The following is a 56,139-nucleotide window of genomic DNA, read 5'->3' on the forward strand; positions in this document are numbered from 1 at the left end:
ATCAACCAAGGCGCCGTTGACGCTCGCGCCCGGCACGATGTCCGAGCCCGACGCGCTCGCACTGCTGGCCGATGCCGGCGTGCCCGTGGTCGCGCACCGCGTGGTGCGCAGCGCCGACGAAGCCGCGGCCGCCGCCGAGGCGCTCGGCGAGGCGGTGGTGGTGAAGATCGTCAGTGCCGACATCCCGCACAAGTCGGACGTCGGCGGCGTGGCGCTTGGCCTGCGCGGCGCGGCGCAGGCGCGCGCGGCCTTCGAGCGCACGCGCGACCACGCACGCACGGCGCGGCCCGAGGCGCGGCTCGACGGCGCGCTGGTGGCGCGCATGCTGACGGGCGGCGTCGAGTGCATCGCGGGCGTGCACCGCGACCCGGTGTTCGGGCCGGTGCTGATGTTCGGCCTGGGCGGCATCCACGTCGAGACGCTGCGCGACGTGTCGCTGCGCGCACTGCCGATCACACGCGACGACGCGCTGGCCATGGTGCGCGAGCTGCGCGCCTTCGCGATCCTGAACGGCGCGCGCGGCCGGCCGCCGGTCGACCTCGATTCGATCGCCGACGCGCTGTGTGCGCTGGCCGACTTCGCGCAGCGCGCGGGCGACTCGCTCGACAGCGCCGAGATCAACCCGCTGATCGCGCGCCCGCGGGCCGAGGGCGGCTGCGTGGCGGTCGACGCGCTGGTCGTCGGCCGCGCGCCCTGAAGCACAACAACCACCGGAGACATCGCATGACGACATCGAAGAACGGACTCGGGCGCGCACTCGGCGCGGGCGCGGCACTGGCGCTCGCGGCCGGCGCGGCGGCGGCAGCCACGGAGGCGCCCTTCCCCTCCAAGCCCGTGCGCATCATCGTGCAGTACCAGGCGGGCGGCTCGACCGACATCCTCGCGCGGCTCGTGGCCGAAGGGCTGTCGAAGCGGCTGGGCCAGCCGGTGGTGGTCGAGAACCGCAGCGGTGCGGGCGGGATCATCGGCACCGACTACGTCGCCAAGAGCCCACCCGACGGCCACACGCTGCTGCTCACGGTGCCGGGCCCCGTCACGGCGAACCTGGTGCTCTACAGCAAGCTGCCCTACGACCCGCGCACCGACCTGCGCATGGTGTCGGACATCGCCACCACGCGCACCGTGCTGGCGGTGCACCCGTCGGTGCCGGCCACCGACTTCAAGAGCCTGATCGCCGCCGCCAAGGCCGCGCCCGGCAAGTACTCGATGGGCTCGTGGGGCCCGGGCACGCAGCCGCACCAGGTGCAGGTCTACATGGACAAGGCCTACGGCCTGCAGACGATGCACGTGCCCTACAAGGGCGAGAGCCCGATGGCGATCGACCTGATCGGCGGCGTGATCCAGATGACCGTGGGCTCGGTCACCACGCTGCAGCCGTACATCAAGGCCGGCAAGCTGCGCCCGCTGGCCGTGGCCGGCCCCCGGCGCGCCCGCGCGCTGCCCGACGTGCCGACCTTCGCCGAGCAGGGCTACGCCGACGAGGTCTACGCCATGACCGGCCCGACCTCGCTGATGGCGCCCGCGAAGACGCCCGACGCCATCGTCGAGCGCCTGGGCCGCGAGGTCAGCGCGGTGGTGCGCCAGCCCGAGGTGAGCCGGCGCATCGAGGAGCTCGGCGCCGAGCCCGTGGGCAACCTGCCGCCCGAGGCCGCCGCGGCCTACAAGGCCTTCCTGCCCGTGACGCTGAAGCTCACGCAGGCCACGGGCGTGAAGCTCGACTGAACCGCCTTCCCTTCTCCCTTTTTTCGAACCCCGAGGTCTTTCCCATGAACGCTCCCGCTCCCGTGCCCGACATCGCCGCCGCCCGCAAGGCGCTCGCCCGCTCCATCGGCCTGGCCGCCTTCGTCTACGGCTATCCGCTCACCGAGACCTACCGCACCTGCGCCATGCAGACCGCGCCGCGCGCCGAACGCCGCAGCGGCGCCTCGGCCGGCTCCGACGTGCGCGCGCCGCTGAACACGCTGCACCACGCGCCGCGCCCGTCCACCCACGAAGACCGCGACGTGGTCACGCCCGCCAACGACCTGCTCTACACCATGGCCTGGCTGCACTTGGCGCACGGGCCGATGCTGCTCACGGTGCCCGCGTCGGCGCGGCATCCGGGGCGCTACTTCGTGCTGCCGCTGTACGACGCCTACACCGAGAACTTCGAGAACCTGGGCCCGCGCAACTGCAACCCCGAGGGCGAGACCGTGGTGCTCGTGGGCCCCGGCGGCACGGTGCCGGAATCGCTCGCCGGCCACCGCGTGGTGCGCTGCCCGACCGATCTGGTCTGGCTCATCGGCCGCATCCTGGTGGGCGACGAAAGCGACTGGCCGGCGGCGCGCGCGCTGCAGTCGGAGATCCAGCTGACACCCGCGCCCGGCACCGTGCTGCAGGGCCGTCCGGCCGCCATCGAACAGTGGGCCGGCCCGCACGAAGACGCCATGGCCGCCGCCTTCGAGCACGGCGAGCCGGCCGCAGACGTGGCGCCGCGCTTCTTCACCAACGTGTGCCATGCGCTGGCCGAAGCGCCGGGCCGCGTGGAAGACCGCGGCCTCGTCGCTTGGTTCGGCCAGGGCGGGCTGCTGGCCAACGCCGCGTTCTCGTGGGACGCACTCGAAGCACCGCTGCGCGAAGGCCTCATCGAAGGCTTCGCCGAGGGCGTGCAGCTGGTCGGCGCCGTGGGCCGCAACCGCAGGCCCAAGCCCTGGTCGATGACGCCGGCCACCGGCCGCTACGGCAACGAGTTCCTCGGCCGCGCGCGCACCGCCTACCTGGGCCTGGGCGCGCTGGCCACCAGCGAGGCGGTGTACGCCGCCGCGCACCACGACGCCACCCAGGAGCCGCTGGACGGCCAGCGCCGCTACACGATGCGCTTCGAGGCCGGCGACCTGCCGCCCGCGGACGCCTTCTGGTCGGTCACGCTGTACGACAGCGACCGCTTTCTCTACCCCAACGACATCCGCCGCCACGCCATCGGCGACCGCACGCCCGGGCTGAAGCGCAACGCCGACGGCAGCCTCGAACTGGTGGTGGGCCACGCGCGCCCCGCCGACGCCGCCAACTGGCTGCCCGCGCCGGCCGGGCGCTTCTACCTGATCCTGCGCATGTACTACCCGCGCGAGGGCGTGCAAAGCTGGCGCATCCCGGCCCTGCAGGCACAACAGGGCTGAGCACGATGCAGCCGCACACCGACCCCCTTCACGCCCTGGCCGAAGAGGCCGTGGTCTACGCCTACCCGCTGTACGAGATGTGCCGCATGCGCGCGGCCACCTCGCCGCAGCGCACCGACGCCGCCGGCGAGGCGCCCAAGCCGCTGCGCTGGTGCAACGTGTTCACGCACGCGCGCCAGCTGCTGGGCGCGGGCAAGAGCCGCGTCGTCACGCCGAACAACGACACGCTCTACACCAATGCCTGGCTCGACCTGGGCGAGGGCCCGCTCGTGATCGACGTGCCCGACACGGCCGGGCGCTACTACGTGCTGGGCCTGCTCGACTTCTTCACCAACCCCTTCGCGCACCTGGGCCAGCGCCTCACGGGCACGGCGGCGCGCGCCTTCGTGGTCACGCCGCCGGGATGGCGCGGCACGCTGCCCGCGGCCTTCGACGCGCCGGGCGCGCGCATCGAGGCGCCCACGCGCTGGCTGTGGATCATCGGACGCCTGCTGGTCGACGGCCCGCAGGACGTGCCCGCCGTCAACGCGCTGCAGGACGGCTTTCTCGTGCGCACGCTGGCCGACTGGGAAGCCGGCCGCCGCTCGGCGCCGCGCGCCTTCGACCCGGCCTGCGATCCGAAGGCACCGCTCACCGCCGCGCACTTCGCCGCGCAGGTGAACGCGGCGCTGCGCGACAACGCACCGCCGGCTGACGATGCCGCGCAGCTCGCGCGCTATGCGGCGCTCGGGATCGGGCCTGGCGCAGGCGCGCTCGACGACGGCCAGCGCGCCGCGCTGCAGGCCGCGCTCGACACCGTGCTGCCGCGGCTGCGCGAGGCGCAGTCGGGCCGCACCACGGCCTCGGGCTGGGTGCAGATGCCGCTCGTGGAAGGCTCCTTCGGCGACGACCACCTGGCGCGCGCGCTGATCGCGCTCAAGTACATCGGCATGCTCGAAAGCCGCGAGGCCACCTACCCGATGGCCTGGCACGACGCCGCCGGCGAGGCCCTCACCGGCCAGCGCCGCTACACGCTGCGCTTCGCGCCCGACGCACTGCCGCCGGTCGACGCCTTCTGGTCGCTCACGATGTACGACACGCGCGACTACATGCTGGTCGACAACCCGATCGACCGCTACGCCGTCGGCGACCGCACGCCGGGACTGCGGCGCGACGCGGACGGCGGGCTCACGCTGCACATCCAGCACGCACGCCCCGAAGGCGAGGCCGCATTCGCCAACTGGCTGCCGGCGCCCGAAGGCAGCTTCTACCTGTGCCTGCGCGCCTACGTGCCGCGCGCCGAACTGCTCGACGGCCGCTACCAGCTGCCGCCCCTCACTGTCACCAAGGATTCCGCATGAGCGCCACCGCTGAAAAACCAAAAGCCACAGAAGAAGAAAAACCCTTCCTCATCGTCGGCACCGGCACCGAGACCGTCGCGCCGGGCCTGCACATCCTGCGCGGGCAGGGCCAATCGTTCGTGGCCGAAACCAACGTGGGCCTGGTCGTGATCGACGCCGGCCCGGGCGGCTCGGTGACGCAAGGCATGATCGACGCGCTGCGCCAGCTCAGCGACGCGCCGGTGCATGCGCTGTGCTTCAGCCACGGCCACATTGGCTACAACGCCGGCGTGCCGATGTGGCTGGCCCATGCCGCCGCGCGCGGCGATGCGCCACCGCGCATCATTGCGCACCGCAACGTGCCGCGCCGCCTGGCGCGCTACCGCGAGACACTGGCCCTGCAGCACCGCATGGCCGAGATCCAGTTCAACCGCCCCGCCGGCTTCTTCGACCACCGGCTGGTGACGCACCCGCCCACCGAGACCTTCGACGACGTGCTGCAGATCGGCAGCGGCGAGCGCCGCATCGAGCTGCGCTGGGCGCCCTCGGAAACCGACGACGCGATCGCGCTGTGGAGCCCGGCGCAACGCGTGCTGTACGGCGGCGCGGCGCTGATCGACTCCATTCCCAACATCGGCACGCCCTTTCGCACGATGCGCGACACGGTGCGCTGGGCCGACACGCTGGAGGCGCTGGCGGCGTTGAAGCCGCGCAAGGCGGTGCGCGAATTCGGCGCCACGCTCGAGGGCGAAGACCAGGTGCAGCACGTGCTCGTGCACACGGCCCGCGCGCTGCGCTGGGTGCGCGCCGAGGTGGTGCGGCTCATGAACGAGGGCCTCAACGAGCGCGACATCCTGGCGCGCATCCGCTTTCCCGACGAGCTGTTCGCGGTCGAGTGGATGAAGCCCACCTACGGCGACCCGGGCTACATCGTGCGCGACATCTACCGCTCGGAGAACGGCTGGTGGGACCGCAACCCGACCTCGCTGCACCCGGCCGCACCCGAGGCCATCGGCCGCGCGGTGGCCGACGCCATCACCGACAAGCGCGGCGTGATCGACCAGGCACGTGCGCTGGCGGCAAACAAGCAGTGGCAGCTCGCGCTGCACGTGATCGACCTGCTGGCCACCGCCGAGGGCGAGGCCAGCGAGATCGCCGAGGCGCGCTCGCTCAAGGCCGAATGGCTGCGCGAGCGGGCACGCGAAGTGCCCAGTTACGTCTCGCGCAACCTGTATCGCGTGGGCGCGGACATGATCGAACAAGGCACGCAGGCGCGCTTCGGCATCCGCTGAAGCCTTTCCATCGGAGACACGGACCATGACAACGACAACACCATTCCGCTTCGGCCTGCGCATGCTCGCCGCCTGTTCCCTGGCCGCACTGGCAACGGCCAGCCACGCACAACAGGCCGACAGCTACCCCGACAAGCCCGTGACGCTGGTGGTGCCCACCGCGGCGGCCGGCGGCACCGACACCATCGCGCGGCTGATCGGCGACGGCCTCGGCAAGATCCTGAAGCAGCCCTTCGTGGTCGACAACCGCCCGGGCGCCAACGGCATCCTCGGCAGCGAGGTGGTGGCGCGTTCCACGCCCGACGGCTACCGGCTGCTGTTCACCTACGCCGCGACGATGGTGGTGAACCCCAGCCTCTACAAGAAGCTGCCCTACGACCCGCTGGAGGACTTCATGCCGATCGCCCAGGTCGGGCGCGGCGGCAACCTGCTGCTGGTGCGCAAGGACCTGCCGGTGAAGACGATCCAGGAGTTCGTCGCCTATGCCAAGGCGCGCCCCGACAAGCTCAGCTACTGCTCGTGGGGCAACGGCTCGGGCGGCCACCTGGCGATGGAAAGCCTGAAGAAGCAGGCCGGCCTGGTCATGACGCACGTGCCCTACAAGGGCAGCGGCCCCTGCGTGCAGGACCTCGTGGGCGGCCAGGTCGATGCGGCCTTCGCCGACATCTCCTCGACCGTGGAGATCGTGCGCGCCGGGCGCATCCGGGCGCTGGCCAACAGCGGCCCCTCGCGCATCCCGATGCTGCCCGACGTGCCGACCATGACCGAGAGCGGCTACCCCTTCACCACCTACGCCTGGTACGGCCTGCTGGCGCCGGCCAAGACGCCGCCCGCCGTCGTGAAGAAGCTCAACGAGGCCGTGAACCAGGTGCTGCGCGACCCCGCGGTGGTGCGCCGCATGTACGAGCTGAACTTCAACGACCTGCCGCAGAACACGCCCGAGCAGTTCACCGCCACCATCCGCAGCGACCTGCGCGACTGGGGCGCGCTGGTGAAGGACATCGGTCTGACGCTCGAATGAACGCCTGAGCGGCCCTGACCAAGGGTAAGCAACATGGTCGGGCGGCGGCGCTTCCCACACACTGCGCCGTGACAGGCACGGTTTCTGCTCATCGGCTGCGCGATGGCAACTGCGCCAGCGCGCACCATGACCGAGCTTCTTCACTTCAGCCGACAACTCACCGCCGAAGCCCAGGCGCAGGCCTCGGGCGTGGGCGCCTGGGACCAGCACTACGAGCAGCTGTCCAACGGCCGCTTCGAGGGGCTGGCCGAAGACCTGCACCTGGACTTCGTGCAGGTCTTCCACGAACGCGCCAACCAGACCGTGCTGCAGCGCGGCCGGGGCCGCCCCGGCGCCATCGCCTTCGCGCTCACGGAGACGGCCGCCCCGGGCAGCTGGTACTGCGGCCACGACCTGGGCGGGCGCCAGCTCAGCGCGCTGCCGCCGCGGGGCGAGTTCGAGCTGCTGGCCGGGGCCGGCATGGACCTGATGGCCGTGTGCGTCGACACCGAACCGCTGGCGAAGCTGGCCACCACCCTGTTCGGCCCCGACTTCGAGCTGCGCATGCCGGCGCCCGCGCCGGTGCAGCACCCCGGTTTCGACGAGACCGCCTTCACCCGCCTGCTGGGCGCCGCCCTGTCGCTGGCACGCGACAACCTCGCGCAGCTGGAGCAGCCGGCCGCGCGCCACATGCTGTCGCTGTCGCTGGCCGACGCGGTGCTGCAGTGCATGGGCTCGAAGGCCTTCGAGGCCCGGCTGCCCGCCAGCACGGCGGCGCGGCGCCACATCGTGGCCAAGGCGCGCGAGTACATGCAGGCGCACGCCGACGAGCCCATCAGCGTGCCCGACCTGTGCGCGGCCACCGGCGTGTCGCGCCGCTCGCTGCAGTACGCCTTCGAGGACGTGCTGCACCTGAGCCCCGTCACCTACCTGCGCGTGATGCGCCTGAACCGCGTGCGCTGCGAGATGCAAGCCTGCCGCGAGGACACCATCGGCGACATCGCCGCGCGCTGGGGCTTCTGGCACCTGTCGCGCTTTGCCATCGACTACGCGCGCCTGTTCGGCGAGCTGCCGTCCGCCACGCGCGCGCGGTGGTTTGCCAAATCTTGATAACGCCCGCGCCGGCGGCGCTCTTACCTTCGCGGTTGTCCACCACAACACGCGAAGAAGGATGCAGCCATGCGCAGCAGCTACCACCGAACGCCCGGCCGCGGCGCCGCACGGCGTCTCCTGGGCACCGCCCTGGCCTCTGCCCTGGCGCTCGCCCTCGGCCCCCTGAGCACTGAGCCGGCGCTGGCCCACGGCGGCGCGGCCCACATGGTGCCGCTGAAGAAGACGGTGGAAGACTTCGGCGGCACGCTGCGCTGGGACAGCTTTGCCAACGTGTTCACCGTGGCGCGCAACGGCACGCTGGTGCGCCTGAAGCCTGGCTCGAAGACGGCGCTGGTCAACGGCCAGCCGATGCAGCTGGACGTGCCCGTCGTCATGCGCAAGGGCGCGGCCTACGTGCCGCACGATTTCGTGAACCAGGTGTTCCAGTCCAGCCTGGACAAGACCTTCGTGGTCGAGCGCGTGCCCAACCCGCTGAACCCGCTCACCGAGGCCGAGATCCAGGCCACGCTCGAGGTGCTCAAGGCCTCGGGGCGCCACAAGGCCGGCCTGCGCTTCACCGAGATCAGCGTGAAGCGCCCGCCCAAGGACGAGGTCTGGAACTTCGCGCTCACCGGCCAGCCCGTGCGCGCGCCGCGCCAGGCGGCCTTCGTGGCGCTGGACGGCAAGAAGGTCATCGAGGGCACGGTCGACCTCGCGGCGCGCACGCTCACCGCGTGGAAGCCCATCGAGGGCGCGCACGGCATGGTGCTGCTGGACGACTTCGCCACCGTGCAGAGCGCCATCGAGGCCAGCCCCGACTACGCCAAGGCGCTTGCCACGCGCGGCATCGCCGACGTGAAGAAGGTGGTCGCCACGCCGCTCACCGTGGGCTACTTCGACGGCAAGGATTCGCTGCGCCAGGAAGACCGCCTGCTGAAGGTGGTGAGCTACCTGGACGTGGGCGACGGCAACTACTGGGCGCACCCCATCGAGGGCCTGGTGGCGGTGGTCGACCTGGAACAGAAGAAGGTCATCAAGATCGAGGACGGCGGCCTGGTGCCCGTGCCGCTCAAGCCCACGCCCTACGACGGGCGCGACCGCGCGGCCACGCCCGCGCCCAAGCCGCTGGAGATCACCGAGCCCGAGGGCAAGAACTACACGATCACCGGCCACACGATGCACTGGCGCAACTGGGACTTCCACGTGCGGCTCGACTCGCGCGTGGGCCTGGTGCTCTCCACCGTCACCTACAACGACAAGGGCACGAAGCGCAAGGTGATGTACGAAGGCTCGCTGGGCGGCATGATCGTGCCCTATGGCGACCCCGACACCGGCTGGTACTTCAAGGCGTATCTCGACTCGGGCGAGTACGGCATGGGCACGCTCACCTCGCCCATCGAGCCCAACAAGGACGCGCCGCAGAACGCCGTGCTGCTGGACGCCACGCTGGCCGACTACACCGGCGCCCCCACCAAGGTGCCACGCGCCATCGCCGTCTTCGAGCGCTATGCCGACCCCGAGTTCAAGCACCAGGAGATGGGCAAGCCCAACATCAGCACCGAGCGGCGCGAGCTGGTGGTGCGCTGGATCAGCACGGTGGGCAACTACGACTACCTGTTCGACTGGGTGTTCGCCGAGAACGGCACCATCGGCATCCACGCGGGCGCCACCGGCATCGAGGCCGTGAAGGGCGTGAAGTCGCGCACCATGCAGGACCCGACGGCCGCCGAGGACACGCGCTACGGCACGCTGCTGGACCACCACATCGTCGGCACCACGCACCAGCACATCTACAACTTCCGCCTCGACCTCGATGTGGACGGCGAGCAGAACACACTCACCGAAGTCGACCCGGTGGTGCTGCCCAACACGCGCGGTGGCCCGCGCACCAGCACCATGCAGACGGTGCAGCGCACGGTGCGCACCGAGCAGCAGGCGGCGCAGAAGTTCGACCCGTCGACCATCCGCCTGCTGAGCAACCCGGCGAAGAACAACAAGGTCGGCAACCCGGTGTCCTACCAGCTCGTGCCGTACGCGGGCGGCACGCACCCGATTGCCAAGGGCGCCAACTTCGCGAAGGACGAGTGGATCAACCACCGCCTGAGCTTCATGGACCGCCAGCTCTGGGTGACGCGCTACGACCCCGAGGAGCTGTTCCCCGAAGGCAAGTACCCGAACCGCTCCAACAAGGACACGGGCCTGGGCCAGTTCACGGCCGACAACCAGGAGATCGTGAACACCGACAACGTGGTGTGGCTCACCACCGGCACCACGCACGTCGCGCGCGCCGAGGAGTGGCCGATCATGCCGACCGAGTGGGTGCATGCGCTGCTCAAGCCCTGGAACTTCTTCGACGAGACGCCGACGCTGGGGCTGAACCGGCCTGCTGCGAAATGACTACAACCGACGAGGCCATCGGCCGCTACGAAGACCTGATGACGCTGGCGCCCGCGCTGCAGGCGCCGACCTACCGCCAGATGGACCGGCTCTACGCGACGCGCGCGATCCGGCGCGGCACGCACGTGCACCCGCTGCCCGAAGGCACGCCCCTCGACGCGCAGCGCTTCGGCATCGACGCGTTCATGGCGCGCAACCACACGGCCGGCCTGCTGGTGATCAAGGACGGCCGCGTCGTGCTCGAGCGCTACGCCATGGGCAACGACGCGGCGACGAAGTGGCTGTCGTTCTCGGTCGCGAAATCGCTGACCTCCACGCTGGTTGGCGCGGCCGTGAAAGATGGCCACATCGCCAGCCTCGACGACCCGGTGGTGCGCTACCTGCCCGCGCTGGGCGGCTCGGCCTACGACGACGTGACGGTGAAGCAGGTGCTGCAGATGAGCTCGGGCGTGGCCTGGAACGAGGACTACCTCGACGCCGGCTCCGACCGGCGCCAGTTGATGCGCGTGCAGCTCACGCGCGAAAAGGGCGCGGTGCTGGCGTTCATGGCACAGCGCCCGCGCGTGGCACCGGCGGGCACACGCTTCAACTACAGCACCGGCGAGACCTGCCTGGTCGGCGAGATCCTGGCCAGCGCGATCCGCCGGCCGATCAGCGACTACCTCTCGCAAAAGATCTGGGCGCCCTTCGGCATGGAGGCCGACGCCTACTGGCAGCTCGATGCGGTCGATGGCCAGGAGTTCGCCGGCAGCGGCGTGAACGCCACGCTGCGCGACTTCGGGCGCTTCGGCCTGTTCGTGCTCGGCGGCGGCATGGCCGACGGCCAGCAGGTGCTGCCCGACGGCTGGGTGGCCGATGCCACGCGCGTCGATGCAACCAGCCACCTCGCGCCCGGCACGCTCGCGGGCTTCGAGCCGATGGGGTACGGCTACCAGTGGTGGACCTTCCCGACCGGCGCGAAGGCACTGCCCGAACTCGACGGCGGCCTGTTCGCCGCGCTCGGCATCTTCGGCCAGCAGGTCTACATCCATCCGAAGGAACGGCTCGTGGTCGCGATCCACAGCACCTGGCCGGCGCCGATCCATCCGCCGAGCCTGGTCGAGACCGATGCGCTGCTCGGCGCACTGACCGCCGCGCTGCGCACCTGAACAGAGCGTGGCGCACGCCACGCTCTGCAACGCGTCAGGAGAAGATCACCTGCGCGTCGGTGTACTCCTTCAGCCCTTCTTCCGCGAACTCCACGCCGAGCCCCGATCCCTTCACGCCGCCGAAGGGCGCGTTGGGCTGGATGGCGCCGTGCTTGTTGATCCACACCGAGCCGCACTCCAGGCGCGAGGCGATGCGCTTGGCATGCTCGATGTCCTTCGACCACACGGAACCGCCGAGGCCGTTCTCGCTGTCGTTGGCGGCGCGGATGGCCTCTTCGACGTCGGTGTAGCGGATGACGGGCAGCGCGGGCCCGAACTGTTCTTCGTCGACCAGCGCATCGCCGTTCTTCAGGCCCGCAACAATGGTCGCGGGGAAGAACAGGCCCTCGCCCGGTGCGCCGCCCGTGAGCACCTGGCCCTTCTTTTTCGCGTCGGCCACGAGCCGCGCGACCTTGTCGAACTGCATGCGGTTCTGCACCGGGCCGAGCACGTTCTTCTCGTCCATGCCGTCGCCCATCGGCACCTGCTTCGCAAAGGCCGCGAGGTGCTCGCACACCTCGTCGTGGATGCTGGCGTGCACGTACAGCCGCTTCATGGCCGCGCAGGTCTGGCCGTTGTTGAGGAACGCGCCCCAGAACAGGCCTTCGGCAATGGCCTTGGGGTCGGCATCGGGCAGCACGATGCCGGCGTCGTTGCCGCCGAGCTCGAGCGTGAGCCGCTTCATGGTGCTGGCGGCCGACTGCATCACCTTCTTGCCGGTGGCGCAGGAGCCGGTGAACACGATCTTGCGGATGACCGGGTCGCTCGCCATGTCGGCGCCGAGGTTGGAGGTGCGGTCGTCGCAGCTCACGCTGTTGACCACGCCTTCGGGCAGCACCTCGTTGAGCAGTTCCACGAAGCGCAGCGTGGCCAGCGGCGTGTACGGCGAGGGCTTGATGACGACGGTGTTGCCCGTGCGCAGCGCCGGCAGCACGTGCCACACGGCGATCAGCACGGGGAAGTTCCACGGCGTGATCGAGCCGACCACGCCCACGGGCTTGCGGAAGATCTCGACGTGGCCCTGCGCGTTGTCCTGCAGCACGCGCGGCGGCAGCGACAGCGCCGCGGTGGCGCCGGCCCAGGCCGCGGCGCCGCCCAGCTCCCAGCGCGACCCCAGGCCATTGAGCGGCTTGCCCTGCTCCAGCGTGAGCAGGCGCGCCAGCTCTTCGGCGTGCGCGCCGATCTTCTCGGTCACGGCGCGGCAGGCGGCGGCCAGTTCGTCGTCGGACTTTCGCGACCAGCTCGTGAAGGCCTTCTGCGCGGCGGCCACGGCGGCGGCGAGGTCGTCGCGCGAACCGTTCGGCGCGGTGCCGATCACCTGACCGTTGGCGGGGTTGCGCACTTCGAAGGAGGCCGTGCCTGGCACCGCGCGACCGCCGATCGTCATTCTTGTCTCTTGCATTGCTTTGTCCTGGTTGGGTTGACGCTGGCGCGCGCCGCCGCAGGGCGGGCGCGCCAGGTCAATGTAGGAAAAGCAGGGGCCGGCGTCTTGGAGCCAGACGTCAGCGAATGGACTCAGGCGTCAGTGCGTCAGGGGTCCAAGTGCCAGGCGCCCCGGCGGCACGCCGTAGCGCTTGCGGAACTCGCGGTAGAAGAACGACAGGTCGTTGAAGCCGCAGTCGTACGCGACCACCGCGATGGCCGGCGCGGGGCCGCCCTGCCGGGCCGCCGCATCGAGCGCGGCGCGCGCCGCCGCCAGCCGGGTGTCGAGGATGTGGCGGCTCGGCGAAACGCCCAGCGCCTCGAAGGCCCGCTGCAGCAGCCGCGGCGACACGCCCAGGTGGCGCGCCAGTTCGCCCGCGTGGAAGGCCGGGTCGTAGAACTGCAGCGCCACATGGTCCATCGCGCGGCGCAGCACGCCCTCGCCGGCGTTGCGCGACAGCAGCGCAGGCGCCTGCCGCGCGCGCTCGACCAGCACCGAGCCGAACACGCCGAGAAAGGCCTCGACCAGGTGCGCGTCGTCGGACTGCCCGCTGTCGAGCAGGCGCGCGAGGATGGCGCGCATCGCGAAGCCCAGCGCGTCGCCGCGTCGCACGCACACGCCGCCCTGCAGCGTGGGGCCGAAGCGCGCGAGCATGTCGGCGCGCGGCAGGTGCACCGACACCTGCTGCGAGCTGGCGCCGTCGTAGACGAACTCCGAGGGCCGCGCCGAATCGATCAGCACGATGTCGCCGGCCTGCACCGCGATCTGCTGCGCGCCCTGGCACATGAGCGCGCCGCCGTGGTCCTGGAACACGAGGAAGAAATGCTCGCGGTCGTCGCGCCGGATGGCCTGCGCATCGCGGTGCACGCGCTGCAGGTTCTGGCCGATGAGCGCCACGTCGACCCCGCCGGCGCGCCGCACCTCGATGCCGCCCGAGACGGTCTGCTGGCGCGGCATGGGCACGGGGGTGAAGTTGCCGCACACGGCCTGCAGGCGCGGGCCGACGAGCTCGAACGGCATCTCGGCGCGCATCCGCGGCGTCAGGGGGCCGCCGCTAAGGTGCGCGGGCGAATCGAAGAAAGAAGCGCTCACAGAGGGTGTCTCCTTGCAGGGCGCCGGGCCAGCGCTCAGTCCTCGTCCATGACCCGCGAGCGGCCGAACCAGAAGCCGAGCACCAGGCCGACCGTGCCGGCACCGATGCCGCCCCACAGGCTCAGGAAAGTGTAGACGTTGTAGCGCCCCGGATGCTGCGCGAGCGCACTCGCCAGTGCGGGTTCGTTCAGGCCGCCGAGCCCGCGCGCGGCGGCGTAGTCGAAGCCCGCGGCGCCCAGGAAATGCGGCGCCACGAGGATCGGCAGCGCCGTGAAGAACGGAAACCACGCGCCGCGCATCCGGCGCCAGCGCATGAAGATCGCCGCGACGAGCAGCACCGCGCCGACCGCGACGGTGCCGAGCGCGAAGGGCTGGCGCGCGAGCGGCAGCAGCCAGGGCCAGATCCACGGCAGCGGGTACAGCGGCCATTCGGCGCGCGGCGCCAACCCACCCGGCCGCGCGACGACCGACCAGCCCAGCGTGTCGAGGCCGCTGAACACCAGCGCCGACACGCAGGCCACGGCCGCGACAAGCAGGCACACGCTGCGAAACGGGAACGCGCTGCCCTGCAGGAAGCCGGGCGACGGCTCGGGCGGCAACGCCGGCGACCGGGGCCAGCCCGACTGCCAGTGCCGCACGACGATCGACGTCGGCACCGGCGGCGGTGCCAGGTCACCGCGCACCAGCCAGTCGATGAACAGGATGCCAACCGCGAAGGCCATGACCGCCGTGAGCCATGCACAGACGCCCGGCATGTCGACGAAGCCGGCCGGCGTCAGCATCGGCAGCTGGCCGTAGGCCACGCCCGCAAAGCCGTAGAGCCAGATGATCGGCACCGACAAGGCCATGGCCGTGTGCATCAGCACGGCGTCGGTCTCGGCCGACTCGTGGCGCAGCGCCTGCGCGCGCGACCACGCCTCGCGCCAACTCACTTCGCCAGGGCTTTCAGTGCCATCTTGATGCCGTCGCTCACGCTCGCGTCCTTCGGCAGCGCCTTCAGCGCGAGCGCGGCTTCCTTGTCGCTGTAGCCCAGCGCCACCAGCGCCTGCAGGATGTCGGCCTGCGCGTCGGACGCGGCATGCGCCGGCAGGCCGATGTCAGCGCCCAGCTTGCCCTTGAGCTCCAGCAGCAGCCGCTCGGCGGTCTTCTTGCCGATGCCCGGGATCTTCACGAGCCGCCCCAGCTCCTGCGTGGTGATGGCCTGCGCCAGCTCGCCCACGCTCATGCCCGAGAGCAGGCCCAGCGCGGTGCGCGGGCCCACGCCGGTGATCTTGATGAGCTGGCGGAAGGCCGCTCGCTCCTCGGCGGTGCCGAAGCCGTAGAGAATCTGCGCGTCTTCGCGCACGACGAAGTGCGTGAGCAGCGACACCTTCGCGCCGACGTTGGGCAGGTTGTAGAACGTGCTCATCGGCACGTCGACCTCGTAGCCGACGCCGTTGCAGTCCACCACCACCTGCGGGGGGTTGCGCTCTGCGAGCGTGCCGGTCAGTTTGCCTATCATGGGTGCCCTTTTTCCTTGAAATGTCCGGCGTGATTCTGCGACACACCTTTACCCCCCTGAACAATTCGCGCCTCGGCCACCTGTGCGGCCCGCTGGATGCGCATCTGCGCCGCATCGAGGACGCCCTGGGCGTGAAGATCGCGCACCGCCACGAGCAGTTCAAGGTCGACGGCCCCAAGGCCCCGGCGCAGCGCGCCATGGAGGTGCTGCAGGCGCTGTACGAGATCGCCCAGCGCGCCATCGACCCGGCCGTGGTGCAGCTCACGCTGGCCGGCGACGGCTCGATGAGCGACGAGGACGCGGCCATGCTCGTCACACGCCGCGCCGACCTGCGCGCGCGCACGCCCACGCAGGCGCTGTACCTGGACAACATCGCCAAGCACGACATCACCTTCGGCATCGGCCCGGCCGGCACCGGCAAGACCTACCTGGCGGTGGCTTGCGCGGTCGATGCGCTGGAGCGCGCGGCGGTGCAGCGCATCGTGCTCACGCGCCCGGCCGTGGAAGCGGGCGAGCGACTGGGCTTTCTGCCGGGCGACCTGACGCAGAAGGTCGACCCGTACCTGCGCCCGCTGTACGACGCACTGTACGACCTCATGGGCTACGAGAAGGTGCAGAAGGCCTTCGAGCGCAACGTGCTCGAGATCGCGCCGCTGGCCTTCATGCGCGGACGCACGCTGAACAACGCCTTCGTGATCCTCGATGAAGCGCAGAACACCTCGGTGGAGCAGATGAAGATGTTCCTCACGCGCATCGGCTTCGGCGCCAAGGCGGTGGTGACGGGCGACGTGAGCCAGATCGACCTGCCCAAGCAGCAGCTCAGCGGCCTGATCGACGCCGAGCGCGTGCTCAAGCGCGTGGCCGGCATCGCGACCACGCACTTCACGAGCGCCGACGTGGTGCGCCACCCGCTGGTGGCGAAGATCGTCGATGCCTACGACGGCCAGCGCAAGCGCTCGGGAGGCCACTGACATGGCGGCCTCCTTGCTTCCTGCCCTGTCGCTGTCGCTGCAGTTCGGGCGCTTCAAGGGCGTGGAGCGCCACCGCGCCGCGCTGCCGCGCCACAGCGTGAACCGATGGATTCGCCATGCGCTGGACATCGACGGCGAGATCACCGTGCGCATCGTCGATGCCGAAGAAGGCCAGCGCCTGAACCGCGAGTTCCGCGGCAAGGACTACGCCACCAACGTGCTCACCTTCGACTATGCGCAGGGCCCGGTCGTGATGGCCGACCTGGTGCTGTGCGCGCCCGTGGTGGCGCGCGAGGCGAAGGAAAACCGCAAGACGCTGGCCGCGCACTACGCGCACCTGCTGGTGCACGGCACGCTGCACGCGCAGGGCTGGGACCACGAAACGAGCGAGGCCGACGCGGACGAGATGGAAGCGTACGAAATCGAGATCCTCGCGGGCCTGGGCATTCGCAGCCCGTACGGGCGCTGAGCGGAGGCCGCGATGGCGTCGGGCACCGATCCCTGGCTGCCGCGCTGGCTGCCGCTGCTGCGCGCATGTGCCGGCGACGGGCCGGTGCTCGAACTGGGGTGTGCAGCGGGTCGCGACACCGCCACGCTGGTCGACGCCGGCTTGCGGGTGGTGGCGGTCGAGCTGTCGTCCGACGCACTGGCGCAGGCGCGGCAACGCGTGCCCGCAGGGGCCGAGTTCCATTGCGGCGATTTCCGCGACGCATGGCCGCTCGCGGAGGGCGCCACGGTCGGCGCCGTGCTCGCGAGCCTGTCGCTGCACTACTTCGCGTGGGACGAGACGTTGGCGCTGGTGCGGCACATCCACCGCGTGCTGCGGCCGGGTGGCGTGCTGCTGTGCCGCCTCAATTCGGTCAACGACCTGCACCACGGCGCGCGCGGCCCGTCGGCCAGCGGGCGGGACGAAGATGTCTTCTACACGGTGGACGGCATTCCCAAGCGCTTCTTCGACCGCGCCGCGGTCGAGCGGCTGTTTGCCGACGGCTGGCAGCTGCAGCACCTCGAGGAGGTGCGCGTGCTGCGCTACGACGAACCGAAGGTGGCGTGGGAAGCGGTGATCCGCCCCGCGCCGTTCACGCCGTCATCTGCAACGGGATCGTGACCGGCCCGTCGTTCAGCAGGTGCACCTGCATGTCGGCACCGAACTCGCCCGTCGCCACCACCGGGTGCGCGCCGCGCGCCTGCGCCACGAAGTACTCGTAGAGCCGGCGGCCCTCGTCGGGCGGCGCCGCGAGTGTGAAGCTGGGGCGGTTGCCGCCGCTCACGTCGGCGGCCAGCGTGAACTGGCTCACGACCAGCAGGCCGCCGCCGATGTCCTGCACGCTGCGGTTCATCTTGCCGGCCTCGTCCGAGAAGATGCGCAGCTTGAGGATCTTGGCGAGCAGGCGGTCGGCCACGTTGTCGGCGTCGCCGCGTTCGGCGCACAGCAGCACCAGCAGGCCGGCCTCGATGGCGCCGACGGTCTGGCCCGCGATGTCGACGCGGGCGTGGGCGACGCGCTGGAGCACGGCTTTCATGAATGGTGGTCCTCGAGTCGGGTGGCGCGCGCTTCCATGGTGAGCGGCAGCAGTTGGATGGTCACGCGCAGGCCGGGCACGGCGTCCATGAGCGACTGTTCCAGCTCGTCGCGCAGGTTGGCGGCGCGCTGCAGGGTCCAGTCGCCGGGCACGTGCATGTGCAGGTCGGCAAAGCGGCGCTGGCCGGCGCCGCGCGTCACCATGTCGTCGAAGCGCAGCCGGTCGCCCTCGGCATGGTTGGCGGCGAAGGCGTCGAGGGTGGCGCGCACGGTGGCGAGCGTCTCGGCGTCGAGCGCCTCGTCCATCAGGCCCTGCGACGAGCGCCACACGAGCTTGAAGCCCTCGCGCACGATGTTGAGCGCCACGCCGATGGCGATCAGCGGGTCGAGCCAGAGCCAGCCGCTGAAATGCACGGCCACGATGCCGACCAGCACGCCGACCGAGGTCCAGACGTCGGTCATCAGGTGACGCCCGTCGGCCTCCAGCGCAATGGAGCGGTGCGCGCGCGCCGCGCGGAACAGCACGAACGCCAGCGCCGCGTTGAAGCCCGAGCTGATCACCGACAGCGCCAGGCCCCAGCCCAGTTGCTCGAGCGGCTGCGGCGCCATCAGCCGCAGCACCGACACCCACAGGATCGCGATGGCGGCGGCCACGATCAGCAGGCCCTCGAAGCCGGACGAGAAGTACTCGGCCTTGTGGTGGCCGTAGGGGTGGTCTTCGTCGGCCGGGCGCTCGGCGATGGTGACCATCGCCAGCGCGAACATGGCGCTGGCGAGGTTGACGCAGGACTCCATGGCGTCCGAAATCAGGCCCATCGAGTTCGTCAGGTAGCCGGCCCATCCCTTCAGGAGGATGGTGATCAGGGCCACCGCGACAGAGACGCGAAGCAGCGTTTTAGGGGTCAACGTCATGCAGAAAGAACAAGATCAGGTAAAAAGGGCCTGTGCGGGCGGGCATTACGTCGCAGGAATCGGCTGAATTATCAGCCGCGTGACCATATGTAACGCCTTCGCCTTAATATTTGCGCTCATTGCGAAGCAATCAGTCACAGAGAGGCAAATGATGAAGAAATTTTTGACCGCCGCCCTCGGGCTCGCCATCGTCGGCGCAGCCACCCTGGCCCAGGCCCAGGCACCCGCTGCGGCGCCCGCCGCAGCAGCGGCCGCGCCCCAGCAGGCCGGGTTCGTGAAGACGGTGCGCGGCAACGTCCAGCTGCTCGACAGCGCCGGCGCCACGCGCACGGCGGCCCCCGGCGACGCGCTGGGCGCGGTCGATCGCATCGTGACCGGCCCGGATTCGTCGGCCGCCGTCGTGCTGCGCGACAACACCACGCTGATGGTCGGCCCGTCCTCGCGCATGGACCTGAAGGAATTCCACTTCGACGGCACCACCCGCGACGGCGGCATGCTCGTGTCGCTGCTGCGCGGCTCGATGCGCATGATCACCGGCCTCATCGGCAAGACCAACCCCGACGCCGTGCGCGTCGAAACCCAGACCGCCACCATCGGCATTCGGGGCACGGACTTCATCGTGCAGACCGACGGCCAACCCTGAAAAGATGCAGACACCGCCACGCCGCTCCCCCCTTCTTCCTGCGACCGCGCTGGTCGCCCTTTTGTTGGCCGCCTGCTCCTCGCCGGGCACGCGCGTGGTGCTCCTGCCCCAGGCCGACGGCACGCCTTCCGCCGTGGTGGTGCGCGCCAAGGACGGCGAAGAAGTGCTCTCCAAGCCCTACCAGCGCGCCACGGCCGCGGTGGGCGCGAGCGGCGCACCGGTGGTCGACCAGGCCGATGCGGCCAAGGTCCAGGCCGAGAACAAGCCCCTGTTCGACATGCGCCCGCCGCTTCCGCAGCGCTACACGGTGTTCTTCGAAGTGGGCACCACCACGCTGACGGCGGCGTCGCAGCAGATCATGACTGAGGCGCTGGCCGCCGCGCTGGCCCGCAGCGGCGGCGACATCGTGGTGACCGGCCACACCGACACCAAGGGCGCCGGCGAGCAGAACGACCAGCTGTCGCGCCGCCGCGCGCAGGAAGTGGTGCAGCTGTTCGTGGAGCGCCAGTTCCCGGCGAACCGCATCGAGGCCGTGGGCCGCGGCGAACGCGACTTGGCCGTGCCCACCGCCGACGAGGTGGACGAGCCCCGCAACCGGCGCGTGACCATCGAGGTCCGCTGACCCCCACACGCTGACTCCCATTGAAAAAGGCCCCGAGGGGCCTTTTTTTGTCGATCAGCTCAGGGTCACGCGCGCAAACTTGCGCTTGCCGACCTGCACCACGTAGCTGCCCGCGGGCAGTTTCAGGCCCTTGTCGGACACCACGACCGAATCGATGCGCACGCCGCCGCCGTCGATCAGGCGGTTGCCCTCCCCGGACGAAGCCGCCAGGTTGGCTTGCTTGAGCAGCTGGCCGATGCCCAGCGGGGCGCCGCTCAGTGCCACCTCGGGAATCTCGTCGGGCACGCCGCCCTTGCTGCGGTTGATGAAGTCCTGCTCCGCCGCGTCGGCCGCCGCCGCGCTGTGGAAGCGCGCAGTGATTTCCTTGGCCAGCGCCACCTTGGCGTCCTTCGGGTTGCGCCCGGCCGCGATCTCGGCCTTCAGCGCCTCGATCTGCGCCACCGACTGGAAGCTCAGCAGCGTGTACCAGCGCCACATCAGCGTGTCGGAGATCGACAGCACCTTGGCGAACATGCTGTTGGCGTCTTCGCTGATGCCGATGTAGTTGCCCTTGCTCTTGGACATCTTCTCGACGCCATCGAGCCCTTCGAGCAGCGGCATAGTAAGTATGCACTGCGGCTCCTGGCCGTATTCCTGCTGGAGATGACGGCCGACGAGCAGGTTGAACTTCTGGTCGGTGCCGCCCAGCTCGAGGTCGCTTTCGAGCGCCACCGAGTCGTAGCCCTGCATCAGCGGGTACAGGAACTCGTGCACCGAGATCGACTGGCCGGCCTTGAAGCGCTTGTTGAAGTCGTCGCGCTCCATCATGCGCGCCACCGTGTACTTGGCCGCCAGCTGGATCATGCCGCGCGCGCCCAGCGGGTCGCTCCACTCGGAGTTGTAGCGGATCTCGGTCTTGGACTCGTCCAGCACCAGCTTGGCCTGGGCGAAGTAGGTCTCGGCGTTGGCGCGGATCTGCTCGGCCGTGAGCGGCGGGCGGGTGCTGTTGCGGCCGGAGGGGTCGCCGATCAGGGAGGTGAAGTCGCCGATCAGGAAGATCACGCGGTGCCCCAGGTCCTGGAGCTGGCGCATCTTGTTGAGCACCACCGTGTGTCCGATATGAATATCCGGTGCGGTCGGGTCCAGGCCCAGCTTGATGCGCAGCGGCTTGCCGCTGGCTTCCGCCTTCTGGAGCTTCTTGACCCACTCGTCCTGCGGCAGCAGCTCGTCAGCGCCTCGGAGGGATATTTCGAGGGCTTGTCTTACACCATCGGAGAGGCTGGTGGATGTAACAGATTCGGCGTTCATGGGCTTTTTTGGCGGTTTTTCCGGTGGCCGAAGCTATACTCAGCCCGACTTTTCAAGCGCCGGATTCTAAGCGGCGCTTTTTTTCCGCACCGTCTCCTGCCGCCCTGAACGCACTGGGCCTTGCAGCACGGACCTGCAGAACCTGAGTTGGAATCCACAGTTTGATCAACGGCATTCTCGCCGCCGAGGAGCTTCTCGCTTCCCGCGTGGCCTACACATTCCGGACGTACCCCAAGCAGATCACCGCAGCGATCGCTGCGATGCTGCTCAGCGCCGGCACCCTCGCGGTCGCCTCGCTCGGTCCCGACGCGTCCGACCTCCCCATCCAGCAAGTGCTCGAAGCCACCGCGCCGGTGTCTTTCGCCGACCAGTCGGCGTCGCTCGAGAACTTCAGCTTCACGCTGTTCCGCACCGACGTCTCGCGTTCGAGCGACACGGCCGATACGCTGATGAAGCGCCTGGGCATTTCCGACCCCGCCGCCACCGCCTTCGTGCGCGGCAACGCCGAAGCGCGCATGGCGCTGTTCGCGCGCGTAGGCCGCACCGTGACGGCCGAAGCCACGCAGGAAAACCAGCTGCAAAAGCTCAGCGCCCGCTGGATTCCCGACGCCGACGGCGGCTTCAAGCGTTTCGTCGTCGAGCGCACCCCCACCGGCTTCGTGGCCCGCACCGAGCGCGACATGCTGACGCCGGGCACGCGCCTGGCCAGCGGCACCATCCGCAGCTCGCTGTTCGCCGCCACCGACGACTCGCGCATTCCGGACGCCGTGGCGAGCCAGCTGGCCGACATCTTCGCGGGCGACGTCGACGTGCGCTCGCTGCGCAAGGGCGACCGCTTCGCCGTGGTCTACGAGACCTTCGAAGCCGACGGCCAGGCGCTGCGCAGCGGCCGCGTGCTCTCGGCCGAGTTCGAGAACAACGGCAAGGTCCACCAGGCCGTCTGGTTCCAGCCCCCGGGCGCGGGCCAGAAGGGCAGCTACTACCGCCCGAACGGCGACAGCCTGCGCAAGGCCTACCTGGCCACGCCGGTCGAGTTCTCGCGCGTCTCCAGCGGTTTCGCGATGCGCATGCATCCGATTTTGAACAGCTGGCGCCAGCACAACGGCATCGACTACGCGGCGCCCACGGGCACCGCAGTGCGCACGGTCGGTGACGGCACGGTCGATTTCGCCGGCACGCAAAGCGGCTACGGCAACATCGTCATCATCAACCACCGCAACAACCAGCAGACGGCCTACGCCCACCTGAGCCGCATCAACGTGAAGGCCGGCGAGAGCGTGAGCCAGGGCCAGACCATCGGCGCCGTCGGCTCGACCGGTTGGGCCACAGGCCCGCACCTGCATTTCGAATACCGCGTCGGCGGGGCCTACCAGGACCCGACCACGATCGCGCAGGAAGGCGGCGCACCGATCACCGCGGCCCTGCGCCCGGCCTTCGAACGCATCGCCGTGGGCGCCCGCACCGAGCTGGCTGCCGCCTTCTCGGTGATCCAGGCCAGCGCCGACTGAGCCTCGCGCCCCCAGGCATGGCCGCCGCACCGCAGCCGCCGCAGCAACGCTTCATCGGCCTGATGTCGGGCACCTCGCTCGACGGGGTCGACGGCGTCATTGCCGATTTCTCCGACGATGGCCACCTCGCGGTGATCGGCCATGCCAGCGCCGACTTTCCCGCCCCGCTGCGCGCCGAGCTGATGGCGCTCAACACCCCCGGCGACAACGAACTGCACCGCGCGGCCCTGGCCGGCAACGGCCTGGCACGGGTGTATGCCGACGTGGTCGCGCAGCTGCTGGCCAGCACCGGCACGGCACCCCACGCCGTCACCGCCATCGGCGCCCACGGCCAGACCGTGCGCCACCGGCCGCTCGAATTCGACGGCACGGGCTACACGCTGCAGGTCAACAACCCCTCGCTGCTGGCCGAACTGAGCGGCATCGACGTGGTCGCCGACTTCCGCAGCCGCGACCTCGCGGCCGGCGGCCAGGGCGCCCCGTTGGTGCCGGCCTTCCACCAGGCCCTGTTCGCCCGGCCTGATGCCCCCGTCGCGGTGCTGAACCTCGGCGGCATCTCCAACCTGAGCCTGCTGCCCGCCACGAGCGCGCCTGCTGGCACTGCCTCCCTGCTGGGCTTCGATTGCGGCCCCGCCAACGCGCTGATGGACCACTGGTGCCAGCGCCACCTCGGCCAGCCCTTCGACCGGGGCGGCCAGTGGGCCGCCAGCGGGCGCGTACTGCCCGAGCTGCTCGCCCGGCTGCAGGCCGAACCGTATTTCGCCAAGGCGCCACCGAAGAGCACGGGGCGCGATTTATTCCATCCGGACTGGTTGACCGGCCACCTGGGCACGGCCGCCTGGGCGCCTGTCGATGTGCAGGCCACGCTGGCCGAGCTGACCGCCAGCACCTGTGCGGCAGCGCTGCGTAGCTATCAAAAAGAGAGCGCCTTGCTGATCGTCTGCGGCGGCGGTGCGCTCAACGACCACCTCATGGCCCGCCTGCGCGCCCTGCTGCCCGGCGTGCAGGTGCAGGCGTCCTCAGAACACGGCCTGCCGCCCCAGCAGGTCGAGGCTGCCGCATTCGCGTGGCTGGCCCGACGCACCGTCCGGCGCGAACCCGGCAACCTCGCGAGCGTGACCGGCGCGCGCGGGGCGCGGGTGCTCGGCGCGATCTACCCGGCCTGATCTGCGTCAACCCTGGCCGGAGACTTCCGGCTGCGCAGGCTGCGCCGCCCGCACTTCTGCCGGCAGATGCCAGAAGATCAGCGCCGAAGCCACCGTGATGAGCCCCATCGTCGCGAACGTGGCCTGGAACGCATCGAGCGTCTGCACCGCCGTGGCCGTGCCGAACACCCCGTTGTAGCCCGCCAGCACCGCGCCGGCGGCGGCCACGCCCAGGCTCATCGCCAGCATCTGCACCATCGACAGCAGGCTGTTGCCGCTGCTGGCCATGCCGCCGTCGAGGTCCTTCAGGGTGATGGTGTTCATGGCCGTGAACTGCAGCGAATTGACCGCGCCGAACACCAGCAGCTGCAACAGGTGCAGCGCCACCGGCTGCCCCGGCGCCGTGAGGCCGAAGCTGGCCATGGTGCAGCCGACCAGCACCGTGTTGGCCACCAGCACGCGGCGGTAGCCGTGGCGCGTGATCAGCGGCGTGGCAAAGCGCTTCATGGCCATACCGGCCAGCGCGACCGGCAGCATCATCAGCCCCGCGCGCACCGGCGAATAGCCCATCGACACCTGCAGCAGCAGCGGCACCAGGAAGGGCATGCAGCTGCTGCCCAGGCGCGAGAACAGGTTGCCCAGCAGGCCGATGCTCAGCGTCGGAATGCCGAACAGCGCGGGCGAGAACAGCGGCTCCGGCGTGCGTGCCGCGCGCAGCCAGTAGGCGACCACGCTGGCAAAGCCGAAGATCAGCACCGCCATCACCCCGCCCTGGCGCAGCCCGAGCCCCGACACGCCGTCGACCGCCAGCGAGATCGCCACCATGCCGAAGGCCAGCAGCGCGTAGCCCACGCCGTCGAAGCGCTTCTGGAGGGCGCCGCGCAGGTCCGGCATGTAGCGCAGCGTGGCGATGCAGCCGGCCAGCCCCACCGGCACGTTGATGAGGAAGATCCAGTGCCAGGAGGCGTACTGCACCAGCCAGCCGCCCAGCGTGGGCCCCAGCAGCGGCCCGATGAGCCCCGGAATGGCCACGAAGCTCATCGCCTGCAGGAACTCGCCGCGGGGCACCGTGCGCAGCAGCGCCAGGCGCCCCACAGGCAGCAGCAGCGCCCCGCCCAGGCCCTGCACCACCCGCGCCGCCACGAGCTGCCCCAGCCCCTGCGAGAGCGCGCACAGCACCGAGCCGGCGGCAAACAGCACGATGGCGCAGAAGAAGATCCGCCGCGTGCCGAAGCGGTCGGCGATCCAGCCCGAGGCCGGGATCAGCATCGCCATCGTGAGCGCGTAGGCCACCACCACCGACTGCATGCGCAGCGGGCTCTCGCCCAGGCTGGCGGCCATGGCGGGCAGCGCCGTGTTGATGATGGTGGCGTCCAGCGTCTGCATGAAGAAGCCCACGGCCACGAGCCACAGCAGGCTCTTGCGGGCGGGATCGACGGGGACGGCGGTTTCTTCGGGACTCATCGGGAAGGCGTGGACTCGGGAAAACGACGGGCAGCAAAAAGCCGCCCGGAGGCGGCTTTTTCGAGGGGGCTGGTCAGCAGCATCCAGGCATCAGGCCGAGAAGCTGGAACCGCAGCCGCAGGTGCTGGTGGCGTTCGGGTTCTTGATGACGAACTGGGCGCCCTGCAGGTCTTCCTTGTAGTCGATCTCGGCGCCGAGCAGGTACTGGTAGCTCATGGCGTCGATCAGCAGCGACACACCGTTCTTGGTCATGGTGGTGTCGTCTTCGTTGGTGATCTCGTCGAAGGTGAAACCGTACTGGAAGCCCGAGCACCCGCCACCCTGCACGAACACGCGCAGCTTCAGGTCGGGATTGCCCTCTTCGGCGATCAGGTCGGCGACCTTGGCGGCCGCGCTGTCGGTGAAGACGATCGGCTCGGGCATCTGGGTCTGGATGTTTTCGGCAACAGCGCTCATGGGGTGAAACTCCTTGGGGGGCCGCTTGGGCGGCCAATGGGACGGATGCTACTGCAATGCCGCATTTTCGGCAGGCCGACTGTGGCGAGCACCCATCGCAAGTGGGGTCGGGCGCCGCATCCACCAGGGGCACCTGGGGGACGCGGCCACGAAAAAGCCGCCCGAGGGCGGCTTCTTGTCTCGCAACGAGCAGGGGATCAGCGCTTGCTGAACTGCTTGCGGCGACGGGCGGAGTGCAGACCGACCTTCTTACGCTCGACTTCACGTGCGTCGCGCGTCACGAAGCCGGCTTGGCTCAGGACGGGCTTCAGCGAAGCGTCGTAGTCGATCAGGGCACGGGTGATGCCGTGGCGCGTGGCGCCGGCTTGACCCGATTCGCCGCCGCCGTTCACGTTGACCATCACGTCGAAAGCTTCGAGGTTGTTGGTCAGCGCCAGGGGCTGCTTGGCGATCATGATCGAGGTTTCACGGCCGAAGAACGCTTGGATGTCCTTGCCGTTGACCGTGATCTTGCCGGTGCCTTTTTTCAGAAACACGCGGGCGACGCTGGATTTGCGACGGCCGGTGCCATTGTTCCATTCACCAATCATTCTCAAGGCTCCTTACAGTTCCAGCACTTTGGGCTGTTGGGCGGTATGCGGGTGCTCAGCACCACCGTACACCTTGAGTTTCTTGATCATCGCGTAACCAAGCGGGCCCTTGGGCAGCATGCCCTTGACAGCCTTTTCCAGGGCGCGGCCCGGGTGCTTGTTCTGCATGTCGCGGAAGTTCGTCGCCGTGATACCGCCCGGGTAGCCCGAGTGACGGTAGTACACCTTGTCGATCGACTTGGCGCCGGTGACGCGCAGTTGCGCGGCGTTGATGATGACGATGTAGTCACCGGTATCGACGTGAGGCGTGTAAATGGCCTTGTGTTTGCCGCGCAAACGGAGAGCAACTTCGCTGGCTACTCGTCCGAGGACCTTGTCGGTCGCGTCAATCACAAACCACTCGTGCGTCACGTCAGCGGGCTTGGCGCTGAACGTTTTGGTCATGAGTTTTTCTCTTGAAAGAGGGTTTGGCGAGCCCTTTTCCACGGTCGGCGTTCCTCTGATGGGAATCTCTTAGGTGGGTTTTCACGCCTTCCGCCCAATGAACGGGCAGCTGGCATGCCTTCGCCGCGGGGCTACAAAAACGCTGCGAAGCCCGCGATTATATGAAGAAATGGCCAAACGGCCAATTTTCGGGCTTCCGGGGGCCTCAGCGCTGGATGCGGACGAGTTCCAGGCTCTCGTTGGCCCCCGAGGAGACCCCGCGCTGGTATTCGCCCTCGAAACGGACGACCCGGCCCAGCTCGGGGCTGTACCAGGCGGCGCCCCGAAAGCGCGTGCTGGCGCCGGTCAGCGGCAAGCTGGTGGTGCTGGAGGCGAAGATCCAGCCCTCGTAGCCGATGCGCATCACGTTCAACTCCACCCCGTCCACACGCATCGTCTGCTCGCCGCCCACCGAGGCGGTGAGTTCATGCCGCAGCCGGTCGCCGGTGGTCGTCACGTAGTCGAGCTGCCAGCGCATGCCGGGCTGGATGTCGTCCTTGCGCAATGCCCAGCCGCCCGGCGGCGACGCGGTGTCGAACAGGCCGCCGGCCGGCGACGTGATGGAGACCACCTGCCCGTTGGTCTTCTCGATCCGGCTGCCGGCATTGAACGACACCTCGTCGCCGCTGACCCGGTCCACCCGGTAGATCACCGGCGCCCGGTTGCCCGTCAGCCGGTCCGTGCGCACGTACTCGAGCGCGTCGCCGGCGCGCAGCGGCTCGGTCAGCGGGATGCCCGCCCCACCGGCGTCGGCCACCCGTCGGGCGGCAGCGCCCGCAGGCTCCCGGGCCCGCGCCGCCAGTTGCGCCTGGGCGCGGGCCGGCAGTTCCGCCAGGAACTCGGCCGGCATCGCGAAATTCAGGTTGCCGCCGTCGCGGGCAGAGAAGGTGGTGATGCCCAGCAGGCGGCCGTCGCTGTCGAACAGCCCGCCGCCGCTCGACCCGGGGGCGATGGCGGCCGTGGTCTGCAGCAGCCGCGCCTCGCCGTCGCCACCGCGCAGGCCCGACAACAGGCCTTCGCTGAGCGTGTTTTCCAGCCCGCGCGGGTTGCCGATGGCGTACACGCGCTGCCCCACCCGCGCACCGCCGGCGGGCGCCAGGGTCACCGGGGTTGCCGTGAAGTTGGCGACCTTGATCTGGCACAGGTCGCGCCCCGGGTCCGGGTATTCGAGCGTGGCGCCGTAGGTGACGTTGTCGCGCTTGACCACGAAGTTGCTGGCCTTGGCGAGCACGTGGCAGTTGGTGACGAGCCGGCCGGGCGCGATCACCACGGCGCTGCCGGCGCGCAGCGGGCGCTCCTGCGCGTCGAAGGTGCGCACGGCCCAGACGCTGCCGGTCAGCTTGGCGAACAGGGCGTCGGGTTCCAGCGCGGCGGCGGGGCCGGCGGCCAGCAGGGCGCCCGCGGCGCACAGCCACGGCGCGGCGTTCGTCCAGATCGGCTTCACGGCTTGGCGGGCAGCAGGCCGCGCAGGTCGTCCATCGAGACGCGGGCGTCGGGCGCGGCGGGCGGCACTGCGGGCGCAGGTCGCACCGGAGCGGGCGGTGCGACCGCCACGGGAGGCGGCGGTGGCGCGACCACGGCCGGCGCGGGCGCAGGCACAGGCGCTGCCACGGCCGTCTTCGGCGCCGGCGCAGCCGCCATCTCGGTCGTGCCGATCTTCATGCCGACCGTCGCCTCGTCGCCGGTCTGCGCGCTGCGGTCGAAACTGCGCACCTCGCCGAAGATCAGCTGGATCCAGCTCGGGTAGTTGAAGCCCGCGCCGGTGCCGGTGTCGATCGCCACGCCGACCAGGCCGCCGATCATCACGTTGCCGACCAGGCCCACGTTGACGCGCGAAATCGCCTGGCCGCGGGCCGGCGGCAGGCCGGACTGGGTGCATTCGATGTTCAGGTTCTCGCCCGAGCGCCGCACCGGCAGGGTCAGGCCGGAGCGCACCACCGCATCATTGCGGTCGTTCGAGACCCGGCAGCGGGCGCCGTCGACCACCTTGCCCTCGGGCGACAGGGTCTCGACCTTCACGTTCTGCGTGGTGCCGTGGGTCACGGAGGCGCAGCCCGTCAAAATAGACAAAACACCCGCGCCGACGCACAGGCCCCAAAATCGCCATCCGGCTCCTCGCATTGCTGCCCCTCGTTGTGTTTTGTAAATCAATGTAGCGCCGCGCGAGTCTAGCGCTCCCCTTTCCACTTTTTCAGGCCTCATTCCATGTTCAGTTACCGCCACGCGTTCCATGCCGGCAACCACGCCGACGTGCTCAAGCACACGGTCCTGATTGCCACCCTCGACCACCTGCTTGAAAAAGACGCCGCGCTGACCGTCGTCGACACCCACGCCGGCGCCGGCCTGTACCGGCTCGACGGCGACTACGCCGGCACCAGCGGCGAAGCGGCCGACGGCGTGCTGCGCTTCTTCACCGAACCGGAAAAAGCCCCCGCCACACCCGCCCCCGCCGCCAAGTCGACGGGCAAGAAGCCCGCAGCCCCCGCCGAAGAAAAGCCGGTCGCCGAAGCCATCGCCCGCTACCTCAGCGTGATCCACGACTTCAACCCCAAGGGCGGCGCCCGCGTCTACCCCGGCTCGCCGTTCATCGTGCAGCACCTGCTGCGCGACCACGACAAGCTCAAGCTGTTCGAGCTGCACCCGACCGACGCCCGCACGCTGGACGCCAACATCGCCCAGCTCGAGGCCGGCCGCCGCATCGCCGTGCTGCGCGACGACGGCTTCGGCAGCGCCACCAAGTTCCTGCCGCCGCCCTCGCGCCGCGCGCTGGTGCTGATGGACCCGAGCTACGAAATGAAGACCGACTACGGCCGCGTGCTCGACTTCGCGGCCGAGGCGCTCAAGCGCTTCGCCACCGGCACGTATGCCGTCTGGTACCCGATCATTCCGCGCCCCGAGGCGCACGACCTGCCGCGCCGCCTGAAGACGATGGCGACCAAGGCCGGCAAGCCGTGGCTGCACGCCACGCTGACGGTCAAGTCGAGCAAGATCACGAAGGACGCCGCCTCGGGCGAAACGCAGCGTCCGGGCCTGCCGGCCAGCGGGATGTTCCTGATCAACCCGCCCTACACGCTGAAGGCGCAACTGGCCGAGGCACTGCCGCAGCTGGCCGAGCGCCTGGCCCAGGACCGCAACGCCGCCTACTCGCTCGAGAGCGGCGGCTGAGGCAGGCCGCTCAGCGACGCTTGCGCGGCGGCACGATCACCCGCTTGCGCGCAGGTGCCGGCGCGCGAACGCGCGACGTCGGAGCCTCGGGCAACAGCGCGGGCTGCAGATCTTCCGCCGCCACGGCCTGGCCGCCGCAGCGCATGCCCTCGCGGTCGATGACCGACAGCGCCACCTGCTTGATGCCCATGCTCGTGAGACCGATGCGGTCGGCCGCGGCGCGGCTCAGGTCGATGATGCGGCCCGGCGTGAAGGGCCCGCGGTCGTTGACGCGCACCAGCACCTCGCTGCCGTTGACCAGGCTGCGCACGCACACGCGCGTGTTGAAGGGCAGCGTCTTGTGGGCCGCCGTCATGGCGCCCATGTCGAAGCGCTCGCCGTTGGCGGTCTTGCGCTGGTGGAACTGGATGCCGTACCACGAGGCCCCGCCGCGCTCGAAGATCTCGCGCGGTTCATCGCCGGGCACGCCGTCGTCCAGCGACTCGCCGGTGCCGGACACCGCGAGGTCGTAGCGCACCGACGGCACGGCCGAGCGCGGGGCGGCGCCGGGCGGCACGGCCAGGCCGCGTCCCAGCGGCTGCAGCCGCTTGCCGGACGCCGCCGGCGTGGCGGTGGTGTCCGCGTCTTTCTCCTGCGTGGCAGGCGGCATGGTGCACCCTGCGAGCACGCAGGAGACCGCGACGGCGACCGCGCGCAGCCCTCTCAATCCAGGCGCTCCAGGATCGCCAGCGTGGCCGCCGACTGGTTCATCGTGTAGAAGTGGATCGCGGGTGCGCCGCCCGCTTGCAGGCGCGCGCACAGGTCCGTCACCACGTCCAGGCCGAAGGCCTTGATGGAGGCCGTGTCGTCGCCGAAGCCCTGCAGCCGCAGGCGGATCCAGCGCGGAATCTCGGCACCGCAGGCGTCCGAGAAACGCATGAGCTGCGTCGAGCTCGTGATGGGCATGATGCCCGGCACGATCGGCGTGTCGAGCCCCAGCTTGCGCGCGTCGTCGACGAAGCGGAAGTAGGCCTCGGGGCTGAAGAAATACTGCGTGATGGCCGAATCGGCGCCGGCCTTCATCTTGGTCGCGAAGGCCTGCAGGTCGGCTTCGGGCGAGCGCGCCTGCGGATGCACTTCGGGGTAGCAGGCCACCTCGATGTGGAAGTCGCGCCCGGTCTCCTCGCGGATGAAGGCGACCAGGTCGCTCGCGTACTGGAACTCGCCGCCGATGCCGTAGCCGCTGGGCAGGTCGCCGCGCAGCGCCACGAGGCGCTTGACGCCCATGGCCTTCAGCTCGGCCAGCTGCTCGCGCACGGTGGCGCGCGTGGCGCCGATGCACGAGAAATGGCTGGCTGCGTCCACGCCCTCGGCCAGGATCTCCTGCACCGCACCGAAGGTGCCCTGGTGCGTGGAGCCGCCCGCGCCGTAGGTGACGGAGCAGAACTGCGGCTTGCGCGCATACAGCTGCTGGCGCACGGCGCGCAGCTTGACCGCGCCTTCGGACGTCTTGGTCGGGAAGAATTCGAAACTCAGCGGAAGGCGCACCTGCGTCTCCTTAGGAACCGTCGCCCGCCTTGGCAGCAGCACGAACGGCGTGAATGAAAAACTCGCGGTTGCCGTCGCCCCCGGCGATCGGGCTGTCGAACCAGCGCAGCACCTTCAGCTCGAGCGCCGCGCAGGCGTCGTGCAGGCGCTTCTCGACCACAGCGTACATCGCCTCGTCGCGCACGATGCCGCCCTTGCCGACCTGGCCGGGCTGCAGCTCGAACTGCGGCTTGACCAGCATCAGCAACTGGCCGTCGTCGGCCAGGAACTGCACCACGGCCGGCAGTACCAGCGTGAGCGAGATGAAGGACAGGTCGCCGACGATGAGGTCGAAGCGCGGTTCAGGCGGGGCTTCGACAGCTTCGACCGCCTCGCCAGCTTCTGCGTCTTCTTCATCGTCCACCTGCAGGTCAGCCGGCGACAGCGCCCGCGCATTGACGCCTTCGATGGCGACCACGCGTTCGTCCTCGCGCATGCGCGCATGCAGCTGCCCATGGCCCACGTCGACGCCCACCACCTTGGCGGCGCCATGCTGCAGCAGGCAGTCGGTGAAGCCGCCGGTCGACTGGCCGACGTCCAGGCAGAGCTTGCCGGTCGGGTCCACGCCGCTGGTCTTCAGCGCGCCTTCGAGCTTGAGGCCGCCACGCGACACGTAGCGCGCCTCGGCGGCGTCGGCGAGCTCGAGCTCGGCCGACTCGGGCACTTCGTCCTTGTTCTTGGCGACGTTGCGCCACGCGTCGCCCGTGCCCGCGTCACGCCAGCGCATGCCGCCGGCGATGAGCCGCACGGCTTGCGAACGCGACGCGGCCAGGCCGCGCTCTACCAACAGTTGATCGGCGCGCACGCGGATCAATAGCGGTAGGTGTCCGGCTTGTAAGGGCCGTTCTTGTCCACGCCGATGTAGGCGGCCTGGGAGTCGGTCAGCTCGGTGAGCATGGCGCCGACCTTCTTCAGGTGCAGGCGCGCGACCTTCTCGTCCAGGTGCTTGGGCAGCACGTAGACCTTGCCGGCCTGGTAGGCGTCGGGCTTGGTGAACAGCTCGATCTGGGCGATGGTCTGGTTGGCGAACGAGGACGACATCACGAAGCTCGGGTGGCCCGTGCCGCAGCCCAGGTTCACCAGGCGGCCCTTGGCCAGCAGGATGATCTTCTTGCCGTCGGGGAAGGTGATGTGGTCCACCTGCGGCTTGATCTCTTCCCACTCGTACTTCTCGATCGACGCGACGTCGATCTCGTTGTCGAAGTGGCCGATGTTGCAGACGATGGCCTGGTCCTTCATGGCGGCCATGTGCTCGTGACGGATCACGTCGCGGTTGCCGGTGGTGGTCACGAAGATGTCGGCCTTGTCGGCGGCGTACTCCATGGTCACGACCTTGTAGCCTTCCATGGCGGCCTGCAGGGCGTTGATGGGGTCGATTTCGGTGACCCACACCTGCGCCGACAGTGCACGCAGCGCCTGGGCCGAGCCCTTGCCCACGTCGCCGTAGCCGGCCACGCAGGCCACCTTGCCGGCGATCATCACGTCGGTGGCGCGCTTGATGCCGTCGACCAGCGATTCGCGGCAGCCGTAGAGGTTGTCGAACTTGCTCTTGGTGACCGAGTCGTTCACGTTGATGGCGCGGAACAGCAGCGTGCCCTTGGCGCTCATCTCGTTCAGGCGGTGCACGCCGGTGGTGGTCTCTTCGGTCACGCCGATGATCTCGGCCGACTTGCGGGTGTACCAGGTGTCGTCCACGGCCAGCTTGGCCTTGATGGCGGCGTACAGAATGCGTTCTTCTTCGCTGGTCGGGTTGGCGAGCACGCCCAGGTCTTTTTCAGCGCGCTGGCCCAGGTGCATGAGCAGCGTGGCGTCGCCGCCGTCGTCCAGGATCATGTTCGGGCCTTCGCCCTTCGAGCCCTTGGGACCGAAGTCGAAGATGGCGTGGGTGTAGTCCCAGTAGTCCTTCAGCGACTCGCCCTTGATGGCGAACACCGGGGTGCCGGCGGCGGCGATGGCGGCGGCAGCGTGGTCCTGCGTCGAGAAGATGTTGCACGAGGCCCAGCGCACTTCGGCGCCCAGGGCTTGCAGCGTCTCGATCAGCACGGCCGTCTGGATGGTCATGTGCAGCGAGCCCGTGATGCGCGCGCCCTTCAGGGCCTGGCCCTTCGAGAACTCTTCACGGATGGCCATCAGGCCGGGCATCTCGGTTTCGGCGATCTTGATTTCCTTGCGGCCCCAGGCGGCAAGGGACAGGTCGGCAATCGCCTGGTCGGCGGTCGAGACGGGGGTGGGCTTGAGTACAGCGCTCATGTGAACTCCAAAACTGGTTTGAAAGATGCCACTGCGTACGGGGAAGAAAGACTCACCGCGAGAACAGCGGGTGAGCGTGGTTGCGATGTGGTCCGAGCCTCACGCCTGACGGCGCTGCAACGCTCCTCGGAGCGCCGGATTGTAGTCGCGGCCGCCCGGCCCGCCAATCGACCGGGGCATCCCACATCACGGAAAGCGCGGACACCCGCCAGGCCGGGCCGTGCGGCGCGGGCCACCCCGGGAAACTCCGCAGGCAAATCCGCGCTTGGAGCGCCCTGAGCCGCGCCGGCCCGGCGTATCGTGGCGGCGGGCCCCGGCCGCCCGGCCGCTGCCTGCATCCACCCGTTCGATTGTTTTCATCACCCGACACAGGAGATTCCGCACCATGGCCACTGCCAAGAAAGCCGCCGCGAAAAAAACCACCGCCAGCAGCGCCGGCGCGAAGCAGGCGGCGCCGTCCGCCGCGGACATGCTCGATCCGATGAAGAACCTCAAGGGCATGGCCGAGCGCCTGCAGAACCTGAACCTGACCGGCGGCGCCGGCAAGCTGCTCGACAGCGGCCGCAAGGACCTGCAGGCGCTGATGCAGGCCAACGAGAAGTCCTACCAGGGCCTGCAGACCGTGGTGCAGCGACAGACCGAAATGATCAAGACGGCCATCGCCGAATGGCAGACCGCCGCCAAGGCGATGCCGGGCAAGGACCCGAAGGAAAACCTCGCCAAGCTCGACGAGCTGGGCCGCCAGTCGTTCCAGCGCGCCGTCGACGACATCAAGGAGCTGGCCACCCTGGCCGCCAAGTCGCAGGCCGACGCCTTCGACGTGGTGCGCCAGCGCATCCAGGCCAACGTGGACGAGGTCACGAAGCTGCTGCAGCGCAAGTAACAAGAAGAAAAGAAAGGCCCGCATGACCGCCGTCGCGCCCCGCACCGAACGGCGCACCCGCGCCAACGGCATCGAACTGGCCTGGGACAGCTTCGGCGACCCCGAGGCGCCGCCGCTGTTGCTGGTCATGGGCCTCGGCGCCCAGATGGTCGCCTGGGACGACGCGTTCTGCGCCGCCCTGGCGCAGGCCGGCGGCCACCATGTGATCCGCTTCGACAACCGCGACATCGGCCACTCCACCCACCTGCCGCACGCCGGCGTGCCCGACATCCAGGCGCTGATGCTGCAGGCCATGGCGGGGCGGCCGCTGCAGGTGCCCTACACGCTGCGCGACATGGCCGACGACTGCGCCGGCCTGCTCGATGCGCTGGGCATCGCGCGCGCCCACGTCGTGGGCGCGTCGATGGGCGGCGCCATCGGGCAGGAGATGGCCGTCCATCACCCGGGGCGGATGCGCTCGCTCACCAGCATCATGTCGAGCACCGGCGACCCGGCCCTGCCGCCGCCCACGCCCGAGGCGCTGGCGGTGCTGTTCGCGCCCGCGCCGACCAGCTTCGAGGCCTACCTGCCGCACCACGCCAAGCTGTGGCGCGTGCTGCGCGGCCCCGACGCCTTTCCGCTCGACGAGGCGCGCGACGCCGAACGCGCGCAGCTGGCCTTCCTGCGCGGCCTCAACCCGGGCGGCGTGGCGCGGCAGCTGGCGGCCGTGTTCGCGTCGGGCAACCGCAAGCCGGCGCTGCGCGCGGTGCAGGTGCCGACGCTGGTGATCCACGGCGATGTCGATCCGCTGGTGCCCGTGGCCTGCGGCATCGACGTGGCCGAGGCCATTCCCGGCGCGACGCTGCTGCGCATTCCGCGCATGGGCCATGCGCTGCCGATCGCGATGTGGCCGCAGATCATCGAGGCCATCGCCGCGCACACCGCACGGGCGGCGCGGCGCGACGATCACTGAAGAAAAAGAGACAACGACAAGAAACCCAGACGGAGGTGTTTTTCATGAACCAGTTTCCGTCCCTCGATCCCATGGCCCTGTGGCGCGAGCTCACGGCCCAGTGGGAAAAAAGCACCAACGAATTCGCCAACGAAGCCATGGCCTCGGACCCGTTCCGCCAGGGCATGCACGGCGGCATGAACGCCTCGCTCACCGCGCAGAAGGCGGTGGGCGACCTGATGGCGCGCTACCTCACGCTGCTGAACCTGCCCACGCGCGCCGACCTGCAGGCGCTGGGCGAGCAGCTGCACCGCATCGACGACCACCTGGCGGGCATCCGCCGCGCGCTGGAAGGCGGGGCCGGGCCGGCCGCGCGGACCGCCGATACGGCCACTGCACCGCCCCGGCCGCGTCGCACCAAGCAACCGCCGGCGGCGGCAGTGCCTGCACCGGCAGCCAAGGCCGCCGCCCCCAGGAAACGCACCGCTGGAAAGCGCCGCCCATGAGCGCGCCGCCCGACACCTTCCAGCTGCCCGACATCCGCGGCGAGATCGAGCGCACGATCCAGCGCAACATCAAGGGGCTGGACTTCCTGACCTCGACCGCGCCTGCCGTCGGCCTCACGCCCAAGGACGAGATCCACCGGCGCGGCACGCTGAGCCTGTACCACTACCGCCCGATGGTCGACGAGATCTACCGCGTGCCGGTGCTCATGGTGATGGCCACCACCAACCGCGCCTACATCTTCGACCTCGCGCCGGGCCAGAGCATGGTCGAGTACCTGCTGCTCAAGGGCTACGACGTCTACGTGATGGACTGGAACGCGCCGCGCCCCGACGAGAAGCGCCTGCGCATCGAGGACTACGTGCTCGACTTCATTCCCGACTCGATCCGCCGCGTGCAGGAAGACTCGGGCGAGGACGACGTGACCATCGCCGGCTACTGCATGGGCGGCGTGCTCTCCACGCTGTATGCGGCGCTGCACCCCGGCGGGCCGATGAAGAACCTGGCGCTCTTCACCACGCCGATCGACTTCAGCCGCATGAAGCTCTTTCATGCGTGGTCCGACCGGCGCTACTTCGACGTCGACCGCCTCATCGACACCGTGGGCAACGTGCCGCCCGAGATGCTGTTCGCCTCCTTCGACATGCTGCGCCCCGCGGGGCGCGGCGCCGGGCTGGTGCAGCTGTGGGACAACATGGCCAACGACGAGTTCGTCAAGTCGTACCGCATGTTCGACCGCTGGGGCGCCGAGATGCTGCCGCTGGCCGGCGAGTACTTCCGCCAGACGGTGAAGGAACTCATGTGGGACAACAAGCTGCACAAGGGCGAGCTGGTGCTCGGCGGGCGCCCCGTGCTGCTGAAGAACATCACCGTGCCGGTGCTGCACGCGCTGGCGCAGCACGACCACATCGTGCCCTACGAGGCGGGGCAGCCGCTGATCGCCGGCATCGGCTCCACCGACAAGGAAGAGGTGGTGCTCAAGGGCGGCCACGTGAGCCTGGCGGCCGGCACCAACGCCGTGCGGCGGCTGTGGCCCAAGCTCGACGAGTGGCTGGGCGTGCGCTCCACCTGACGAACACAACCCTCCCCCTACGCTCATGACCGCATCTTCTTCCCGCACCTACCCGCGCACCGTTTCCCACGCGGACGGCGACATCGCCCTGCGCCTGATGACCGGCGCCGACGCCCCCGCCGTGCTGGCCTTCGCGCAGGCGCTGCCGGCGCACGACCTGCTCTTTCTGCCGCGCGACATCACCGAGCCCAAGGTGATGGCCGCCTGGGTCCGCGCCATCGAGCGCGGCGACATCGACAGCGTGCTCGCCGTGCGCGACAGCGCCGTGCTGGGCTGCGCCGCCGTCATCCGCGACCCGCATTCGTGGTCGGGCCACGTGGCCGAGCTGCGCGTGCTGGTGTCGCCCGCGCTGCGCGGCGGCGGCCTGGGCCAGCAGCTGGCGCAGGAAGGCTGCGCGCTGGCCTTCGCCCACGGGCAGGAAAAGATCGTCGCCCAGATGACCGTCGACCAGCGCGGCGCCATTGCCGTCTTCCAGGCCCTCGGCTTCCGGCCCGAGGCCCTGCTGACCCGCCACGTGAAGGACCGCGAGGGCAAGGCGCACGACCTCGTGGTGCTGAGCCAGGACGCGGCGCAGGTCGAGGCGCAGATGCGGGCGTACGGGGTGACGGAGGCGTTTTAGGGCATAAAGCGGGGATGAACCCGCACGCGTCGAAGAAGCCGCTCTATCGCAAGGTCAACACCAAGGCCCGAAACGTACATCACGATTTCGGCGGCGACTACCGGCATGAGCGGAACACGAAAAACAACGAACGTTCCGAAGAGACGCGACGCGCCATGCACGGAAAGCACTTGCGCGGACTCGACTACACGCCCCTGTGCCGGTTTCTCTTGTCCAAGGTCGGTGCCGACTGGGACCAAGTCCACAGCGAAGCCGTGGCGCGGCTCGACCGTCCCGAACCGATCTTCTGGCTGGTAGCCCTGCGCGAAGACGAAAAAAAGGACGTCGTCAGGATTGGCGACGCCAGCTACTACAGCGGGTTGTTTGTCGATGCCGAAGGCAAGTTGCGAGTGGTGAATCCGGCGCTGGGTCCCGAACACATGACACCGACCTGCCCTTGCTGCACACACACCTTTAACGGCATCCGCATCGCCGGACAAAGCAAGGAAACCAGCTCGAATCCGCCGGTCAGCCCGGGCGCGCCGTCCCGTTCCGGCACGGCCTCCTAAAATCGGGGGATTCCCCTGCAGATTGCCCACCTTGTCTTTTCTCGCCGAAACCCGCCGCCGTCGCACCTTCGCGATCATTTCCCACCCTGACGCCGGCAAGACCACGCTGACCGAAAAACTGCTGCTGTTCTCGGGCGCGATCCAGATCGCCGGCTCGGTGAAGGCCCGCAAGGCCTCGCGCCACGCCACCTCCGACTGGATGGAAATCGAGAAGCAGCGCGGCATCTCGGTGGCCTCGTCGGTGATGCAGATGGTGTACCGCGAGCACGTCATCAACCTGCTCGACACGCCCGGCCACAAGGACTTCTCGGAAGACACCTACCGCGTGCTCACCGCCGTCGACTCGGCGCTGATGGTGATCGACGCGGCCAACGGCGTGGAAGCGCAGACGCGCCGGCTGATCGAGGTCTGCCGCCAGCGCGACACGCCCATCATCACCTTCGTCAACAAGATGGACCGTGAAGTGCGCGAGCCGCTGGACATCCTGGACGAGGTGGAGCGCGAACTCGGCATGCCCTGCGTGCCCATGACCTGGCCCGTGGGCCAGGGCAAGAGCTTCCGCGGCATCATGAACCTGCGCACGCAGGCGATGACGGTGTTCGAGTCGGGCAGCGAGCGGCTGCCGCACGACTTCGAGACCATCCCGCTGAGCGAGCGCGACACGCTCGTCAAGCGTTTCGGTGCCGACTTCGAGCACGCCATGGAAAGCATGGAACTGGCCACCGGCGCCTCCCCCACCTGGGACCGCGAGGCCTTCCTGGCCGGCAAGCAGACGCCGGTGTTCTTCGGCTCCGGCGTGAACAACTTCGGCGTGATGGAAGTGCTCGACGCGCTGGTCGACCTGGCGCCCTCGCCGCAGTCGCGCACCAGCACCACGCTGGTCAACCGCCAGCCGGTGGTGAAAGAGATCCAGCCCGAGGACAAGGACTTCGCGGGCGTGGTCTTCAAGGTGCAGGCCAACATGGACGCCAACCACCGCGACCGCATCGCCTTCGTGCGCATGGCCTCGGGCAAGTACACGCCGGGCATGAAGCTGAAGGTGCAGCGCACCGCGAAGGAACTGCGCCCCACCAGCGTCGTGACCTTCATGAGCCAGCGCCGCGAGGCGGTGGAAGAGGCCTACGCGGGCGACATCGTGGGCTTCACCACGCACGGCGGCGTGCAGCTGGGCGACACCATCACCGACGGCGCGAACCTGCAGTTCACCGGACTGCCCTTCTTCGCGCCCGAGCTGTTCATGACCGTGATCCTGAAGAACCCGCTGCGCACCAAGCAGCTGCAGCAGGGCCTGGCCCAGCTCGGCGAGGAAGGCGCGATCCAGGTGTTCCGCCCCGAGGTCGGCGGCCCGATGCTCTTGGGCGCGGTCGGCCAGCTGCAGTTCGAAGTGGTGCAGCACCGCCTGAAGGCCGAGTACGACGCCGACGTGCGCCTCGAAGGCTGCCAGTACACGGGCGCGCGCTGGATCACGGCGGACACGCCGGCCGAGCTGCGCGAGTTCGTCCACGCCTACCCGGTGCGCATGGCCAAGGACGCGGCCGACACGCTGGCCTTCCTGTGCACCTCGCCGTACGACGTGCGGCTGGCGCAGGAGCGTTTTCCGAAGATCCACTTCCATCCGCTGCGCGAGCACGCGGGGCTGGCGCTGCAGAGCGCCGGCTGATCAGCTGCCCGACGAGGTGTAGTGGCGCAGCCCGAGGCGCCACGCACCGAACGCCGCCGCGAGGAACACGAAACCCGCGAGCGGTGACACCCACCCCACCCAGGCCGGCGCGCCCAGCGGATCGGGCTTGCCCAGGATCGCCAGCACCGGGTAGTACGCCACGCAGGCCAGCGGCACGATGAAGGTCAGCACGCGGCGGAACCACTGCGCATAGAGCGCCAGCGGGTACTGCGCCGCCTGCACGCCGCCGTAGGTGAGCACGTTGGCGATCTCCAGGCTTTCGACGGTCCAGAACGACAGCGTGCCCTGCAGCACGAGGATGCCGAGGAACAGCGCGATGCCACCGGCCAGGGCGAACAGTGCGATTGCCAAGGCGCTGGGGGTCCATGCGATGTCGGCCTGCACGGTCGCGAAGGCCAGCACGAGCAGGCCCTGCAGCAGACGGCCGAGGCGACTGATGCGCACGTCGTGGCCCATGAGCTGCAACGCGAGCGGACGTGGGCGCAGCAGCAACCGGTCGAAGGTGCCGGTGCGCAGGAACTCGGTGCCCAGCACGTCGAAGCCGCGGCCCAGTGCATCGGCAAGGGCGAACATGCAGTTCACGAGGCCGTAGAACAGCGCGACCTCGCCGATGCCCCAGCCCTGCACTTCGCCGAAGCGATGGAACAGCGCCCAGACGGCGACGACCTCGATGCCTGTGCCCAGGAACTGGCCGAGGGTCAGCAGCAGCGCGGACGCGGGGTACCTGGCCTGGCCGCTGAGGGAGGCGGCCATGAGGCGGAAGAAGAGAGGGAGGGCGCCCATCTTCAGTGGTTCTCTCGTTTTGTTGCGCCGTGGTTCAGGGCGCGTGCACAGGCCACCGGGTACTTCCCTCCGCGAATGTCCCCCGGGCTTCGCCCTCCTCCTTGATTTCGCTGCGGGAAGCACCCAGTGTCCTGCGCACACTGAGCGCGGTCGTGGTGCGGGTCGGTCCACCGCTGTGCGGGTTGCGTCATGCCACTCATTGCTCGTAGCAGATGTCGAGCCGGATCAATGCGCCACGGGCATCGATGCGGTCGGCTCGGAAGTAGAAGCGGCCGCGGTAGCTGTCGAGGTGAAGGGGCGCGGTGACCGGGTCGCCCCAGCTCGTCACCGAGAAGCCCTGCCCTTGCAGCCACCGCAGCACGGTATCCAGGCGCTGCGGGTCGGCGTCGACGCGGATGTCGGCGTCTGCGGGCGGAGGGCCCTGTGGGTCCTGCTGCCAGCGCGCGAAGCTGCCGAACAGCGTGAAGGCGTGTCCTTCTGCGCGCATGGCCTCGAGCAGCGCGGCGGTGGCTGGCAGGTCGATGCGCTCGCGCTGCTTGCGAAAGACCAGCGCGTGTTCGTGGCGCCGGTCGGTGCGGGCATCGGTGTCGTTGTCTTCCGCGTCGTGCGGATAGACCAGCACGCGCTCCTCCTCCATCGTGAAGAGCGAACCCAGGATGCGAGCGAGATCGAAGGCCAGCGGCAGCACGCGATCGCCGATCCGGAGGTTTTCCACCATCGCAATGCAAGCGCCGCCCTCGCGCAATCCGGCGCGGACACGATGGAAGACGTTGCGCAGGCCATCGAGGTGCTGCGCGTAGCTGGGGCTGTCGTAGAGCTGGGACGTTGCCTGCGCACCGGTCCAGCGGCAACCGAAGTAGGGGACGTTCGTCAGGCACAGGTCGAAGGGCGGGAGCGCGGCGTCTTCGAGCGCATCGCACGAGGCGTGCAGGAGCGTCGTGCCGTGGGCGAGGCCGTGGCGTGCCAGCCGCTCGCGGATGAGGTCGATGCGGCCTGCATCGACTTCGCAGCCCAGGGCCTGGCGCTGCTCGAGGCGTGCCGCGAGCAGCGTCGTGCCGAAACCGGCGAACGAGTCGAACACCGTGTCGCCCGGTTGCGAGAACCGGCGCACGAAGGGCAGCATCTGCTCGACCCATCCGCAATCGCGCCCGCTCATCGGGTCCCGCGCGCGCAGGTCGTCCGGCAGCCGGTAGCGCGGCGATTCATGGTCGAGCATCAGCCAGCTGTGACTGCTCATGGACAGGCCTTCGCGGTGCGCGTGTCGAGCAGCACGTCGTGCCCCGGCTCCCAGCCGGCGCAGAGCTGTCCGTCGGCAAAGTAGACGAGCTTGTAGACATCGCCGGTCGCGTGGCGCGCGTGCATGGCGCCGTAGTCGGCGCTTTCGAAGACGACCGTCAGGCCGCTGTCGGTGCGCAGGCGCAGGTTCCAGAAGTAGTAGCCCTCGGTGAGGCTTTCGAGGGTCCACCCGCGCGAGATGTCGGGGTCGTCGAGGCAGGCCGTCAGCAGCGCGTCCATCGAGACCCGCTGCGTGCGCAGATAGCGCGCGGTGGCGTTGTCGCGATAGCCGTCGTCGAGCCGCGAGAACTCCCGGAAGACGACGGTCCCGGCGCCGCATTGCCGTGCCCACGCGAGGTACGCGGCCACGTCGGTCGGCTGCGCGACGCCGCCGCGCTGGAGGATGCACACGAGCCGCAGCGCCACCGCATCGGCGAGCTGGCGCGCGGTGCGTTCGAACACGGCGGCGTCGCCGATGGCCACCTCGGGCCGGAACCGCATGATGGCCTGGTTGACCGCGCCGTCGTGGTGGTGGCGGGACAGCTCCAGCCAGCTCATTCCGAAGCCTTGCAGCGCGCGCCGCAGCACCTCGCCCTGCGGGCCGGCAAAGCCTGCGCCGTTGGTATAGAGCACACGGTCTTCGACCACCGGGCCTTCGCTTTCGCCCGCGGCCAGCGTGTGCAGCAGCCGGAGCATCCAGTCGGCGTCGTCGCTCGTTTCCAGGCCCGAGAGCGACCACGACAGCGGCACGCCGCGCAAGGCCCGCAGCGCGCGGGACAGGCCGTCGAAGTAGTCGGGCGCCGGACGCAGCCGGGACGCCGAGGTTCCGCCGTCGGTCTTGCGCAGGTTTTCCGAGCAGAAGCCGCAACGTGCCGAACAAGGCTTCACGGAGGCGTACGGCGTGAACGTGAGGGGCTGCGCAAGGCGCCGGGCGACGCCGCCGATCGTGTGCGTGTGCCAGCGCGCGGCCTCGTTCGAAGGCGGCGTGCGAAGGGTCACCCCGCGCACGGAGCGGCGAAGGCGTTCGAAGAGTGGGGAGCTGGCGCTGCGCGGCAGATCGGCCACGGCGATCTGGTCGATCGCGCAGGTCACGGTCCGCACGGCGAGGGGCGTCGGCGCATCGGCTTCAACGGGAATGACGGGGCGCATGGCAGGGGCGGGGTTGTCGCACCCGCCACCATACGACAGCGCTGCCTCCGAGGGCGGGAGTGACTCCCTGCGCGCGCCCGTCACCCTAGCCACCTTGCACCTGCAGACTGCGCATCGTGCGCCCCATCGCCACCCGCCCGAACGCGACCAGCGCGACGATCCAGAAGCACTGCAGCCCCAGTGCGCCCAGCGCATGCGCGCCGCTCAGCTGTCCGAAGTACAGCCGCGCCGGAATATCGAACAGCCCCGCCAGCGGCTGCACCAGCAGCGCGGTCTGCCAGGCGTCGGGCAGCAGCGCCAGCGGCAGCAGGTTGCCCGAGAACACGATGACCACGGGCGTCGCCACCGCCTGGATGCCGCGCTCGTTGAGCGCCGCCGTGGTCGCCACGTTGAGCAGCATCACCATCGCAGTCGAAAGCAAGAGGCCCAGCACCACCGACAGCAGGAACGCCGCGCCGGCCATCGCGCTCGCAGGCAGCTGCCAGGCCCAGTCGCCCAGCCCCACCAGCGGCAATACCACCGCCGCGAAGGCCGCCATCAAGGCCACGCGCGGCAGCAGGCGCGCCGCGATCCAGCCGGCCGTGCGCGCGAACCACAGCGCGTAGGCGTCCACCGGGCGCAGCCGGTCGTAGGCGACGGCGCCGGTGCGCGCGGCCTGCGCCACTTCGGGATCGCCGAGCCAGGGCATCAGCACCAACAAACCTTGCGCGAGCCAGGTGTAGGTGATGGCCTGGGCCAGCGACATCGACGAGGCCGCGCCCGCGATGGCGCTGCCGCTGTAGAACGCGGCGAACACCATCACCTTGATGCCGCCCCACCAGCACTGCGTGGCAAAGCCCGCGAGCGCCGCGGTGCGGTACTGCAGCATCTGCAGGAAGCGCGAGACGAACGCCGCGACATACGGCCGGGCGAGGTCGCGCGGGCCCATGGCCGGCCTCACGCCTCGGCCGCTCCGTGCATGGCGTAGAAGCGCGCGATCACGGCTTCGATCGCGAGGCCTTCGAGGCGGATGTCTTCCACGGCGTGCGCGCCGGCGATGCGCGCGATGAGCGCGGGCGCGGGGGTCTGCTTGGGGTCGAAGTCGAGCACCAGCGTCTGGCCGTCGCGCGAATGCACGGTGGCGCCGTCGACCTGCGCGGGCAGCGTGGCGTCCTGTGCAAAGTCGACCACCAGCCGGCGCTCGGCCATCACCTGGGCGCGCAGCGCTTCAACCGGGCTGTCGGCCAGCACGCGGCCGTGACCGATGACGATCACGCGCTGGGCCAGGGCCTCGATGTCGTGCATGTCGTGCGTGGTCAGCAGCACGGTGGTGCCGCGCTCGCGGTTGGCGCGGCGCACGAAGTCGCGCACGGCGAGCTTCGAAGGCGCGTCAAGGCCGATGGTCGGCTCGTCGAGGAACAGGATGTCGGGCTCGTGCAGCAGCGCCGCCGCAATCTCCGCGCGCATGCGCTGGCCCAGCGAGAGCTGGCGCACCGGCTGGTCGAGCACGCGCTCCAGGTGCAGCAGCGCGACCAGCTCGTCGCGCGTGCGGCGGTAGCGCTGCGGATCGACGCGGTAGATGTCGCGCAGCAGGTCGAAGCCGTCGCCCACGGGCAGGTCCCACCACAGCTGCGTGCGCTGGCCGAAGACCACGCCGATGCGCGCCACGTGCCGTTCGCGGTCGGCAAAGGGGTCGCGCCCATCGACTTCCACGCGCCCGCCATCGGGCCGCAGGATGCCCGAGAGGATCTTGATGGTGGTCGACTTGCCCGCGCCGTTGGGCCCGATGAAGCCCAGCAGCTCGCCGCGCTCCAGCGCGAACGACACGCCCGACAGGGCCTCCACCGTGCGGTGGCGGCGCTGCAGCAGGCCGCGCAGCGCACCGCGCAGACCGGGGTCGCGCTCGGACACCCGGTAGGTCTTGCGCAGGTTGTCGACGAGGATGTGAGGCATGGTGGAAGGTGCCGCGCCGGCCTGAAAGCGCGGCGGGGGCGGGATGCTACACGAAAGCGCCGGTACGATCACGGGCCCTTCCGAGAATCCTGTCCATGTCTTCGCCTCCCCTGCCCGCCTCGCCCCACCACCTGCTGCCGCTCACGCGCTGGCCCGCCGACGCACGCGCGGCGCTGGTCGGCGTGTTCACCGACATCGACGACACGCTCACCACCGATGGCGCGATCACGCCCGATGCGTTGAAGGCGCTGGCCGACCTGAAGGCCGCCGGCCTCGCGGTGGTTGCCATCACCGGCCGGCCCGTGGGCTGGAGCCTGCCCTTCGTGAACAGCTGGCCGGTCGATGCCATCGTGGCCGAGAACGGCGCGGTGGCATTGCGGCCTGCGACCGATGGCGGCGTCGAAAAGCGCTACCAGCAGGACGCCGCCACACGCGCCGCCAACTTCGCGCGCATGCAGGCCGTGCTGGCGCGCATCGAGCGCGAGATTCCGGGCGCCGGGCGCGCCACCGACTCGCCCGGGCGCGAGACCGACATCGCCATCGACCACAGCGAATTCGTGACGCTGAGCGACGACACCATCGCGCGCGTCGTCGCCCTGATGCGCGGCGAGGGCATGCACGCCACCGTGAGCAGCATCCACATCAACGGCTGGTACGGCGACAACGACAAGCTCGAGGGCGCGCGCTGGATCGTGCGCGAGCTCTGGGGCCGCACGCTCGACGACGAGATGGACCGCTGGGCCTACGTGGGCGATTCCACCAACGACCAGCTGATGTTCCGCAGCTTCGCGCACAGCATCGGCGTGGCGAACGTCGCGCGCTTCGTGCCGCAACTGGAGCACCTGCCGCGCTACGTGACGCAGGGCGAGCGCGGCGCGGGCTTCGCGCAGGCCGCGCAGGCGGTGCTGTCGGCGCGCTGAGCCGCGCGCCGCGCGGGCGTCGTGCACGAAAAAAAGGCCCGCGCAGGGCGGGCCGAATGGACCGGTTGAACGACCCTTGGAGAAACTTGCAGTGGTGAGGGTCGCGCGATGCGCGACCCTTCAGGACATCAGAACGTGTGGCGGATGCCGAATTCGTAGCCCATCGAGCTCTTGGCCTGCAGCGCCGTGCGGTTGAACGTGGTGGCGTACGACGGGCCGGCGCCCACCGTGAGCCCCGCGCCGTTCTTGTTGCTGACGCGCGCGACCGTGCCATACAGCGCGGTGCGCTTGGACAGGTTGTGCACGTAGCCCAGCGCGAGCTTGCTGGCCTTCGGGTCGGCGTTGTTCACGCCGAAGACCGGCACGCGGTTGAAGTCGTACTTGACCTGCGAATACGACGCGCGGATCACGCCCGGGCCGATCGGCACGGTCACGCCCAGCAGGTAGCCGGTGAGGTCCACGTCCTGGCCGGGCGTGAAGATGTTCAGCGCGTTGCGCTCGTCCTTCGAACGCGAGATCTCGCCGAACAGCTTGGCCACGCCGAAGTCGTAGGTCGCGCCGAGGTTGAAAGTCTTGACCTTGCCCGGGCGTGCCACGGCGGCGGCGCCGCTGCCGGTCGTGAAGCTGGTGTCGTTCTGCGCGTAGCTGGCGGCGATGTCGAACGGGCCCGTCGTGTAGCCCAGGCGACCGCCGATGTGGCGGCCGGTGTTGGTGCTGGCGGCGGTGTCGGGCGACAGGCGCGTCTGCTCGGCCAGGCCGTAGGCCACGTTGCCGTAGAAGCCGCCCAGGCGCGGCAGGAAGTACTGCACCATGTTGCTGGCGCGCTTGTAGGTGCCGTTGCTGCCGTAGCCGCTGCCCGGCACGCTGGCTTCGTTGGCGTCGATGATCAGCGAGCCGCCGATGCCGGTGTCGCCGAACGGATCGAACTGTTCTTCGTTCATCACCGTCGCGGTCTTGTCGCGGCCCAGGCGCAGTTCGCCGAAGCTGCCTGCCAGGCTCACGGTCGAGCGGCGCGTGAAGTTCGACACGCCGGTGGCGCCGTCGTCATTCGTGATCGGGGCTTCGAGCCAGAAGCTGGCCGACAGACCGCCGCCCAGGTCTTCCACGCCGCGGAAGCCGAGGCGGCTCGAGCTCAGGCCCGAATTCGCCAGCTCGCTGCGGCTGGCCTTCACGCTGTAGGCGGGGCCGAAGGGGGTGGTCGAAACGCTCTTGTTCGCTACGTTGCGGTAGGCGGCATCGACCACGCCGAACAGGGTCACGGTCGATTGCGCCGACGCGGCGCCGCAGGCTGCGATGGCAGCCAGAACAAGCAGGGATTTTTTCATTGGTGTCACTCCAGGAGGGGGATGTCGCTGCGCCGAGACCGGGCGCGACTTTGGGACGTCCGGGCCTTGTTGCCGCGAGACTGGGTCCGAGTTTTCCTTCACTGGAAGACAAAGGAATTACATAGGGTTAACGCCTAGATTACGGAGGGGCATAGGGGGTGAGTTCAGGACAACGGTCGCGGATCGGGGTAGGCGCCGCGCACGCCTCCCCTTTTCCGGCGGGCGCTTACTTCTCCTTCGCCAGCCCCAGCTTGTCGATGATCACCTTCTCGCGCACCACCGTGTCCTGCGCGAACTTGGTGTACGTGGCCGAGCTCATGTAGTTGGGCAGCATGTCGTAGCGGCCGAGCGAGGCCACGTAGCTCGGTTCTTCCATCGCCTGCTTGAACGCGTCGTGCAGCTTCTTCACGACCTCGGGCGGGGTGCCCTTGGGCGCGCCGATGCCGAAGGGCGAGTTCTGCACCACGTCGTAGCCCAGCTCCTTCAGCGTGGGTGCGTCGGGGAACTTGGCCAGGCGCTTCTCGCCCCAGGTGTTGAGCACGCGCAGCTTGCCGGCCTCGACCTGCGGCGCGAAGCCGGTGCTGTCGGCCGCGGCCATGAGCTGGCCGCTGACCACCGCGAGCATCAGGTCGGCGCTGCCCTTGTAGGGCACATGCTGCAGCTGGATGCCGGCCTTCTGCGCCACGATCTCGGTCGTGAGGTGCGGGCTGGTCAGGTTGCCGGTCGAGCCGTAGGTGAGCTTGCCGGGGTTGGCCTTGGCGTAGGCGACGAAGTCGGCCCAGGTCTTGAAGGGGCTGTCGGCCGGCACGACGATGCCGAAGGCATAGCCGGTGACGTTCAGCACGTAGCTGATGTCCTTGAGCGGGTCCCAGTTGATCTTGGTGGTGTAGCCCAGGCGGAACACGCCCAGCGGAATCTGCGCGACGGTGTAGCCGTCGGGCTGCGCGGTCTGCAGCGCCTGCGCGGGCAGCGTGCCGCCGGCGCCGGGCTTGTTGTCGATGATCACGGGCTGGCCCAGGATCTTGCTGGCGTTGTCGGCCAGCTGGCGCATGGTGATGTCGGTCGGGCCGCCCGCGGGAAAGGCGATCACGAGCTTGATGGGCTTCGCGGGAAAGGCCTGTGCAAGCACCGCCAGCGGCGCGGCGAGGCCGCAGGCGGCCAGCGTGGCGGCACGGAGAAGGGAACGGCGAAACATGACGGAAGGCTCCTGAAGCGTGGATCGAGCCGCGCATTGGGCCCTGCCCCGCCCGGTGCAGCAATCGGGGCTCACCCGACTGCTGTCGCCAGGGCTACTCGCCCCCTCAGCCCGCGGCTTGCGCGAAGCCTTCGAGAACGTTGACCGCGTTCACACCCACCTCGGCCACCGCATAGCCGCCCTCGAACACGAACACCGTCGGCAGGCCGGCGCGCGCGAGGTCTTCGCCCAAGCGCAGGTAGTCGTCGCTCTTCAGCTTGAAGCCCGAGATCGGGTCGCCCTCGAAGGTGTCGACGCCCAGCGAGACCACGAGCGCGCCGGCCTTGACCTTCGCGATGCCGTCGAGCGCTGTGCGCAGCGCCGTGCGCCAGGCCGTGAAGTCGGTGCCGCGCGGCAGCGGCAGGTTGTGGTTGAAGCCCTCGCCCGCGCCCGCGCCGCGCTCGTCGGCATGGCCCAGGTAGTACGGGTAGTCGGTCAGCGGGTCGCCGTGCAGGCTGGCGAAGTGCACGTCGCTGCGTTCGTAGAAGATGGCCTGTGTGCCGTTGCCGTGGTGGTAGTCGACATCGAGCACGGCCACGCGTTCGACGCCCGCATCGCGCAGCGCCTGCGCGGCGACCGCGGCGTTGTTGACGAAGCAGTAGCCGCCGAAGAAGTCCGCGCCCGCATGGTGGCCCGGCGGGCGCGTGAGGGCGAAGGCGCTGCGCTCGCCGCCGAGGACGCGCTGCGCTGCCGTCCACGCACAGGCCGCGCCATGGCGCGCAGCGGCCCAGCTGCCCGCCATCAGCGGCGTGCCGGCGTCGAACGAAAAAAGGCCCAGGCGCGCGGGAAAGCTCTTCGGCAGAACATCGGTGCGCATGCCGCGCGTGGGCCAGTACGAGGGCAGCGCGTCGCGCGTGGCATTGGCGGCATCGAGCGCCACCCACTCGTCCCAGGCATGGGCGATGAAGTCGAGGTAACGCGGCGCATGCACCTTCGCCAGCAGCGCGTCGTCGAACGCGTCGGGCGCCTGCAGCGGGCCGAGGCCGCGCCGCTCCAGTTCGTGCCTCACATGGTCGACGCGCGCGGGCACCTCGAAGCAGGGCACCAGCTCGCCCCGGAACATTTCGACTTGGCCTTGGTGCAGGGCGTGCTGGTCGTTGTAGATGGTGAGCATGAAGCGGCGAAGGGCGTGACGACAGGGCCTGCCATCATGCCGCACGCCGCAGCACCGCCCGGCGCCGCCCCGAGGCGGTGAGACCGAACAGGTCCTTCGGATCGTCGAGCTCGGGCACCAGCGCGATCTGCCGGCCCACGCCACGCTCCAGCGCCAGCTGCTGGATGCAGCGCAGCGCCGTGTAGTCCTCCAGCGCGAAGCCGACCGAGTCGAACACCGTCACCTGCTCCGGCCGCTCGCGGCCCGGCACTTCGCCCAGCAGCACGCGCCACAGCTCGTGCACCGGGAAGTCGGGCGCCAGCTGCTGGATCTCGCCCTCGATGCGGGTCTGCGGCTCGTACTCGACGAACACGCGTGCGCCGCGCAGCACGTCGGGGTGCAGCTCGGTCTTGCCGGGCGAATCGCCGCCCACGGCGTTGATGTGCATGCCGGGCTCGATCATGTCGGGCGTGAGCACGGTGGCGTGGCCCTGGTAGGCGGTGATGGTGGTCACGATGTCGGCGCCGCGCACCGCCTCGGCGGTGGAGTCGGCGCGCACGATCTCCATCGGCGTGCAGGCCGCGAGGTGGCGCACCAGCTTGTCGGTGGCGCGCGGGTCGATGTCGAACACGCGCACCTGCTCGATGCCCAGCAGCGCATGGAAAGCCAGCGCCTGGAACTCGCTCTGCGAACCGTTGCCGATGAGCGCCAGGCTGCGCGCGTCGGGCCGCGCCAGCGCCTTGGCGGCCATGGCCGAAGTGGCGGCCGTGCGCAGCGCGGTGGTGAGCGTGAGTTCGGACAGCAGCACGGGGTAGCCCGTGTCGACCTCGGCCAGCACGCCGAAGGCCATGACCGTGGGCAGGCCGACCTGCGTGTTGTGCGGGTGGCCGTTGACGTACTTGAAGGCATAGGCGCCGTCGTCGGCCACGGGCATGAGCTCGATCACGCCCAGGTGCGAATGGCTGGCCACCCGCGCCTTCTTGTCGAACTCGCGCCATCGCAGGAAGTCGTCGCGCAGCGCGTCGGCCAGCGTGACGAGGAATTCCGGGACGCCGGTCTCATCCACCAGGCGAACCAGGCTGTGAACATCGATGAAGCGGGTCATGGCACGGCTCCTTGCGTAGCCCCCGGCACGGCGCTTCATCCGTTCACACGGTCTCCACCATGGCTGATTCAGGATGCGCCTGCGCCAAGGGTTCAAGCCATTGTGCGCCTGCGCGCGTCAACGTGCCAACACGGCCTTAAGAGCTACGCCAGTGTGCGTACCCAATCGCACCACCTCCTCCGGCGGCGCCGCCGCCACGATGCGTCCGCCGGCGTTGCCGCCCTCGGGTCCGAGGTCGAGGATCCAGTCGGCTTCGGCGATCAGGTCGAGGTCGTGCTCGATCACCACCACGCTGTGGCCGCCGTTCACCAGCCGATGCAGCACGTGGATCAGCTTCTCGACGTCGGCCATGTGCAGGCCCACGGTCGGTTCGTCGAGCACGTACAGCGTGTGCGGCGCCTTCTGGCCGCGGCGCGTGATGTCGTCGCGCACCTTGCTGAGTTCGGTCACCAGCTTGATGCGCTGCGCCTCGCCGCCCGACAGGGTGGGCGACGGCTGCCCCAGCGTGAGGTAGCCCAGGCCCACGTCCTTCAGCAGTTGCAGCGGATGCGCGATGTTGGGCATGCTGGCGAAGAACTCGACCGCCTCGTCGACCTCCATCTTCAGCACATCGCCGATGCTCTTGCCGCGCCAGCTCACGGCCAGCGTCTCGGGGTTGAAGCGCGCGCCGTGGCAGACCTCGCAGGGCACCTTCACGTCGGGCAGGAAGCTCATCTCGATGGTGCGCACGCCCGCGCCTTCGCAGCCCGGGCAGCGGCCTTCGCCGGTGTTGAAGCTGAAGCGCGCCGGGCCGTAGCCGCGCGCCTTGGCCTCGAGCGTGTCGGCGAAGAGCTTGCGGATGGTGTCCCAGAAACCGATGTAGGTGGCGGGGCAGCTGCGCGGCGTCTTGCCGATGGGGGTCTGGTCGACCTCGAGCACGCGGTCGATGACCTCGTAGCCGTCGACGCCGCGGCAGCCGGTCCAGGCCGGGCGCTTGCCCGCGGCGTCGGCGTCGCGGCCGGCCTTGGTCATGCGCTGCACCACGATGCCCTGCACGCTGGCCAGCAGCACGTCGCGCGCGAGCGTCGACTTGCCCGAGCCGCTCACGCCCGTGACCACCACGAGGCGGTGCAGCGGCAGCGTGGCGGTCACATCCTGCAGGTTGTGCAGGTCGGCGCCGTGCACGGTGAGCCAGTTGCCGCTGTCTTCCGCCTTCGGATCGGGCGAGGGAATGAGGCGGCGCGCCTGCAGCGGGTGCTTGATGGCGTCGCGCAGGTAGCGGCCGGTCTGCGAATCGCCGGCCTTCTGGATGTCGGCCACCGTGCCCTCGGCCACGAGGCGCCCCCCGCGCTTGCCGGCGCTGGGGCCGATGTCGATGATGTGGTCGGCGCGCCGGATGGTGTCTTCGTCGTGCTCCACCACCACCAGCGTGTTGCCCTTCTCGCCGAGCTTGTGCAGCGCGTTCAGCAGGATCTGGTTGTCGCGCGCGTGCAGGCCGATGGTCGGCTCGTCGAGCACGTAGCACACGCCCTGCAGGTTGCTGCCCAGCTGCGCCGCCAGGCGGATGCGCTGCGCCTCGCCGCCCGAGAGCGTGGGCGCGCCACGGTCGAGCGTGAGGTAGCCCAGGCCCACCTCCTCGAGGAATTCGAGGCGGCTCTTGATCTCGGGCACGAGGTCGCGGGCGATCTCGGCTTCGCGGCCGTTGAGCACCAGCCCCTCGAACCACTGGCGCACCTCGGTCACGCTCATACGCGCCAGCTGCGTGATGCCGATGCCGCCCGAACCGTCGACCGCGGTGCCGAAGCCCACGGCGCGCGCGGTGGCGTTCAGGCGCGTGCCTTCGCAGGTCGGACAGGCCACGTCGGCGAGGTCTTCGACCTCGGGCTCGGCGAAGGTCTGCTCGCGGCCCTTGCTGTCGTCGTCGCGGATCGAATCGTCGAAGACCTTGCGCTGGTCCTTGCTGAGCTTCACGCCCGTGCCCACGCAGTCGGGGCACCAGCCGTGCTTGCTGTTGTAGCTGAACAGGCGCGGGTCGAGCTCGGCATAACTGGTGCTGCACACCGGGCAGGCGCGCAGCGTGGAGAACACCTGCACGCGGCCGATGCCCACGGCGGACACGCCGGCCATCATGGCGGCGCGCAGGCCGTCGAGTTCGCTCAGCACATGCACCACGCCCTTGCCATGCTCGAGCGCCCTGGTGAGCGCCGCGCGCAGTTCGTTCTCCTGCGAGGGCAGCACGTCGAGGCTGGCCACGGGCAGCTCGATGCTGTGTTCCTTGAAGCGGTCGATGCGCGGGAAGCCCGTGGTCGGCAGAAAGTCGCCATCCACGCGCAGGTGCGTGAAGCCGCGCGGACGCGCCCAGTCGGCCAGCTCGGTGTACACGCCCTTGCGGTTGCTCACCAGCGGTGCGAGCAGGCCGATGTGCTGGCCCTTGAAGTTGCGCATCAGCTGCGCGGCGATGCTGTCGGGCGTCTGCGGCTGCACGGCGGCGCCGTCGTGAATGCAGTGCTGGATGCCCAGCTTCACGTACAGCAGGCGCAGGAAGTGCCACACCTCGGTGGTGGTGCCCACCGTGCTCTTGCGGCCGCCGCGCGACAGGCGCTGCTCGATGGCCACCGTGGGCGGAATGCCGTACACCGCGTCCACCTCGGGCCGGCCCGCCGGCTGCACGATGCTGCGCGCATAGGCGTTGAGCGATTCGAGGTAGCGGCGCTGGCCTTCGTTGAACAGGATGTCGAAGGCCAGCGTCGACTTGCCCGAGCCGCTCACGCCCGTCACCACGCTGAACTTGCCGCGCGGAATGTCGACGCTGAGGTTCTTCAGGTTGTGCTCGCGCGCATTGACGATCTCGATGGCGTTGCCGCCGGGCGCGGTCTTCGCATTGGCGATGTAGCGCCGCGCGGCGCGCTCGGCCACCTTGTAGGCGCCCGGACCGACGGCGAGTTCGTAGTCGGCCAGCGCCGCGCCAGTGAGCGAGGCGCGGTTCTCGCGCAGCTGCTCGGGCGTGCCCTCGGCCACCACCTGGCCGCCGGCGTCACCGCCTTCGGGGCCGAGGTCGATGAGCCAGTCGCTGGCGCGGATCACGTCCAGGTTGTGCTCGATGACGATGAGCGAATGGCCCGCGTCGAGCAGCTTGCGCAGCGCGCGCATCAGACGCGCGATGTCGTCGAAGTGCAGGCCGGTGGTCGGCTCGTCGAACAGGAACAGCGTGCCCTTGCGCGCCACCATCTGGCGGCTCGCGGTCGCGCTCTTGGCCGCCTCGGCCAGGAAGCCCGCGAGCTTCAGGCGCTGCGCCTCGCCGCCCGACAGCGTGGGCACGGGCTGGCCGAGCTTCACGTAGTCCAGGCCCACGTCGACGATGGGCTGCAGCACGCGCAGCACGTCGCGGTCGGTGTCGAACAGCGCCGCGGCCTCGGCCACGGTGAGCTCCAGGATGTCGGCCACGTTGTAGCCCTTGGCCTTGCGCTCGATCTTCACTTCGAGGATCTCGGGCCGGTAGCGCTTGCCGTCGCAGTCGGGGCAGCGCAGGTACACGTCGGACAGGAACTGCATCTCGACGTGCTCGAAGCCCGAGCCGCCGCAGGTCGGGCAGCGCCCGTCGCCGGAATTGAAGCTGAACTTGCTCGCGGTGTAGCCGCGCTGGCGCGACAGCGCCGCGGTGGCGAAGATTTCGCGGATGGCGTCCCACGCGCCCACGTAGCTCGCGGGGTTGGAGCGCGCGGTCTTGCCGATGGGCGACTGGTCGACGAAGACCACGTCGCCCAGATGATCGGCGCCGAGCATGCGGTCGTGCGCGCCCGGCGTCTCGGTGGCCTTGCCGAAGTGGCGCATGAGCGCGGGCGCCAGCACGTCCTGGATGAGGGTGGACTTGCCCGAGCCGCTCACGCCGGTCACGCACACGAGGCGCGCGAGCGGAAAGTCGACCGTGATGTTCTTCAGGTTGTGCTCGCGCACGCCTTCGAGGATGAGCCGGTGCGTGTTCTCGCTCACGAGCCGCTTGAAGCCCATGCCGATTTTCTTGCGCCCGCCCAGGTACTGGCCGGTGAGCGTGTCGGCGTCGCGCAGCTGGTCGGTGCCGCCGTCGAACACGATCTGCCCGCCGCGCGCGCCGGGGCCGGGCCCCATGTCGATCACGCGGTCGGCCGCGAGCATCACGGCCGGGTCGTGCTCCACCACCACCAGCGTGTTGCCGGCATCGCGCAGGCGCAGCATGGCCTCGGTGATGCGGTTCATGTCGCGCGGGTGCAGGCCGATGCTGGGCTCGTCGAGCACGAACAGCGTGTTCACCAGCGAGGTGCCCAGCGCCGTCGTGAGGTTGATGCGCTGCACCTCGCCGCCGCTGAGCGTGCGGCTCTGGCGGTCGAGCGTGAGGTAGCCGATGCCCACGTCGTGCAGGTAGCGCAGGCGGGTGGTGATCTCTTCGAACAGCAGCTTCAGCGCTTGGGCTTCCCCTTCGCTCGCGGGGCTGCCGTTGCCGTGGTGCTCCACGCGATCGAAGAACTTGCGCAGCCGTTCGATGGGCAACAGCATCAGGTCATGCAGGCACAGGCCGGGCAGCGCCTCGAGTTGCGCGCGGCTCCACTTCGCGCCGGTGGGCAGGAAGCGCTTTTCAGGCGGCAGCACGGCGTCGGCGTCGTCCTTGCTGCCGATGCGCCACAGCAGCGGGTCGAGCTTCAGGCGCGCGCCGCTGCACACGGGGCACGGCGTGTAGCTGCGGTACTTCGACAAGAGCACGCGGATGTGCATCTTGTAGGCCTTGCTCTCCAGGTAGCCGAAGAAGCGGCGCACGCCGTACCACTGCTTGTTCCAGTTGCCGTCCTTGTAGTTGGGCGTGCCCTCGATCACCCAGTGCTTCTGCTCCTCTGTGAGCTTGTTCCACGGCGTGTCGCGCGGAATGCCGGCGGCCTCGGCGTGGCGCATGAGGTCGTCCTGCGCCTCTTTCCACGCGGGCGTCTGGATGGTCTTGATCGCGCCGGCGCGCAGCGTGAGCTTGTCGTTCGGGATCACGAGCCCCAGGTCGACGCCGATCACGCGGCCGAAGCCGCGGCAGGTGTCGCAGGCGCC

The 56,139-nt window shown here is 69.7% G+C and carries 52 protein-coding genes and 1 riboswitch (2 of these 53 cut by a window edge); of the genes, 25 read left to right on the top strand and 27 right to left on the bottom strand.

Annotated features, from left to right (window positions below; all coding sequences use genetic code 11):
• The 9 genes from AC1RAA_RS18680 to AC1RAA_RS18720 form a co-directional block, all read left to right on the top strand.
• On the top strand, positions 1-697 hold the final stretch of the coding sequence (locus AC1RAA_RS18680; protein WP_492731292.1) for an acetate--CoA ligase family protein. Its footprint begins 1,415 nt before the window's first position; the window shows 697 of its 2,112 coding nt (coding positions 1,416-2,112); its start codon lies off the left edge, out of view; it ends in the stop codon at positions 695-697.
• Positions 698-723: 26 nt separating this feature from the next.
• Positions 724-1,722, top strand: a complete 999-nt coding sequence (locus tag AC1RAA_RS18685) for a Bug family tripartite tricarboxylate transporter substrate binding protein (protein WP_492730735.1) — start codon at positions 724-726, stop codon at positions 1,720-1,722.
• A gap of 44 nt (positions 1,723-1,766) precedes the next feature.
• Positions 1,767-3,155: a DUF1254 domain-containing protein gene (locus AC1RAA_RS18690; RefSeq protein WP_492730733.1), complete on the top strand. Its 1,389-nt coding sequence runs from the start codon at positions 1,767-1,769 to the stop codon at positions 3,153-3,155.
• Between the two features lie 5 nt (positions 3,156-3,160).
• Positions 3,161-4,495: a DUF1254 domain-containing protein gene (locus AC1RAA_RS18695; RefSeq protein ID WP_492730731.1), complete on the top strand. Its 1,335-nt coding sequence runs from the start codon at positions 3,161-3,163 to the stop codon at positions 4,493-4,495.
• Positions 4,492-5,766, top strand: coding sequence for an alkyl sulfatase dimerization domain-containing protein (locus tag AC1RAA_RS18700; protein ID WP_492730729.1), 1,275 nt, complete (start codon positions 4,492-4,494; stop codon positions 5,764-5,766). The genes AC1RAA_RS18695 and AC1RAA_RS18700 overlap by 4 nt, the downstream gene beginning before the upstream one ends.
• A gap of 61 nt (positions 5,767-5,827) precedes the next feature.
• The gene (locus tag AC1RAA_RS18705; protein ID WP_492731290.1) at positions 5,828-6,787 is read left to right on the top strand and encodes a Bug family tripartite tricarboxylate transporter substrate binding protein; all 960 of its coding nucleotides are present in this window, start codon (positions 5,828-5,830) and stop codon (positions 6,785-6,787) included.
• A 126-nt stretch (positions 6,788-6,913) separates the two neighbouring features.
• Positions 6,914-7,876 carry a helix-turn-helix domain-containing protein gene (locus AC1RAA_RS18710; RefSeq protein WP_095746874.1) on the top strand — a complete coding sequence of 321 codons (963 nt, stop codon included), beginning with the start codon at positions 6,914-6,916 and terminating at the stop codon, positions 7,874-7,876.
• A 69-nt stretch (positions 7,877-7,945) separates the two neighbouring features.
• On the top strand, positions 7,946-10,255 hold the full coding sequence (tynA, locus tag AC1RAA_RS18715; RefSeq protein ID WP_492730727.1) for a primary-amine oxidase: 2,310 nt from the start codon (positions 7,946-7,948) through the stop codon (positions 10,253-10,255).
• Positions 10,252-11,403, top strand: coding sequence for a serine hydrolase domain-containing protein (locus AC1RAA_RS18720; protein ID WP_492730725.1), 1,152 nt, complete (start codon positions 10,252-10,254; stop codon positions 11,401-11,403). Before tynA ends, AC1RAA_RS18720 begins: the two co-directional genes overlap by 4 nt.
• 34 nt (positions 11,404-11,437) lie before the next feature.
• On the opposite strand, the gene AC1RAA_RS18725 is transcribed toward AC1RAA_RS18720, so the two are convergent.
• From AC1RAA_RS18725 to ruvA, 4 genes are all read right to left on the bottom strand, one after another.
• Positions 11,438-12,844 (bottom strand): aldehyde dehydrogenase family protein, encoded by a 1,407-nt coding sequence (locus AC1RAA_RS18725; RefSeq protein WP_492730723.1) that lies wholly within the window; start codon positions 12,842-12,844, stop codon positions 11,438-11,440.
• A gap of 120 nt (positions 12,845-12,964) precedes the next feature.
• On the bottom strand, positions 12,965-13,957 hold the full coding sequence (locus tag AC1RAA_RS18730) for a helix-turn-helix domain-containing protein (protein ID WP_492730721.1): 993 nt from the start codon (positions 13,955-13,957) through the stop codon (positions 12,965-12,967).
• A gap of 35 nt (positions 13,958-13,992) precedes the next feature.
• Positions 13,993-14,889, bottom strand: a complete 897-nt coding sequence (locus AC1RAA_RS18735; RefSeq protein WP_492730719.1) for a hypothetical protein — start codon at positions 14,887-14,889, stop codon at positions 13,993-13,995.
• Positions 14,886-15,458, bottom strand: a complete 573-nt coding sequence (ruvA, locus tag AC1RAA_RS18740) for a Holliday junction branch migration protein RuvA (RefSeq protein WP_056577514.1) — start codon at positions 15,456-15,458, stop codon at positions 14,886-14,888. The genes AC1RAA_RS18735 and ruvA overlap by 4 nt, the downstream gene beginning before the upstream one ends.
• A 20-nt stretch (positions 15,459-15,478) precedes the next feature.
• Between ruvA and AC1RAA_RS18745 the strand changes: the two genes are divergently transcribed.
• From AC1RAA_RS18745 to AC1RAA_RS18755, 3 genes are read left to right on the top strand one after another with little or no spacing between them, the layout of a single operon-like run.
• Positions 15,479-16,429 (top strand): PhoH family protein, encoded by a 951-nt coding sequence (locus tag AC1RAA_RS18745; RefSeq protein WP_172438305.1) that lies wholly within the window; start codon positions 15,479-15,481, stop codon positions 16,427-16,429.
• 1 nt (position 16,430) lies between these two features.
• Positions 16,431-16,898 (top strand): rRNA maturation RNase YbeY, encoded by a 468-nt coding sequence (ybeY, locus tag AC1RAA_RS18750; protein WP_062479245.1) that lies wholly within the window; start codon positions 16,431-16,433, stop codon positions 16,896-16,898.
• 12 nt (positions 16,899-16,910) lie between these two features.
• Positions 16,911-17,537: a class I SAM-dependent methyltransferase gene (locus AC1RAA_RS18755; RefSeq protein ID WP_492730717.1), complete on the top strand. Its 627-nt coding sequence runs from the start codon at positions 16,911-16,913 to the stop codon at positions 17,535-17,537.
• On the opposite strand, the gene dtd is transcribed toward AC1RAA_RS18755, so the two are convergent.
• Together dtd and AC1RAA_RS18765 are read right to left on the bottom strand one after the other, a co-directional pair.
• Positions 17,509-17,952 (bottom strand): D-aminoacyl-tRNA deacylase, encoded by a 444-nt coding sequence (gene dtd, locus AC1RAA_RS18760; RefSeq protein ID WP_159279411.1) that lies wholly within the window; start codon positions 17,950-17,952, stop codon positions 17,509-17,511. The genes AC1RAA_RS18755 and dtd overlap by 29 nt on opposite strands.
• Positions 17,949-18,863 carry a cation diffusion facilitator family transporter gene (locus AC1RAA_RS18765; protein WP_492730715.1) on the bottom strand — a complete coding sequence of 305 codons (915 nt, stop codon included), beginning with the start codon at positions 18,861-18,863 and terminating at the stop codon, positions 17,949-17,951. The genes dtd and AC1RAA_RS18765 overlap by 4 nt, the downstream gene beginning before the upstream one ends.
• Before the next feature lie 151 nt (positions 18,864-19,014).
• Between AC1RAA_RS18765 and AC1RAA_RS18770 the strand changes: the two genes are divergently transcribed.
• Positions 19,015-19,506, top strand: a complete 492-nt coding sequence (locus AC1RAA_RS18770) for a FecR family protein (protein ID WP_492730713.1) — start codon at positions 19,015-19,017, stop codon at positions 19,504-19,506.
• A 4-nt stretch (positions 19,507-19,510) separates the two neighbouring features.
• Positions 19,511-20,128: an OmpA family protein gene (locus AC1RAA_RS18775; RefSeq protein ID WP_062479230.1), complete on the top strand. Its 618-nt coding sequence runs from the start codon at positions 19,511-19,513 to the stop codon at positions 20,126-20,128.
• Positions 20,129-20,182: 54 nt separating this feature from the next.
• Here AC1RAA_RS18775 and tyrS read toward each other — a convergent pair whose 3' ends face one another.
• Positions 20,183-21,415, bottom strand: coding sequence for a tyrosine--tRNA ligase (tyrS, locus tag AC1RAA_RS18780; protein WP_159272807.1), 1,233 nt, complete (start codon positions 21,413-21,415; stop codon positions 20,183-20,185).
• Positions 21,416-21,576: 161 nt separating this feature from the next.
• Between tyrS and AC1RAA_RS18785 the strand changes: the two genes are divergently transcribed.
• Both AC1RAA_RS18785 and AC1RAA_RS18790 read left to right on the top strand, forming a co-directional pair.
• On the top strand, positions 21,577-22,923 hold the full coding sequence (locus AC1RAA_RS18785) for a M23 family metallopeptidase (RefSeq protein WP_492730711.1): 1,347 nt from the start codon (positions 21,577-21,579) through the stop codon (positions 22,921-22,923).
• Positions 22,924-22,940: 17 nt separating this feature from the next.
• Entirely contained in the window at positions 22,941-24,089 is a 1,149-nt protein-coding gene (locus AC1RAA_RS18790) for an anhydro-N-acetylmuramic acid kinase (protein ID WP_492730709.1), read from the top strand.
• Positions 24,090-24,095: 6 nt separating this feature from the next.
• Here AC1RAA_RS18790 and mdtD read toward each other — a convergent pair whose 3' ends face one another.
• From mdtD to AC1RAA_RS18820, 6 genes are all read right to left on the bottom strand, one after another.
• Positions 24,096-25,532 (bottom strand): multidrug transporter subunit MdtD, encoded by a 1,437-nt coding sequence (gene mdtD, locus AC1RAA_RS18795; protein WP_492730707.1) that lies wholly within the window; start codon positions 25,530-25,532, stop codon positions 24,096-24,098.
• Positions 25,533-25,622: 90 nt separating this feature from the next.
• Positions 25,623-25,988, bottom strand: coding sequence for an iron-sulfur cluster insertion protein ErpA (erpA, locus tag AC1RAA_RS18800; protein WP_056577477.1), 366 nt, complete (start codon positions 25,986-25,988; stop codon positions 25,623-25,625).
• 197 nt (positions 25,989-26,185) lie between these two features.
• Positions 26,186-26,578 carry a 30S ribosomal protein S9 gene (gene rpsI, locus AC1RAA_RS18805; protein WP_062479216.1) on the bottom strand — a complete coding sequence of 131 codons (393 nt, stop codon included), beginning with the start codon at positions 26,576-26,578 and terminating at the stop codon, positions 26,186-26,188.
• Between the two features lie 12 nt (positions 26,579-26,590).
• Positions 26,591-27,022 (bottom strand): 50S ribosomal protein L13, encoded by a 432-nt coding sequence (gene rplM / locus AC1RAA_RS18810; RefSeq protein ID WP_062479213.1) that lies wholly within the window; start codon positions 27,020-27,022, stop codon positions 26,591-26,593.
• 205 nt (positions 27,023-27,227) lie between these two features.
• Complete coding sequence (locus AC1RAA_RS18815) at positions 27,228-28,505, bottom strand: S1C family serine protease (protein ID WP_492730705.1); 1,278 nt, start codon at positions 28,503-28,505, stop codon at positions 27,228-27,230.
• Positions 28,502-29,104, bottom strand: coding sequence for a hypothetical protein (locus AC1RAA_RS18820; RefSeq protein WP_492730703.1), 603 nt, complete (start codon positions 29,102-29,104; stop codon positions 28,502-28,504). The genes AC1RAA_RS18815 and AC1RAA_RS18820 overlap by 4 nt, the downstream gene beginning before the upstream one ends.
• Before the next feature lie 162 nt (positions 29,105-29,266).
• Between AC1RAA_RS18820 and AC1RAA_RS18825 the strand changes: the two genes are divergently transcribed.
• Positions 29,267-30,226: a 23S rRNA (adenine(2030)-N(6))-methyltransferase RlmJ gene (locus tag AC1RAA_RS18825; protein ID WP_492730701.1), complete on the top strand. Its 960-nt coding sequence runs from the start codon at positions 29,267-29,269 to the stop codon at positions 30,224-30,226.
• A gap of 10 nt (positions 30,227-30,236) precedes the next feature.
• Here AC1RAA_RS18825 and AC1RAA_RS18830 read toward each other — a convergent pair whose 3' ends face one another.
• Genes AC1RAA_RS18830 through ahcY form a run of 4 tightly spaced genes read right to left on the bottom strand, consistent with a single transcriptional unit; the run spans position 30,237 to position 34,042 of the window.
• The gene (locus AC1RAA_RS18830; protein ID WP_492730699.1) at positions 30,237-30,875 is read right to left on the bottom strand and encodes a septal ring lytic transglycosylase RlpA family protein; all 639 of its coding nucleotides are present in this window, start codon (positions 30,873-30,875) and stop codon (positions 30,237-30,239) included.
• A 53-nt stretch (positions 30,876-30,928) separates the two neighbouring features.
• Positions 30,929-31,753 carry a methylenetetrahydrofolate reductase [NAD(P)H] gene (metF, locus tag AC1RAA_RS18835; protein ID WP_492730697.1) on the bottom strand — a complete coding sequence of 275 codons (825 nt, stop codon included), beginning with the start codon at positions 31,751-31,753 and terminating at the stop codon, positions 30,929-30,931.
• 10 nt (positions 31,754-31,763) lie between these two features.
• Entirely contained in the window at positions 31,764-32,597 is an 834-nt protein-coding gene (locus AC1RAA_RS18840) for a TlyA family RNA methyltransferase (protein ID WP_492730694.1), read from the bottom strand.
• Between the two features lie 5 nt (positions 32,598-32,602).
• Entirely contained in the window at positions 32,603-34,042 is a 1,440-nt protein-coding gene (ahcY, locus tag AC1RAA_RS18845) for an adenosylhomocysteinase (RefSeq protein ID WP_070062885.1), read from the bottom strand.
• Positions 34,043-34,107: 65 nt separating this feature from the next.
• A riboswitch (S-adenosyl-L-homocysteine riboswitch) is annotated at positions 34,108-34,176 on the bottom strand.
• Between the two features lie 251 nt (positions 34,177-34,427).
• Here ahcY and phaP point away from each other — a divergent pair.
• From phaP to AC1RAA_RS18880, 7 genes are read left to right on the top strand one after another with little or no spacing between them, the layout of a single operon-like run.
• Complete coding sequence (gene phaP / locus AC1RAA_RS18850; RefSeq protein WP_062482351.1) at positions 34,428-34,925, top strand: TIGR01841 family phasin; 498 nt, start codon at positions 34,428-34,430, stop codon at positions 34,923-34,925.
• 22 nt (positions 34,926-34,947) lie between these two features.
• Positions 34,948-35,877, top strand: a complete 930-nt coding sequence (locus AC1RAA_RS18855; protein ID WP_492730691.1) for an alpha/beta fold hydrolase — start codon at positions 34,948-34,950, stop codon at positions 35,875-35,877.
• A 44-nt stretch (positions 35,878-35,921) separates the two neighbouring features.
• Positions 35,922-36,362 carry a hypothetical protein gene (locus AC1RAA_RS18860; RefSeq protein ID WP_492730689.1) on the top strand — a complete coding sequence of 147 codons (441 nt, stop codon included), beginning with the start codon at positions 35,922-35,924 and terminating at the stop codon, positions 36,360-36,362.
• Positions 36,359-37,432: an alpha/beta fold hydrolase gene (locus AC1RAA_RS18865; protein ID WP_062482906.1), complete on the top strand. Its 1,074-nt coding sequence runs from the start codon at positions 36,359-36,361 to the stop codon at positions 37,430-37,432. The genes AC1RAA_RS18860 and AC1RAA_RS18865 overlap by 4 nt, the downstream gene beginning before the upstream one ends.
• A 25-nt stretch (positions 37,433-37,457) precedes the next feature.
• Complete coding sequence (locus tag AC1RAA_RS18870) at positions 37,458-38,051, top strand: GNAT family N-acetyltransferase (RefSeq protein WP_492730687.1); 594 nt, start codon at positions 37,458-37,460, stop codon at positions 38,049-38,051.
• 14 nt (positions 38,052-38,065) lie between these two features.
• On the top strand, positions 38,066-38,599 hold the full coding sequence (locus tag AC1RAA_RS18875) for a hypothetical protein (protein WP_492730685.1): 534 nt from the start codon (positions 38,066-38,068) through the stop codon (positions 38,597-38,599).
• Positions 38,600-38,630: 31 nt separating this feature from the next.
• On the top strand, positions 38,631-40,259 hold the full coding sequence (locus AC1RAA_RS18880) for a peptide chain release factor 3 (RefSeq protein WP_062482912.1): 1,629 nt from the start codon (positions 38,631-38,633) through the stop codon (positions 40,257-40,259).
• Here the strand turns inward: AC1RAA_RS18880 and AC1RAA_RS18885 are convergent, their stop codons facing one another.
• The 5 genes from AC1RAA_RS18885 to AC1RAA_RS18905 form a co-directional block, all read right to left on the bottom strand.
• Positions 40,260-41,063 (bottom strand): ABC transporter permease, encoded by an 804-nt coding sequence (locus AC1RAA_RS18885; RefSeq protein ID WP_492730682.1) that lies wholly within the window; start codon positions 41,061-41,063, stop codon positions 40,260-40,262.
• 196 nt (positions 41,064-41,259) lie between these two features.
• Complete coding sequence (locus AC1RAA_RS18890) at positions 41,260-42,300, bottom strand: DNA methyltransferase (protein ID WP_492730680.1); 1,041 nt, start codon at positions 42,298-42,300, stop codon at positions 41,260-41,262.
• Complete coding sequence (locus AC1RAA_RS18895; protein WP_492730678.1) at positions 42,297-43,487, bottom strand: hypothetical protein; 1,191 nt, start codon at positions 43,485-43,487, stop codon at positions 42,297-42,299. Before AC1RAA_RS18895 ends, AC1RAA_RS18890 begins: the two co-directional genes overlap by 4 nt.
• A gap of 85 nt (positions 43,488-43,572) precedes the next feature.
• On the bottom strand, positions 43,573-44,415 hold the full coding sequence (locus tag AC1RAA_RS18900; RefSeq protein ID WP_492730676.1) for an ABC transporter permease: 843 nt from the start codon (positions 44,413-44,415) through the stop codon (positions 43,573-43,575).
• A gap of 8 nt (positions 44,416-44,423) precedes the next feature.
• Complete coding sequence (locus AC1RAA_RS18905) at positions 44,424-45,419, bottom strand: ABC transporter ATP-binding protein (protein ID WP_159272795.1); 996 nt, start codon at positions 45,417-45,419, stop codon at positions 44,424-44,426.
• 95 nt (positions 45,420-45,514) lie between these two features.
• Here AC1RAA_RS18905 and AC1RAA_RS18910 point away from each other — a divergent pair, with 95 nt between their 5' ends.
• Positions 45,515-46,339: an HAD-IIB family hydrolase gene (locus AC1RAA_RS18910; RefSeq protein ID WP_492730674.1), complete on the top strand. Its 825-nt coding sequence runs from the start codon at positions 45,515-45,517 to the stop codon at positions 46,337-46,339.
• Positions 46,340-46,467: 128 nt separating this feature from the next.
• Here the strand turns inward: AC1RAA_RS18910 and AC1RAA_RS18915 are convergent, their stop codons facing one another.
• From AC1RAA_RS18915 to uvrA, 5 genes are all read right to left on the bottom strand, one after another.
• A complete protein-coding gene (locus AC1RAA_RS18915; RefSeq protein ID WP_307638100.1) occupies positions 46,468-47,664 on the bottom strand; it encodes a porin in 1,197 nt (398 codons plus the stop codon).
• 226 nt (positions 47,665-47,890) lie between these two features.
• Positions 47,891-48,859, bottom strand: coding sequence for a Bug family tripartite tricarboxylate transporter substrate binding protein (locus AC1RAA_RS18920; protein ID WP_062477370.1), 969 nt, complete (start codon positions 48,857-48,859; stop codon positions 47,891-47,893).
• A 106-nt stretch (positions 48,860-48,965) separates the two neighbouring features.
• The gene (locus tag AC1RAA_RS18925; RefSeq protein ID WP_492730672.1) at positions 48,966-50,012 is read right to left on the bottom strand and encodes a histone deacetylase family protein; all 1,047 of its coding nucleotides are present in this window, start codon (positions 50,010-50,012) and stop codon (positions 48,966-48,968) included.
• Positions 50,013-50,046: 34 nt separating this feature from the next.
• The gene (gene ocd / locus AC1RAA_RS18930; protein WP_062477364.1) at positions 50,047-51,096 is read right to left on the bottom strand and encodes an ornithine cyclodeaminase; all 1,050 of its coding nucleotides are present in this window, start codon (positions 51,094-51,096) and stop codon (positions 50,047-50,049) included.
• 117 nt (positions 51,097-51,213) lie between these two features.
• Positions 51,214-56,139 carry the 3' portion of an excinuclease ABC subunit UvrA gene (gene uvrA, locus AC1RAA_RS18935; RefSeq protein ID WP_492730670.1) on the bottom strand. It continues 825 nt past the right edge of the window, so 4,926 of the gene's 5,751 nt are visible here — the last part of the coding sequence; its start codon lies off the right edge, out of view; its stop codon occupies positions 51,214-51,216.

Source organism: Variovorax sp. GW823-FHT04F07 (assembly GCF_058795995.1).

What these genes read in the sequence shown, in the direction of transcription:
- ahcY (WP_070062885.1), bottom strand. Translation starts at nt 34,042, where the DNA reads ATGAGCGCTGTACTCAAGCCCACCCCCGTCTCGACCGCCGACCAGGCG.
- AC1RAA_RS18915 (WP_307638100.1), bottom strand. Translation starts at nt 47,664, where the DNA reads ATGAAAAAATCCCTGCTTGTTCTGGCTGCCATCGCAGCCTGCGGCGCC.
- AC1RAA_RS18775 (WP_062479230.1), top strand. Translation starts at nt 19,511, where the DNA reads ATGCAGACACCGCCACGCCGCTCCCCCCTTCTTCCTGCGACCGCGCTG.
- rpsI (WP_062479216.1), bottom strand. Translation starts at nt 26,578, where the DNA reads ATGATTGGTGAATGGAACAATGGCACCGGCCGTCGCAAATCCAGCGTC.
- AC1RAA_RS18895 (WP_492730678.1), bottom strand. Translation starts at nt 43,487, where the DNA reads ATGCGCCCCGTCATTCCCGTTGAAGCCGATGCGCCGACGCCCCTCGCC.
- AC1RAA_RS18710 (WP_095746874.1), top strand. Translation starts at nt 6,914, where the DNA reads ATGACCGAGCTTCTTCACTTCAGCCGACAACTCACCGCCGAAGCCCAG.
- AC1RAA_RS18685 (WP_492730735.1), top strand. Translation starts at nt 724, where the DNA reads ATGACGACATCGAAGAACGGACTCGGGCGCGCACTCGGCGCGGGCGCG.
- AC1RAA_RS18790 (WP_492730709.1), top strand. Translation starts at nt 22,941, where the DNA reads ATGGCCGCCGCACCGCAGCCGCCGCAGCAACGCTTCATCGGCCTGATG.
- AC1RAA_RS18825 (WP_492730701.1), top strand. Translation starts at nt 29,267, where the DNA reads ATGTTCAGTTACCGCCACGCGTTCCATGCCGGCAACCACGCCGACGTG.
- tynA (WP_492730727.1), top strand. Translation starts at nt 7,946, where the DNA reads ATGCGCAGCAGCTACCACCGAACGCCCGGCCGCGGCGCCGCACGGCGT.
- AC1RAA_RS18690 (WP_492730733.1), top strand. Translation starts at nt 1,767, where the DNA reads ATGAACGCTCCCGCTCCCGTGCCCGACATCGCCGCCGCCCGCAAGGCG.
- AC1RAA_RS18745 (WP_172438305.1), top strand. Translation starts at nt 15,479, where the DNA reads ATGTCCGGCGTGATTCTGCGACACACCTTTACCCCCCTGAACAATTCG.
- AC1RAA_RS18765 (WP_492730715.1), bottom strand. Translation starts at nt 18,863, where the DNA reads ATGACGTTGACCCCTAAAACGCTGCTTCGCGTCTCTGTCGCGGTGGCC.
- AC1RAA_RS18830 (WP_492730699.1), bottom strand. Translation starts at nt 30,875, where the DNA reads ATGCCGCCTGCCACGCAGGAGAAAGACGCGGACACCACCGCCACGCCG.
- AC1RAA_RS18910 (WP_492730674.1), top strand. Translation starts at nt 45,515, where the DNA reads ATGTCTTCGCCTCCCCTGCCCGCCTCGCCCCACCACCTGCTGCCGCTC.
- AC1RAA_RS18720 (WP_492730725.1), top strand. Translation starts at nt 10,252, where the DNA reads ATGACTACAACCGACGAGGCCATCGGCCGCTACGAAGACCTGATGACG.
- dtd (WP_159279411.1), bottom strand. Translation starts at nt 17,952, where the DNA reads ATGAAAGCCGTGCTCCAGCGCGTCGCCCACGCCCGCGTCGACATCGCG.
- AC1RAA_RS18695 (WP_492730731.1), top strand. Translation starts at nt 3,161, where the DNA reads ATGCAGCCGCACACCGACCCCCTTCACGCCCTGGCCGAAGAGGCCGTG.
- ocd (WP_062477364.1), bottom strand. Translation starts at nt 51,096, where the DNA reads ATGACCCGCTTCATCGATGTTCACAGCCTGGTTCGCCTGGTGGATGAG.
- AC1RAA_RS18870 (WP_492730687.1), top strand. Translation starts at nt 37,458, where the DNA reads ATGACCGCATCTTCTTCCCGCACCTACCCGCGCACCGTTTCCCACGCG.
- phaP (WP_062482351.1), top strand. Translation starts at nt 34,428, where the DNA reads ATGGCCACTGCCAAGAAAGCCGCCGCGAAAAAAACCACCGCCAGCAGC.
- AC1RAA_RS18755 (WP_492730717.1), top strand. Translation starts at nt 16,911, where the DNA reads ATGGCGTCGGGCACCGATCCCTGGCTGCCGCGCTGGCTGCCGCTGCTG.
- AC1RAA_RS18890 (WP_492730680.1), bottom strand. Translation starts at nt 42,300, where the DNA reads ATGAGCAGTCACAGCTGGCTGATGCTCGACCATGAATCGCCGCGCTAC.
- AC1RAA_RS18885 (WP_492730682.1), bottom strand. Translation starts at nt 41,063, where the DNA reads ATGGGCGCCCTCCCTCTCTTCTTCCGCCTCATGGCCGCCTCCCTCAGC.
- AC1RAA_RS18925 (WP_492730672.1), bottom strand. Translation starts at nt 50,012, where the DNA reads ATGCTCACCATCTACAACGACCAGCACGCCCTGCACCAAGGCCAAGTC.
- AC1RAA_RS18705 (WP_492731290.1), top strand. Translation starts at nt 5,828, where the DNA reads ATGCTCGCCGCCTGTTCCCTGGCCGCACTGGCAACGGCCAGCCACGCA.
- AC1RAA_RS18855 (WP_492730691.1), top strand. Translation starts at nt 34,948, where the DNA reads ATGACCGCCGTCGCGCCCCGCACCGAACGGCGCACCCGCGCCAACGGC.
- AC1RAA_RS18920 (WP_062477370.1), bottom strand. Translation starts at nt 48,859, where the DNA reads ATGTTTCGCCGTTCCCTTCTCCGTGCCGCCACGCTGGCCGCCTGCGGC.
- erpA (WP_056577477.1), bottom strand. Translation starts at nt 25,988, where the DNA reads ATGAGCGCTGTTGCCGAAAACATCCAGACCCAGATGCCCGAGCCGATC.
- ruvA (WP_056577514.1), bottom strand. Translation starts at nt 15,458, where the DNA reads ATGATAGGCAAACTGACCGGCACGCTCGCAGAGCGCAACCCCCCGCAG.
- AC1RAA_RS18875 (WP_492730685.1), top strand. Translation starts at nt 38,066, where the DNA reads ATGAACCCGCACGCGTCGAAGAAGCCGCTCTATCGCAAGGTCAACACC.
- AC1RAA_RS18770 (WP_492730713.1), top strand. Translation starts at nt 19,015, where the DNA reads ATGAAGAAATTTTTGACCGCCGCCCTCGGGCTCGCCATCGTCGGCGCA.
- AC1RAA_RS18900 (WP_492730676.1), bottom strand. Translation starts at nt 44,415, where the DNA reads ATGGGCCCGCGCGACCTCGCCCGGCCGTATGTCGCGGCGTTCGTCTCG.
- AC1RAA_RS18865 (WP_062482906.1), top strand. Translation starts at nt 36,359, where the DNA reads ATGAGCGCGCCGCCCGACACCTTCCAGCTGCCCGACATCCGCGGCGAG.
- AC1RAA_RS18700 (WP_492730729.1), top strand. Translation starts at nt 4,492, where the DNA reads ATGAGCGCCACCGCTGAAAAACCAAAAGCCACAGAAGAAGAAAAACCC.
- AC1RAA_RS18725 (WP_492730723.1), bottom strand. Translation starts at nt 12,844, where the DNA reads ATGCAAGAGACAAGAATGACGATCGGCGGTCGCGCGGTGCCAGGCACG.
- AC1RAA_RS18905 (WP_159272795.1), bottom strand. Translation starts at nt 45,419, where the DNA reads ATGCCTCACATCCTCGTCGACAACCTGCGCAAGACCTACCGGGTGTCC.
- AC1RAA_RS18860 (WP_492730689.1), top strand. Translation starts at nt 35,922, where the DNA reads ATGAACCAGTTTCCGTCCCTCGATCCCATGGCCCTGTGGCGCGAGCTC.
- ybeY (WP_062479245.1), top strand. Translation starts at nt 16,431, where the DNA reads ATGGCGGCCTCCTTGCTTCCTGCCCTGTCGCTGTCGCTGCAGTTCGGG.
- rplM (WP_062479213.1), bottom strand. Translation starts at nt 27,022, where the DNA reads ATGACCAAAACGTTCAGCGCCAAGCCCGCTGACGTGACGCACGAGTGG.
- mdtD (WP_492730707.1), bottom strand. Translation starts at nt 25,532, where the DNA reads ATGAGTCCCGAAGAAACCGCCGTCCCCGTCGATCCCGCCCGCAAGAGC.
- tyrS (WP_159272807.1), bottom strand. Translation starts at nt 21,415, where the DNA reads ATGAACGCCGAATCTGTTACATCCACCAGCCTCTCCGATGGTGTAAGA.